Origin of the sequence: Haloferax gibbonsii (assembly GCF_001190965.1) — an archaeon.
GTDB lineage: Archaea > Halobacteriota > Halobacteria > Halobacteriales > Haloferacaceae > Haloferax > Haloferax gibbonsii.
Map to the genome: position 1 here is coordinate 56204 of NZ_CP011947.1, position 55452 is coordinate 111655.

Annotated in this window: 57 protein-coding genes (2 of these 57 only partly in view); 21 read left to right on the forward strand and 36 right to left on the reverse strand. The window is 67.1% G+C overall.

The window, feature by feature from the left end; translation table 11 throughout:
• The 6 genes from ABY42_RS00270 to ABY42_RS00295 form a co-directional block, all read right to left on the reverse strand.
• Positions 1–381: the 5' portion of a DUF7555 family protein gene (locus ABY42_RS00270; RefSeq protein WP_004973986.1), read on the reverse strand. Its footprint begins 57 nt before the window's first position; 381 of the gene's 438 nt are visible here — the first part of the coding sequence; its start codon is at positions 379–381; its stop codon lies beyond the left edge, outside the window.
• Between the two features lie 2 nt (positions 382–383).
• Positions 384–1718, reverse strand: a complete 1335-nt coding sequence (locus ABY42_RS00275) for an ABC transporter ATP-binding protein (RefSeq protein WP_004973985.1) — start codon at positions 1716–1718, stop codon at positions 384–386.
• A complete protein-coding gene (locus ABY42_RS00280; RefSeq protein ID WP_004973984.1) occupies positions 1715–2794 on the reverse strand; it encodes an ABC transporter ATP-binding protein in 1080 nt (359 codons plus the stop codon). Before ABY42_RS00280 ends, ABY42_RS00275 begins: the two co-directional genes overlap by 4 nt.
• Complete coding sequence (locus ABY42_RS00285) at positions 2791–4230, reverse strand: ABC transporter permease (protein WP_049905027.1); 1440 nt, start codon at positions 4228–4230, stop codon at positions 2791–2793. Before ABY42_RS00285 ends, ABY42_RS00280 begins: the two co-directional genes overlap by 4 nt.
• Before the next feature lie 6 nt (positions 4231–4236).
• Positions 4237–5286 (reverse strand): ABC transporter permease, encoded by a 1050-nt coding sequence (locus ABY42_RS00290; protein WP_050458425.1) that lies wholly within the window; start codon positions 5284–5286, stop codon positions 4237–4239.
• Positions 5287–5498: 212 nt separating this feature from the next.
• The gene (locus ABY42_RS00295; protein ID WP_004973982.1) at positions 5499–7337 is read right to left on the reverse strand and encodes an ABC transporter substrate-binding protein; all 1839 of its coding nucleotides are present in this window, start codon (positions 7335–7337) and stop codon (positions 5499–5501) included.
• A gap of 236 nt (positions 7338–7573) precedes the next feature.
• On the opposite strand from ABY42_RS00295, the gene ABY42_RS19645 reads away from it, so the two are divergent.
• From ABY42_RS19645 to ABY42_RS00305, 3 genes are all read left to right on the forward strand, one after another.
• Positions 7574–7741, forward strand: a complete 168-nt coding sequence (locus tag ABY42_RS19645; protein ID WP_004973981.1) for a DUF7556 family protein — start codon at positions 7574–7576, stop codon at positions 7739–7741.
• Positions 7742–7825: 84 nt separating this feature from the next.
• Entirely contained in the window at positions 7826–8245 is a 420-nt protein-coding gene (locus tag ABY42_RS00300) for a PPC domain-containing DNA-binding protein (RefSeq protein ID WP_004973980.1), read from the forward strand.
• Between the two features lie 2 nt (positions 8246–8247).
• On the forward strand, positions 8248–13344 hold the full coding sequence (locus ABY42_RS00305) for a DNA polymerase II large subunit (RefSeq protein WP_050458426.1): 5097 nt from the start codon (positions 8248–8250) through the stop codon (positions 13342–13344).
• 322 nt (positions 13345–13666) lie between these two features.
• Here ABY42_RS00305 and ABY42_RS00310 read toward each other — a convergent pair whose 3' ends face one another.
• Entirely contained in the window at positions 13667–14932 is a 1266-nt protein-coding gene (locus ABY42_RS00310; protein ID WP_050458427.1) for an outer membrane protein assembly factor BamB family protein, read from the reverse strand.
• A 169-nt stretch (positions 14933–15101) separates the two neighbouring features.
• Here ABY42_RS00310 and ABY42_RS00315 point away from each other — a divergent pair, with 169 nt between their 5' ends.
• Both ABY42_RS00315 and ABY42_RS00320 read left to right on the forward strand, forming a co-directional pair.
• Positions 15102–15389: a DUF7130 family rubredoxin-like protein gene (locus ABY42_RS00315; protein ID WP_004973977.1), complete on the forward strand. Its 288-nt coding sequence runs from the start codon at positions 15102–15104 to the stop codon at positions 15387–15389.
• A 72-nt stretch (positions 15390–15461) separates the two neighbouring features.
• Positions 15462–16358, forward strand: a complete 897-nt coding sequence (locus ABY42_RS00320) for a ketopantoate reductase family protein (protein ID WP_050458428.1) — start codon at positions 15462–15464, stop codon at positions 16356–16358.
• A 21-nt stretch (positions 16359–16379) separates the two neighbouring features.
• Here ABY42_RS00320 and ABY42_RS00325 read toward each other — a convergent pair whose 3' ends face one another.
• From ABY42_RS00325 to ABY42_RS00340, 4 genes are all read right to left on the reverse strand, one after another.
• On the reverse strand, positions 16380–17921 hold the full coding sequence (locus ABY42_RS00325) for a sulfatase (protein ID WP_050458429.1): 1542 nt from the start codon (positions 17919–17921) through the stop codon (positions 16380–16382).
• Positions 17922–17999: 78 nt separating this feature from the next.
• On the reverse strand, positions 18000–18377 hold the full coding sequence (locus ABY42_RS00330) for an iron-sulfur cluster biogenesis protein NfuA (RefSeq protein WP_050458430.1): 378 nt from the start codon (positions 18375–18377) through the stop codon (positions 18000–18002).
• Positions 18378–18421: 44 nt separating this feature from the next.
• Positions 18422–18739 carry a DUF5783 family protein gene (locus ABY42_RS00335; RefSeq protein WP_050458431.1) on the reverse strand — a complete coding sequence of 106 codons (318 nt, stop codon included), beginning with the start codon at positions 18737–18739 and terminating at the stop codon, positions 18422–18424.
• A 156-nt stretch (positions 18740–18895) separates the two neighbouring features.
• Positions 18896–19117, reverse strand: coding sequence for a DUF7557 family protein (locus ABY42_RS00340; RefSeq protein ID WP_004973972.1), 222 nt, complete (start codon positions 19115–19117; stop codon positions 18896–18898).
• 414 nt (positions 19118–19531) lie between these two features.
• Between ABY42_RS00340 and ABY42_RS00345 the strand changes: the two genes are divergently transcribed.
• Both ABY42_RS00345 and ppk2 read left to right on the forward strand, forming a co-directional pair.
• Positions 19532–20290 carry a potassium channel family protein gene (locus ABY42_RS00345; protein ID WP_197092910.1) on the forward strand — a complete coding sequence of 253 codons (759 nt, stop codon included), beginning with the start codon at positions 19532–19534 and terminating at the stop codon, positions 20288–20290.
• A gap of 58 nt (positions 20291–20348) precedes the next feature.
• Positions 20349–21179, forward strand: a complete 831-nt coding sequence (ppk2, locus tag ABY42_RS00350) for a polyphosphate kinase 2 (RefSeq protein WP_050458432.1) — start codon at positions 20349–20351, stop codon at positions 21177–21179.
• 31 nt (positions 21180–21210) lie between these two features.
• Here ppk2 and ABY42_RS00355 read toward each other — a convergent pair whose 3' ends face one another.
• The 5 genes from ABY42_RS00355 to hemC form a co-directional block, all read right to left on the reverse strand.
• Entirely contained in the window at positions 21211–22659 is a 1449-nt protein-coding gene (locus tag ABY42_RS00355) for a single-stranded-DNA-specific exonuclease RecJ (RefSeq protein ID WP_050458433.1), read from the reverse strand.
• A 162-nt stretch (positions 22660–22821) separates the two neighbouring features.
• Entirely contained in the window at positions 22822–24003 is a 1182-nt protein-coding gene (locus tag ABY42_RS00360) for an MFS transporter (protein ID WP_050458434.1), read from the reverse strand.
• A 24-nt stretch (positions 24004–24027) separates the two neighbouring features.
• The gene (locus ABY42_RS00365; RefSeq protein ID WP_004973967.1) at positions 24028–24771 is read right to left on the reverse strand and encodes a uroporphyrinogen-III synthase; all 744 of its coding nucleotides are present in this window, start codon (positions 24769–24771) and stop codon (positions 24028–24030) included.
• The gene (gene cobA, locus ABY42_RS00370; RefSeq protein WP_050458435.1) at positions 24768–25658 is read right to left on the reverse strand and encodes a uroporphyrinogen-III C-methyltransferase; all 891 of its coding nucleotides are present in this window, start codon (positions 25656–25658) and stop codon (positions 24768–24770) included. Before cobA ends, ABY42_RS00365 begins: the two co-directional genes overlap by 4 nt.
• Before the next feature lies 1 nt (position 25659).
• Complete coding sequence (hemC, locus tag ABY42_RS00375) at positions 25660–26733, reverse strand: hydroxymethylbilane synthase (protein ID WP_004973965.1); 1074 nt, start codon at positions 26731–26733, stop codon at positions 25660–25662.
• A gap of 124 nt (positions 26734–26857) precedes the next feature.
• Here hemC and ABY42_RS00380 point away from each other — a divergent pair, with 124 nt between their 5' ends.
• Together ABY42_RS00380 and ABY42_RS00385 are read left to right on the forward strand one after the other, a co-directional pair.
• Positions 26858–27247 (forward strand): hypothetical protein, encoded by a 390-nt coding sequence (locus tag ABY42_RS00380; RefSeq protein ID WP_050458436.1) that lies wholly within the window; start codon positions 26858–26860, stop codon positions 27245–27247.
• A 112-nt stretch (positions 27248–27359) separates the two neighbouring features.
• Complete coding sequence (locus ABY42_RS00385; protein WP_231608290.1) at positions 27360–27539, forward strand: hypothetical protein; 180 nt, start codon at positions 27360–27362, stop codon at positions 27537–27539.
• Between the two features lie 37 nt (positions 27540–27576).
• On the opposite strand, the gene hemL is transcribed toward ABY42_RS00385, so the two are convergent.
• From hemL to hemB, 7 genes are all read right to left on the reverse strand, one after another.
• Entirely contained in the window at positions 27577–28914 is a 1338-nt protein-coding gene (gene hemL, locus ABY42_RS00390; RefSeq protein WP_050458438.1) for a glutamate-1-semialdehyde 2,1-aminomutase, read from the reverse strand.
• Between the two features lie 126 nt (positions 28915–29040).
• Complete coding sequence (locus tag ABY42_RS00395; protein WP_004973961.1) at positions 29041–29748, reverse strand: CPBP family glutamic-type intramembrane protease; 708 nt, start codon at positions 29746–29748, stop codon at positions 29041–29043.
• 180 nt (positions 29749–29928) lie between these two features.
• Entirely contained in the window at positions 29929–30300 is a 372-nt protein-coding gene (locus ABY42_RS19940; protein ID WP_004973960.1) for a P-II family nitrogen regulator, read from the reverse strand.
• Positions 30301–30303: 3 nt separating this feature from the next.
• Positions 30304–31674, reverse strand: a complete 1371-nt coding sequence (locus ABY42_RS00405; protein ID WP_050458439.1) for an ammonium transporter — start codon at positions 31672–31674, stop codon at positions 30304–30306.
• Between the two features lie 379 nt (positions 31675–32053).
• Positions 32054–32413 carry a P-II family nitrogen regulator gene (locus ABY42_RS00410; RefSeq protein WP_004973958.1) on the reverse strand — a complete coding sequence of 120 codons (360 nt, stop codon included), beginning with the start codon at positions 32411–32413 and terminating at the stop codon, positions 32054–32056.
• On the reverse strand, positions 32410–33828 hold the full coding sequence (locus tag ABY42_RS00415) for an ammonium transporter (RefSeq protein WP_004973957.1): 1419 nt from the start codon (positions 33826–33828) through the stop codon (positions 32410–32412). The genes ABY42_RS00410 and ABY42_RS00415 overlap by 4 nt, the downstream gene beginning before the upstream one ends.
• A 343-nt stretch (positions 33829–34171) precedes the next feature.
• Positions 34172–35155, reverse strand: coding sequence for a porphobilinogen synthase (gene hemB, locus ABY42_RS00420; protein ID WP_008091086.1), 984 nt, complete (start codon positions 35153–35155; stop codon positions 34172–34174).
• A 105-nt stretch (positions 35156–35260) separates the two neighbouring features.
• On the opposite strand from hemB, the gene ABY42_RS00425 reads away from it, so the two are divergent.
• A complete protein-coding gene (locus tag ABY42_RS00425) occupies positions 35261–35773 on the forward strand; it encodes a DedA family protein (protein ID WP_004973955.1) in 513 nt (170 codons plus the stop codon).
• Between the two features lie 77 nt (positions 35774–35850).
• On the opposite strand, the gene ABY42_RS19650 is transcribed toward ABY42_RS00425, so the two are convergent.
• Positions 35851–36015 carry a DUF6757 family protein gene (locus tag ABY42_RS19650; RefSeq protein WP_004045157.1) on the reverse strand — a complete coding sequence of 55 codons (165 nt, stop codon included), beginning with the start codon at positions 36013–36015 and terminating at the stop codon, positions 35851–35853.
• Positions 36016–36090: 75 nt separating this feature from the next.
• Positions 36091–36885, reverse strand: a complete 795-nt coding sequence (locus tag ABY42_RS00430) for a PHP domain-containing protein (RefSeq protein ID WP_050458440.1) — start codon at positions 36883–36885, stop codon at positions 36091–36093.
• A 132-nt stretch (positions 36886–37017) separates the two neighbouring features.
• On the opposite strand from ABY42_RS00430, the gene ABY42_RS00435 reads away from it, so the two are divergent.
• Positions 37018–37302: a DUF5789 family protein gene (locus ABY42_RS00435; RefSeq protein ID WP_004973953.1), complete on the forward strand. Its 285-nt coding sequence runs from the start codon at positions 37018–37020 to the stop codon at positions 37300–37302.
• A 137-nt stretch (positions 37303–37439) separates the two neighbouring features.
• Here ABY42_RS00435 and ABY42_RS00440 read toward each other — a convergent pair whose 3' ends face one another.
• Complete coding sequence (locus tag ABY42_RS00440; RefSeq protein ID WP_050458441.1) at positions 37440–38447, reverse strand: DUF5784 family protein; 1008 nt, start codon at positions 38445–38447, stop codon at positions 37440–37442.
• Between the two features lie 156 nt (positions 38448–38603).
• On the opposite strand from ABY42_RS00440, the gene ABY42_RS19655 reads away from it, so the two are divergent.
• Positions 38604–38780, forward strand: a complete 177-nt coding sequence (locus ABY42_RS19655) for a DUF5786 family protein (RefSeq protein ID WP_004968847.1) — start codon at positions 38604–38606, stop codon at positions 38778–38780.
• A gap of 28 nt (positions 38781–38808) precedes the next feature.
• On the opposite strand, the gene ABY42_RS00445 is transcribed toward ABY42_RS19655, so the two are convergent.
• The 3 genes from ABY42_RS00445 to ABY42_RS00455 all read right to left on the reverse strand — a co-directional run bounded on the left by ABY42_RS00445 (position 38809) and on the right by ABY42_RS00455 (position 41486).
• Positions 38809–39504 (reverse strand): DUF7530 family protein, encoded by a 696-nt coding sequence (locus ABY42_RS00445; RefSeq protein ID WP_004973951.1) that lies wholly within the window; start codon positions 39502–39504, stop codon positions 38809–38811.
• A gap of 76 nt (positions 39505–39580) precedes the next feature.
• Positions 39581–40513 carry an NAD(P)H-binding protein gene (locus tag ABY42_RS00450; RefSeq protein ID WP_004973950.1) on the reverse strand — a complete coding sequence of 311 codons (933 nt, stop codon included), beginning with the start codon at positions 40511–40513 and terminating at the stop codon, positions 39581–39583.
• An 88-nt stretch (positions 40514–40601) separates the two neighbouring features.
• Positions 40602–41486: a YkgJ family cysteine cluster protein gene (locus ABY42_RS00455; protein WP_004973949.1), complete on the reverse strand. Its 885-nt coding sequence runs from the start codon at positions 41484–41486 to the stop codon at positions 40602–40604.
• A gap of 117 nt (positions 41487–41603) precedes the next feature.
• Between ABY42_RS00455 and ABY42_RS00460 the strand changes: the two genes are divergently transcribed.
• The 3 genes from ABY42_RS00460 (at position 41604) to ABY42_RS00470 (ending at position 44398) form a co-directional block, all read left to right on the forward strand.
• Positions 41604–41807 carry a DUF7561 family protein gene (locus tag ABY42_RS00460; protein WP_004045177.1) on the forward strand — a complete coding sequence of 68 codons (204 nt, stop codon included), beginning with the start codon at positions 41604–41606 and terminating at the stop codon, positions 41805–41807.
• 81 nt (positions 41808–41888) lie between these two features.
• Entirely contained in the window at positions 41889–43799 is a 1911-nt protein-coding gene (locus ABY42_RS00465) for a helicase C-terminal domain-containing protein (RefSeq protein ID WP_050458442.1), read from the forward strand.
• 404 nt (positions 43800–44203) lie between these two features.
• A complete protein-coding gene (locus ABY42_RS00470; RefSeq protein WP_008091125.1) occupies positions 44204–44398 on the forward strand; it encodes a DUF7317 family protein in 195 nt (64 codons plus the stop codon).
• A 129-nt stretch (positions 44399–44527) separates the two neighbouring features.
• Here the strand turns inward: ABY42_RS00470 and ABY42_RS00475 are convergent, their stop codons facing one another.
• Together ABY42_RS00475 and ABY42_RS00480 are read right to left on the reverse strand one after the other, a co-directional pair.
• Complete coding sequence (locus tag ABY42_RS00475) at positions 44528–45658, reverse strand: 60S ribosomal export protein NMD3 (protein ID WP_050458443.1); 1131 nt, start codon at positions 45656–45658, stop codon at positions 44528–44530.
• 99 nt (positions 45659–45757) lie between these two features.
• A complete protein-coding gene (locus tag ABY42_RS00480) occupies positions 45758–46396 on the reverse strand; it encodes a phosphoribosyltransferase (protein WP_004973945.1) in 639 nt (212 codons plus the stop codon).
• Positions 46397–46520: 124 nt separating this feature from the next.
• On the opposite strand from ABY42_RS00480, the gene htpX reads away from it, so the two are divergent.
• From htpX to ABY42_RS00505, 5 genes are all read left to right on the forward strand, one after another.
• The gene (gene htpX / locus ABY42_RS00485; RefSeq protein ID WP_004973944.1) at positions 46521–47402 is read left to right on the forward strand and encodes a zinc metalloprotease HtpX; all 882 of its coding nucleotides are present in this window, start codon (positions 46521–46523) and stop codon (positions 47400–47402) included.
• 6 nt (positions 47403–47408) lie between these two features.
• Entirely contained in the window at positions 47409–48014 is a 606-nt protein-coding gene (gene pspAB / locus ABY42_RS00490; protein ID WP_004973943.1) for a PspA-associated protein PspAB, read from the forward strand.
• A gap of 247 nt (positions 48015–48261) precedes the next feature.
• On the forward strand, positions 48262–49293 hold the full coding sequence (radA, locus tag ABY42_RS00495) for a DNA repair and recombination protein RadA (protein WP_004973942.1): 1032 nt from the start codon (positions 48262–48264) through the stop codon (positions 49291–49293).
• Between the two features lie 201 nt (positions 49294–49494).
• Positions 49495–50640 (forward strand): NAD(P)/FAD-dependent oxidoreductase, encoded by a 1146-nt coding sequence (locus tag ABY42_RS00500; protein WP_004973941.1) that lies wholly within the window; start codon positions 49495–49497, stop codon positions 50638–50640.
• Between the two features lie 10 nt (positions 50641–50650).
• On the forward strand, positions 50651–51064 hold the full coding sequence (locus ABY42_RS00505; protein ID WP_004973940.1) for a DUF1641 domain-containing protein: 414 nt from the start codon (positions 50651–50653) through the stop codon (positions 51062–51064).
• A 43-nt stretch (positions 51065–51107) separates the two neighbouring features.
• Here the strand turns inward: ABY42_RS00505 and sufU are convergent, their stop codons facing one another.
• From sufU to sufS, 3 genes are all read right to left on the reverse strand, one after another.
• Positions 51108–51536 carry a Fe-S cluster assembly sulfur transfer protein SufU gene (gene sufU / locus ABY42_RS00510; RefSeq protein WP_004973939.1) on the reverse strand — a complete coding sequence of 143 codons (429 nt, stop codon included), beginning with the start codon at positions 51534–51536 and terminating at the stop codon, positions 51108–51110.
• A 72-nt stretch (positions 51537–51608) separates the two neighbouring features.
• Positions 51609–52196, reverse strand: coding sequence for a mechanosensitive ion channel domain-containing protein (locus ABY42_RS00515; protein WP_050458444.1), 588 nt, complete (start codon positions 52194–52196; stop codon positions 51609–51611).
• A gap of 305 nt (positions 52197–52501) precedes the next feature.
• Positions 52502–53776: a bifunctional cysteine desulfurase/selenocysteine lyase SufS gene (sufS, locus tag ABY42_RS00520; RefSeq protein WP_231608311.1), complete on the reverse strand. Its 1275-nt coding sequence runs from the start codon at positions 53774–53776 to the stop codon at positions 52502–52504.
• Between the two features lie 185 nt (positions 53777–53961).
• On the opposite strand from sufS, the gene ABY42_RS00525 reads away from it, so the two are divergent.
• A complete protein-coding gene (locus ABY42_RS00525; RefSeq protein ID WP_050458446.1) occupies positions 53962–55011 on the forward strand; it encodes a PAS domain-containing sensor histidine kinase in 1050 nt (349 codons plus the stop codon).
• A gap of 44 nt (positions 55012–55055) precedes the next feature.
• Here the strand turns inward: ABY42_RS00525 and ABY42_RS00530 are convergent, their stop codons facing one another.
• Both ABY42_RS00530 and ABY42_RS00535 read right to left on the reverse strand, forming a co-directional pair.
• Positions 55056–55358, reverse strand: a complete 303-nt coding sequence (locus ABY42_RS00530; RefSeq protein ID WP_004968868.1) for a DUF424 domain-containing protein — start codon at positions 55356–55358, stop codon at positions 55056–55058.
• A gap of 1 nt (position 55359) precedes the next feature.
• On the reverse strand, positions 55360–55452 hold the final stretch of the coding sequence (locus ABY42_RS00535; protein WP_004973935.1) for a tetratricopeptide repeat protein. It continues 648 nt past the right edge of the window; only the last 93 of its 741 coding nucleotides appear in the window; the start codon falls outside the window, past its right edge; it ends in the stop codon at positions 55360–55362.

A 55452-nucleotide genomic window follows, 5' to 3' on the forward strand; every position in this document is an offset into this window, starting at 1 on the left:
CGACGCGAGGAGGAGTTTCACCCCGCTCGACGGCCGCTCGTCGCTGTTCGCGGGTCGCAGTCGCGGCGGCAGTACCGCGTCGAGCGCGTTCCCGACGAGTTTCTCGACGCCGACGGGCTCGTCGCTCCCCGAGAACAGGCCGCCGTCGGTGCCGCCGTTTTCGTCGCCGCCCTTCCAGGCCGCCTTCGGGCGGACCTTCAGCGACGCGTAGCCGAACATGGCGAACCCGAGAAAGAACATGAGCCACTTCGCGCCGGGCAGTCCGTTGCCGGCGAGCGTGCTCACGAGGGCGGTCACGACGAACACCACGCCGGTGAGGGAGACGGCGTAGACCACGGCGTCGATGGTCTTGACGCCGAAGCGGCGTGGGTCGAACTCCATGGCTATTGAACGAGCGTCTCGAAGACGGCCGCCGGCTCTTCGTACTCGGGTTCGTGACGGTGACAGAGGCTCAAGCGCCCCCGGTTGCCGACCGTGAGTTGGTCGGGTCGCTCGTGGTCACAGACGCTCCCGAACTCCTCGTGGAGGTAGGTCTGTGCGGCGTCCTCGTCGTCGTTTTCGGCGTAATCGGCGGCCTCGCGGATGTGGGTCATCACGCCCGAGGGCACGTCCAGTTCGCCGAACAGTTCGGGGATGATTTCGTCCATCCCGGCGCGGTGGCTCTCGCGGCCGAGCAGTTTCCGGACGCGGTCGCTCAACGAGGGGTCGGCGCGCGAGCGCTCCCGCAGCACCTCGCGGAAGACCTCGATGCGCTCCCAGAGCTCTGGGTCCATGTCTCTGTACGCCTCCGGGCGAATCTTCACCGGACAGCGCGTCGAGAACGGACAGCCCGCCGGCGGGTCCCGCGGGCTCGGCGGCGTCCCGCGGAGGGTGATTCGGTCGCGCTCGATAGTCGGGTCCGGTTCCGGAATCGACGACAACAGCGCGTGCGTGTACGGGTTCGCCGGTTGGTCGAACATCTCGTCCGCCGGTCCGATTTCCATCATGTTGCCGAGGTACATCACGGCGACGCGGTCGCAGATGTGGCGGACGACCGCGAGGTCGTGGGCGATAAACAGGTACGTCAGCCCGAACTCGTTTTGCAGGTCTTCGAGCAGGTTCAGAATCTTCGCCTGCACGGACACGTCGAGCGCCGACACCGGCTCGTCGAGGATGATGAACTCCGGTTCGAGCGCGAGCGCGCGGGCGATGCCGATGCGCTGGCGCTGGCCGCCGGAGAACTGGTGCGGGTAGCGGTAGTAGTGCTGTTCCTGCAGGCCGACGGTTTCGAGCAGTTCGCGGACGCGCTCGCGGCGCTCCGACGGCGTCTTCCAGTCGTGGACGTCGAGCGGCTCGCGGACGATTTCGCCCACGGTCATCCGCTCGTTGAGACTCGAATCGGGGTCCTGGAACACCATCTGTACGTCCTTGCGGAACTGCTTGAGGTCCGAGCCGGACAGCGTGGTGATATCCGTGCCGTTGAGTTTGACCTCGCCCGCGGTGGCCTCTTCGAGGCGCATCAGCGTGCGACCGAGCGTGGACTTCCCGCAGCCGGACTCACCGACGAGTCCGAGCGTCTCGCCGCGCTGGATGTCGAACGAGACGCCGTCGACCGCTTTCACGGGGTTGCTGCCGAGGAAGCCGCCGTCCTCGTAGTAGGTCTTGAGGTCGTTGACCTCGAGGATGGTGTCTCCGCGCGCCTCGGTGCTCCGCTCTTCTTCGGTGGATGTCGTACTCATCGCGTGTCACCTCCGCGCTGTCCGCCCTCGCGGTGGACGGCGACCGCCTCCTCGGACGGGAGGTCCTCGGGGTACAGCAGACACGACGCTCGGTGGTCGTCCGCGCTGTCGCCCACGTCGACGGGGACCGGATGTACCGTGTCGCACTCGGCGAACGCCTTCGGACACCGGGGGGCGAACCGACAGTACGTCGGGTCCTCGTTGGGTGTCGGCACGTCGCCCTCGATGGTCGCGAGGCGCTCGTCCTCGTCGAGCCCCTGTCCGGGGATGGAGTTGAGAAGCCCCTGCGTGTAGGGGTGTTTCGGCGACTCGAACAGTTCGACGACGGGTGCGCTCTCGACGATTTCGCCCGCGTACATCACGTTGACGCGGTCGGCGATTTCGGCGATGACGCCCATGTCGTGGGTGATGAACATGATGCCGAGGTCGCGTTCCTCCTGAAGCTCTTCGAGGAGTTCCAGAATCTGCGCCTGGATGGTCACGTCGAGCGCCGTCGTCGGCTCGTCGCAGATGAGCAGTTCGGGGTCGCACGCGAGCGCCATCGCGATGACGGCGCGCTGGCGCATCCCGCCGGAGAACTGGTGGGGGTACTCGCGGACGCGGCGGTGCGCGTCCGGAATCCCGACCGCTTCGAGCAGTTCGATGGCCTCTTTCGTCGCCTTCGACCCGCTCAGTCCGCGGTGGAGGCGAAGCGCCTCCTTGATCTGGTTGCCGACGGTGTAGACGGGGTTCAGACTCGTCAGCGGGTCCTGGAACACCATCGCGATGCTGCCGCCGCGGATAGAGCGCATCTGCTTCGGCGACTTGTCGAGGAGGTCCTCGCCGTCGTACATGATGCGGCCGTTCTCGATGCGGCCGGGCTTTTCGACCAACCGCATGATAGAGCGGGCCGTGACCGACTTGCCCGAACCGGACTCGCCGACGATACCTACGGTCTCGCCGCGGAAGATGTCGAACGAGATGCCGTCGACCGCGCGGATGACCTCCTTGTCGGTGTAGAACGACGTTCGGAGGTTCTCGATGGAGAGCAGGGGCTCGCCCTCGGTGCGGGCCGAACTCGCCTGTTCGGTGCTCATGCGCCACCTCCCGTGGCCGCGGCCTCGTCACCGGTGTCCGCCTGCGGGTCGATGGCGTCGCGGATGCCGTCGCCGAAGGCGTTCAGGCCGGTCACGACGAGCGTGATGAGGAGGCCGGGAACCAGCGAGATGTGCCACGAGGGACTCGCGACGTACTGCTGTCCGTTCGCGATGAGCCGGCCCCACTCGGGGGTCGGCGCGGTGATGCCGAGCCCGAGGTACGAGAGCCCGGCGACGCTGATGATGATACCACCGAGACTGAGCGAGGCGTAGATGAGCATGTAGCTGAACACGTAGGGGGCCATGTGCTTGCGCATGACCTGCGTCGGCGTCTGGCCGAACGATTTCGCGGCGTCGATCCAGTCCTGCTCGGAGACCTGGAGCGCTGGCCCACGTATCGACCGCCAGATGAACGGCCAGTAGACGATACTGAAGATGAGGATGATGAGCACCGCGCCGTCGTACAACTCCCTCACCCAGGTGTTCTGGAAGATGACGAGCATCAAGATGAGGACCATGATGACCGGCAACGCCTGTATCGAGTCGGAGACTAACACCGTTGCCAAGTCTGCCAGTCCCTTGTAGTACGCCGTTATCATGGCCAAGGCGAGTCCGATGAGGCCGGCGATGCCCATGGCGACGACGGCGATGGTCAGGGATATCCTGGCCCCGAACACCACCTGTGTGAACAAGTCCTTCCCGTTTGTCGCCGTGCCGAACGGGTGGAATCTGCCGAAGTCGTCGTACGTCAGCGGCGCGACGTTCTCGTCACCCGCTCCCTGCGACCCGGAGCCGAGATTGGCCTCGCCGACGAGGACGGTCTCGACGCTCTGGGTGTCTTCGCTCCAGTAGCTGACCTCGTAGTCGTACGGCTGGAGGATGTTCTGTTCCATCGTGGTCGGCCCGAGCGTGGGCGCGAATACCGCCATGACCACAAACGTGATGACGATAATGAGCCCGAACTTGCCCCAGGAGTGGCCCCGGAAGCGGTTGACCACGTCGTCCCGCGGCGTCCAGTCGACGCGGCGGTAGTGGCGGCGGAACCGCTTGTAGCCGTTCCACGCCCACGCCAGCACCGCGAAGGCGTACGCGTAGACGACCGCGACGCGGATGGCCCACGCGACCGCGGGCGAGAGCCCGAGGAACGTGTTCTCGTAGCCGGTCCCGTTCCAGTAGCCCTGGTTCGGAATCACGTCGCGGGAGATGAGCGTCGGAATCGCGTCGAACGCCGCCTGCAGCGACTGGACGGCGGACGCGCCGGGGTCACCGGGGATGAGGTTGACGACCACGCCGGCGATGGCACCGACGACTTGGAGGATAGCGCCCAGCTCGACGCCGATGAGGACGGCACCGACGGCGGCCCAAATCAGCGCGGGCTGGGGGTTCTCAGCGACTCGTTGTCGGAGCGGAATTTCGGTTTCGGTTGTCGTGCTCACTGTGATTCACCCGTCGTACCCGACGCGCGGGTCGATAATCGTGTACAGGAAGTCCTGTAGGATGTTCGTGCCGACCAGGATGAGGATGAAGATGAACATCAGCGTCCCGATGAGCGGCAGGTCCCCGTTGATGGCTGCGTTGAAGAACAGCCAGCCGAGACCGTTGATGGCGAAGACCGTCTCGACGAACACGGACCCGCCGAGAAGCAGGAACGCCTCGCCCGTGATGATGGGCACGAGCGGGATGAGCGCGTTCCGGAAGATGTGCTTCCAGACGAGCGAGCGCCCGGAGACGCCCTTCGCGCGGGCGGTCTCGACGTAGTTCGAGTTGATGGTCTCGAGGACGGCGGTGCGGCCGATGCGCATCTCGTTACCCATCGACGCCGACCCGAGGACCAGCGCGGCCGGGGCGATTTGCTTCGTCGCCCGGATGAACGACTCGGTCCACCCGCCGGGGTCTTCGAGGAACTGTTCGACCGGCGATTGGAAGAAGCCGAGCGCCGGCGGCGTCACGACGTTCGTCCTGACGATCCACGTCTGCCACGTGAACAGGCCATTGGTCCACGTCCCGAGCTGCGAGAGGGCCGTGACGAGCATGATGGCCAGCCAGAAGTTCGGCATCGCGCGCCAGACGATTCCGCCGAAGGAGGCGACGTAGTCGGAGGGCGTGTTCGGGTTCAGTCCGGCGTAGAAGCCGAGCGGAATCCCGACGAACAGCGCGATGACGACCGACCAGAAGCCGAGCCAAATCGTCCGGGGCGCGTAGATTTCGATGAGTTCGTACGCGGTCGTCCCGGGTGCGATGACCCACGACTGGCCGAGTTGGAAGGTGAACAGTCGATACATGAAGTCGAGGTACTGACTCCAGAGCGGCTGGTTCAACCCGAGGTTCGTCCGAATCTGTTCTGCCGCCTGTGGGTTGTATTGCGTCCCCAGAATCGCCGAAACGGGGTCGAGTGGCCCCAGGCGGATGAGGGCAAACGTAATCGTCGTCCCGAAGATGACGACAGGAATCGACATCAGTACCCTGCGGAGGAAGTACTGCCATCGACTCATGGCATCACCTCGCAGACCGTTCGAGCGGACATTATTGTACTGGTTTAATGAGTGGTATGGATATGTCTTGCGCTTCGAAGCCCTAATGTCGTAGTTTCAGCAACTCTACTGCAGGATTATAGTATATAGTGGTAACTAACTGTACGCTTGTCAAAAATAACCGGGAGTTTCAACTGAGACGGGACGCGAAGATGCGCCCGCGCTACCCAGTCTTACCGGTTGAGCGTGACGTTGTTGAGCTTCTGGCGGCTCGGACCCATCCCACCGAACGGTTCGATGTTGACGGTGTCGTACCAGAACGTCTCGTCCTTGCGGTTGTAGATGGGCAGCATCGCGACGTCTTCCCAGTTGGCCGTCTCGATGTCGACGTAGGCCTCGTCGCGGATCTGCTGGGCCTCGTCGGTCGGGGCCGGGTTGTTGACGACCTGCTGGTAGGCGTCGGTCGCCTGCTGGTAGGCGTCGCCGTTTTCGGCCGTCCAGTTGACGTACGAGATGGGGCCCTGCTTGGACGTGTCAGTCTGCGGCGGGTTCAGGAGCTGCAGGAAGTTGTCCGGGGCCGGCCAGTCGGCGATCCAGCCGAGGGTGTACGCTTCGAGCTGACCGTTGCGGCCGCGCTCGAGGAGCGTCGAGAAGTCGGCCTTCTGAATCTGCATGTTGATGTGGGCGGACGCGAGCTGGTCGCGGAGGATGCTCGCCATCTCCTCCCACGTGTTGGAGTTGTACTGGGTCCACTGGACCTCGAACTGGTTGTCCTCACCGTAGCCCGCCTCCTCCATGACTTCGCGGGCGGCCTGGATGTCCGTCTCGTCCGCGTTGTAGGGGTACTCCGAGTCGATGAGGTCGTTTGCGGCCTGCGCGCCACCGGGGAAGATAGTCGGCGGCGTGAAGAGCTGTGCGGGGGAACCGCGGCCCTTGAAGACCTCCGAGACCATCTGGCCCTGGTTCAGGACGTAGGCGAACGCCTGACGGACCGGCTTCGGGACCTTCTCCATGTTGAAGCCGACGTAGAAGATCGACAGCGTCGGGACGCCGACGTAGTTGAGCGTCTTCCCGTTGCGGACGGGACCGTACTTACCGATTTCACGACCGTACTCGTCGGTCGACTCCACCTGAACGAGTCCGGGGTCGTACTGCGCGGTGGGCAGTCCGAAGTAGTCCGCGTTCTCGTTCATCGCGTAGTTGTAGCGGGCCGTGTCGTCCTCGATGACCTGCCAGCGGACGTTGTCGACCTGCGCGACCTGTCCGTAGTAGTCGTCGTACTTGGAGACGGCCGCGGCGGTACCCTGCTCCCAGAAGGCGAACTCGAACGGACCCGCACCGATGGGGTTGTTCGAGGCGAACTCGGTGTACTCCATCTCGCCGTCGTAGCCCTCGATGTCGCCGAGGACGCCCTCGGGGAGGGCGGCGAACGAGGTGTAGGCGAACATCTCGAGGGTGTCGTGGAACGGCTCGGAGAGGTTGACGACGAGTTCGGTCTCCGTCTCGCCGACTTCGACGCCGAGCGAACCGGGCACGTAGTTGCCCTCGTCGTCCGTCTCGTGTTCCACGCCGATGGAATCGAGGATGAAGTAGGCGCGGCGGCTGTTCGAGGAGGCCGCGAGGCGCTCCCACGCGTAGATGAAGTCGGACGCGGTGACCGTCTCACCGTTGTGGTAGGTCGCGTCGGCGAGCTGGAACGTGTAGGTCGTGAAGTCGTCCGAGACCGTGTAGTCCGCGGCGAGCTCGTTTTCGACCGTCGGCAGGGCGTTCGGGTACGACATCAAGCAGTCGAAGACCTGCTGGATGAGGATGCCCGACGACGTGTCGGTCGCGGCGACGGGGTCCATCGTCGTGATGGTGCCCGAGAGGATGCGGTTGAACACCGAGCCGGACAGCTCCGTGCCCGTGTCCTCTTCGGTCGTCGTCGCGGTGGTGGTCTCGTCGCCACCGGATTCGGTCGTCGTCGTCTCGTCACCGTCACCGCCGGTACAACCGGCGAGAGCGGCGGCCGTAGCGGCCCCACCCGTTGCCTTCAGGAAGCGGCGACGCGAGAGTTTGTTAGTGTCTGGCATTCGAACCAATCTTTCCGGGCCGCGTGGATAAACTTACCGTATTCGATTTGTTTGATATAGTGTAGCGTGGAAGGGATGTAGTACCATACATAACCGGCGAAAACTGCCACGAGAATCCCTACAGAACTCGTTTTACATTTTAAACCCTTTTTCGAGACGACAGAATCGGGTAACGGGGGCTCCCCTCGGCCCGCCATTTCGGTCCACTTATATAGGGGTGTCACTATGTATCATACATGACGCCGGATGCGACGGCTTCCGTCGACGACTCGGGCGCCGAGGTCATGGCCTCGGTGGATCGCTCTCAGACGGGCCAGCGTCTTATTATCGCGGACATCTCCCGCGATGACGCGTGGCTCGCTGCTGACGTAGCCGACGCGCTCGCACTCGACGAGTGGCGATAATCGCTCCGGCCCCGTAAGCCCGCCGCCGGACGCCCGGCGGCCAGACCATTCACATTTTAGTCCGACTCGCTCGTGGTACGCTGCATGAACGCTCGAGCGGTGACGGTGAGCGAGGAGTACCTCGCCCGCCTCGAACACGGTGCGGACTGGCGCGAGGAGATCGAGGAGTTCTGCGCGCGCAAGGACATCGAGTCCGCGTGGTTCAACGCCATGGGTGCCGTTCAGGACGCCGAACTCTGGTTCTACGACCAGACGGACCAGGAGTACCAGTCCGTGACGTTCGACGAGCCGCTCGAAGTCGCCGCCTGCGTGGGTAACGTCGCGCTCCTCGACGGCGAGCCCTTCGCACACACGCACGCGATTCTCTCCCGACGCAGCGGGCAGTCGCTCGCCGGCCACCTCGACTCGGCGACCGTCTTCGCCGGCGAAGTGAACCTCCGCGCCTTCGAGGAACCGCTCGAACGCGACCACGACGCGGTGACCGACCTCGACCTCTGGTTGTAACCGTGCGCGAGGAGGACTCCCGGTACTTCCGTCGCATCGAATCCCGCCTCGACGAGGCGTTCGACCTCGCGGAGGCCGCGAAGGCGACGGGGTACGACCCGAAGACCGAAGTCGAGATTCCGGTCGCCAAGGACATGGCCGACCGCGTGGAGAACATCCTCGGTATCGACGGCGTCGCAGAGCGCGTCCGCGAACTCGAAGGCGAGATGTCCCGCGAGGAAGCCGCGCTCGAACTCGTGACCGACTTCGTCGACGGCAACGTCGGCGACTACGACTCCCGTGAAGGCAAAGTCGAGGGCGCGGTCCGCACCGCCGTCGCCCTCCTCACCGAGGGGGTCGTCGCCGCCCCCATCGAGGGCATCGACCGCGTCGAAATCCTCGAAAACGACGACGGCACGGAGTTCGTCAACGTCTACTACGCCGGCCCGATTCGCTCGGCGGGCGGCACCGCGCAGGCCCTCTCCGTGCTCGTCGCCGACTACGCCCGGTCGCTTCTCGACATCGACGAGTACAAGGCTCGAACCGACGAGGTCGAGCGCTACGTCGAGGAGATAAACCTCTACGACAAGGAGACCGGTCTCCAGTACTCGCCGAAGGACAAGGAGTCGCGCTTCATCGCTCAGAACATGCCCATCATGCTCGACGGCGAGGCCACCGGCGACGAGGAGGTCTCGGGCTATCGCGACCTCGAACGCGTCGACACCAACTCCGCCCGCGGCGGGATGTGTCTCGTCGCGGCCGAGGGCATCGCGCTCAAGGCCCCGAAGATTCAGCGCTACACCCGCCAACTCGACGAGGTCGACTGGCCGTGGCTTCAGGACCTCATCGACGGTACCATCGGAAAGGACGACGAAGACGCCGCAAAGGCAGACGACGCCGGAGAGGACAGCGACGAGACCGACGACGCGGACGCCGGCGCGGACGCTGACGCCGAGGACGCCGAGAGCGGCGCCCCCGACGGACCGACCCGCGTCGAACCCGCGACCAAGTTCCTCCGCGACCTCATCGCGGGCCGCCCGGTGTTCGGCCACCCCTCCGCGCCCGGCGGCTTCCGCCTCCGGTACGGTCGCGCCCGCAACCACGGCTTCGCGACCGCGGGCGTCCACCCCGCGACGATGCACATCGTGGACGACTTCATCGCCACCGGCACCCAAATCAAGACCGAGCGCCCCGGCAAGGCCGGCGGCGTCGTCCCCGTCGACTCCATCGAGGGGCCGACGGTCAGGCTCGCCAACGGCGACGTGCGCCGCATCGACGACCCCGAGGAGGCGGAGGAACTCCAGAACGGCGTCGAGAAGATTCTCGACCTCGGCGAGTACCTCGTCAACTTCGGCGAGTTCGTCGAGAACAACCACCCGCTCGCGCCCGCCTCGTACGTCTTCGAGTGGTGGATTCAGGACTTCGAGACGACCGAGGCCAACGTGCAGGCGCTCCGCGACGACCCTGCGGTCGACCTCGAAGAACCGTCGGTCGAACAGGCCCTCTCGTGGGCGACCGAGTTCGACGCCCCGCTGCACCCGACGTACACCTACCTCTGGCACGATATCTCCGTCGAGCGGTTCGACGCGCTCGCCGACGCCGTCGCGGCCGGCGATGTCGTCGCCGCCGAAGCCGACGGCGGCACGGCCGGCGCGCTCGAACACGAGAACGAACCCGAGCGCGGGCTTGAGGGCACGCTCGTCCTCGACAACACGCCCGAGATTCGGGAGGCGCTCGAACACCTGCTCGTCGCCCACCGCCAGACCGACGAGACGCTTCGGGTCCCCGTGTGGCGACCGCTCGCCCGGAGCCTCGGCCTCACCGACGACCGCGAGCGGACGTGGGAACTCGATGACCTCTCCGAGCGCGCCCGCGAGTGGGACGGCGGCGACAACGCCGTCGAGGCCGTCAACGAGGTCGCGCCGTTCACCCTCCGAGAGCGCGCGCCCACCCGCATCGGCAACCGGATGGGGCGCCCGGAGAAGTCCGAGCGCCGCGACCTCTCGCCGGCCGTCCACACGCTGTTTCCCATCGGCGAGGCCGGTGGGAGCCAACGCGACGTGGGCGACGCCGCCAGACACCGCGGTGAGTCCGGCGGGCGCGGGCAGATTTCGGTCCGACTCGGCCGGCGCAAGTGCCCCGACTGCGGCGCGTTCGGCTTCAAGTCGAAGTGTCCCGACTGCGGCGGCCACACCGAACCCCACTACGAGTGCGACGACTGCGGGTCCGTCATCGAACCCGACGAGTCGGGACGCGTCTACTGCGAGCGCTGCGAGTGGGACGTCGAGAGCGCCGAGTGGCAGGACATCGACCTCAACACCGAGTACCGAAACGCCCTCGAACGCGTCGGCGAGCGCGAGTCGTCGTTCCAGATTCTCAAGGGCGTGAAGGGGCTCACCTCGGCGAACAAGACGCCCGAACCCATCGAGAAGGGTGTCCTGCGCGCGAAACACGACGTGTCGTCGTTCAAAGACGGGACCGTCCGCTACGACATGACCGACCTGCCCGTCACCGCGGTCCGTCCCGAGGAACTCGACGTGACGGCCGACCACTTCCGCGAACTCGGCTACGAGACCGACATCGACGGCGAACCCCTCCGGTTCGACGACCAACTGGTCGAACTCAAAGTTCAGGACATCGTCCTCTCGAACGGCGCGGCGCAGCACATGATGCAGACCGCCGACTTCGTCGACGACCTCCTCGAACAGTTCTACGGCCTCGACCGGTTCTACGAAATCGAAGAGCGCGACGACCTCATCGGCGAACTCGTCTTCGGGATGGCTCCCCACACCTCCGCCGCGGTCGTCGGCAGAGTTGTCGGATTCACGACAGCAGCGGTCGGATATGCTCATCCGTACTTTCACGCCGCGAAACGCCGGAATTGCTTCCACCCGGAGACGAATGTCTGGTACCGAGACGAGACCGACCGGTGGCGATACGACGAGATTCGAACGCTTGTCGAGGAACGGCTCGATGACCCGGATACCGACGACTTCGGGGCCCTCGTTCAGGAACTGGACGGGGACGTGTACGTCCCGTCGTTGGCCAGAGACGGACGAGAGACGATGAAACCGGTCGAAGCCGTCTCTAAGCACGTCGCACAGGACCACCTCGTACGAATCGAGACCCGCGGTGGGAGAGAACTAACGGTCACTCCAGACCACACGGTGATTCGAGCCGGCGACGGCGGATTCACGCGGATTCCCGCGCACGAACTCGACGAAGGCGACGCGCTTCCGTCGCCCAAGTGCGTCGACATCGACGCGGACCCGGCTCAGTTCGACTTGCTCGCGGAGTTCCTGAACGGCGGGACGATACCGGCCGAAGACCTGATGATTCGGGGACTCGGTGCGGACCGAATCCGGTCGCTCTTCGACGAGCATACCGAAGCGAGCGGCTATCTGAAACCGGTCGCCGAGCGACTCGGACGGAGCGATTCGACGGTTTACAACTGGGTCTCTCGCGATAGCGTTCCGGCCTCGGTATTCGTGGAGGTTCTCGGAGACGTCGAAACGGTCGTCGACGTGCTTCCGCGTGAGCTATCCCTTGGTGTTCGCCGCGATACCGCGACCGTTTCGAGAGTGCTCGATATCGACGAAGCGTTCGGAACTGTACTGGGATACTACGCCGCGGAAGGATTCACGAGAGCGTCGCCTGGGAACTTCTACCAGACAACGGTCTGTATTCCGGACGAAATCGCCCGAGAACGCATCCTCGATACCGTTAGCGAAGCACTCGGCGTCGACGCGTTCGAGGAGAACGAGTGGAAGGTCACGATTTCGAGTAGACTCGTTCAGTCGCTGTTTGCGGACGTCATCGGATGCGGGTCGCGTGCCGAGGACAAACGCGTCCCGGACTCGATACTCACCGGCCCCAAGCCGGTTCTTCGGTCCTTCCTGTCGGCGTACTTCTCCGGAGACGGAAGCGCGTCTTCGGACCGTGTGGAGATCCGCGCGCACACCGCGAGCGAGGAACTCAAACGCGACCTCGTTGCCGCCCTCAAACGATTCGGCATCGCCGCGAAGACCTACTCTGAGCGCCGAACACCACAGACCGGTGCGGTGGCGGAGTTCTACGATGGAGACGAGGTCCCGACGTTCGACTCGTGGGTCCTCAAAGTCACGTCGGAGAACGCGGTTCGATTCGCCGAGGAAGTTGGCTTCCACCTCCCCCGAAAGAGCGAGGCGCTGGCGAGCGCTCTCGACGACACGGACATCCGAAGCCAGCGTCTCTTCTCGGACGGCGGGGATACGTGGCTTGACGAAGTCGTCTCGGTCGAATATCTCGAAAGCGATATCGACCACACCTACTCGTTGACCGTCGAAGATACCAACTCGCTGGTCGCCAACGACCTCCACGTCGCGCAGTGCGACGGTGACGAGGACTGCGTCATGCTTCTCATGGACGGTCTTCTCAACTTCTCGAAAGAATATCTCCCTGACAAGCGCGGCGGGCAGATGGACGCGCCGCTCGTCATGTCCTCGCGCATCGACCCCTCGGAAATCGACGACGAGGCGCACAACATGGACATCGTGCGGCAGTACCCCCGCGAGTTCTACGAGGCAACCCTGCGGATGGAAGACCCCGACGACTGGGAGGACGACGTCACCATCGCCGAGGAGTTCCTCGGAACCGACCGCGAGTACACCGGGTTCGACCACACCCACGACACGACGAACATCGCCGCCGGCCCCGACCTCTCGGCGTACAAGACGCTCGGGTCGATGATGGACAAGATGGACGCCCAACTGTTCCTCGCGCGGAAGCTCCGGGCGGTCGACGAGACGGACGTGGCAGAGCGCGTCATCGAGTACCACTTCCTGCCGGACCTCATCGGGAACCTCCGCGCCTTCTCGCGACAGGAGACGCGGTGTCTCGACTGCGGCGAGAAGTACCGGCGGATGCCGCTTTCGGGCGACTGCCGGGAGTGCGGCGGCCGGGTGAACCTCACGGTCCACCAGGGCTCCGTGAACAAGTACATGGACACCGCGATTCAGGTGGCCGAGGAGTTCGACTGCCGCGACTACACGAAACAGCGACTCGAAGTGCTCGAAAAGAGCCTCGAATCAGTCTTCGAGAACGACAAGAACAAGCAGTCGGGTATCGCGGACTTCATGTAGTCTAGAGTCGTTTTTCCTCCAGGTTTTGCGAGTCGAACGGAGTGAGACTCGGAAAAAGTGGAGAACGAGCAGTCGGGTATCGCGGACTTTCCTCCAGGTTTTGCGAGTCGAACGGAGTGAGACTCGGAAAAAGTGGAGAACGAGCAGTCGGGTATCGCGGACTTCATGTAGTCTAGAGTCGTTTTTCCTCCAGGTTTTGCGAGTCGAACGGAGTGAGACTCGGAAAAAGTGGAGAACGAGCAGTCGGGTATCGCGGACTTCATGTAGTCTAGAGTCGTTTTTCCTCCAGGTTTTGCGAGTCGAGCGGCGCAGTCACCCGGCCTTAGTCCCGCGCCGGTCCCAATCCGTGGAAGCCGTCGGCGGCGACGACGTACACCGCCCCGTCGAGCGGAACCGCCGTGCCGACGCCCTGCGATATCACGTCAGCCACCTGCACTTCTGGTGTGTGATGTATCCATAGCCGACGTTCTTCTACAGAATCGTACGCAAATAGCTGTCCGTGTTCATCGGAGACCAGTATTGTTTCTCGTGCGCGCGCGTGAGGACCGCCGTGGAAGCGCGCCGCCACTTCCTTCCCGTCGTCGAGCGACAGCGTCGCGGTCTCTCCGTCGACGGCGACGTGGAGCACGTCGTCGGCGACGACCGGCGTGCCACTCCCCGGTGACCGCCACAGCTCGGTGCCGTCGGTCGGGGCGAGCGCGAGGAGTTCGTCGTCGCGGGTGGTCAGGTACGCCGCCTCTGTCGTCGCGACCGGCGTCGTCCACTCGCTCGCCCGGGATTCGACGCGGAAGCGCCGCTCGCCGGTCGCGAGGTCGACGGCGTGGACGGCGTCGTCGGTGACGACGAACACCGCGCCATCGGCGACGGCCGGCGCGCCCTTCGCGTCGCTTCCGAGGTCGTAGTGCCAGCGCTCGGTCCCGTCGCCGAGTTCGAACGCCCGTAGGTGGGTTGGAACGCCGTCGAACCCGCCGCCAGAGACGACGGCGACGCCGTCTCCCACCGCGGGCGGGCCGTGGATGCCGTCCATCTCCGGCCCGCGCCACAGTACCTCGTCGCGGTCGGCGGCGAGGCAGAAGGCCTCGATGAACGTCGTGACGACGACCCGGTCGCCTGCGACGACGGGCGGCGAGTTTATCCCGTAGCGGACTAGGGTGGTCGCGCTCCGCTCGGCCATCGTCGAGGGGTCGCGTCGAACGAGCGCGCTCTTGTCGCGCCCGCGGCCGTGAAGGTTGTAGAGACGCTCGCCGTCGAGGACGGGCGAGCCGCCGGCGTTCAGCCGCCAGTACTCCTCGGCGACGGGGGGAACCGAGACGTCGGGATTGTAGCCGGTGTTACCCGCGTCGAACTGGTACTGCGGCCACGTCCCCGATGGCGAGAGCGCGGGGTCACCCGGCGGCGTGGCCGTCACGCGTTCGTCCGGCCCGGAGGTCGGACCGTAGGTCGTGGTTGGCTCAGCCGTGGTGGTCGTCGTCTCCGTGGCCGTCGTCGTACTCGGCGACCCGCCGTCGCGGCCGAGACAGCCGGCGGCGCCGAGAGATGCACCCCCGAGCAGTTGGAGGAACCGACGACGGCTCCGAAATCGGGACATGTTACGAGCGTGACACCGATTCGATAAGTGTCTTGTCGCGTTCTCGAATTCTATATCGCGATATTCAGTTTATTATTTATACTTGGTTCGCAGCCCTCCGAGCCTCCCGCGGTTCTTGAGGTCGAATCGGCCGTTCCTTTTTATTCGCTCGCGCGACGAATAGTCGGGTATGGCTGACGAGACACAGCCGACGGTGGGAATGACGGTGTATGCGGAGGACGGAACCGAACTCGGGAGCATCCGCGGCTTCGACGACGACGGCTTCTTCGTGACGACCCGCGACGGACTCGCCGGGATGTCCGTCGAACACGAGCGCGCCGGCCACGAGTTCGGCGAGGCCGAGTTGATGTGGCGGTGCAGCGACTGCGGCGAGATGGGTGATATCGACGGACTGCCCGACGCCTGTCCGAACTGCGGCGCCGAGCGCGAGAAACTCTACTACTGGACCGAGGACTGAGAGGTCGCCCTCGATTCGACCGCCGCGCCCGCGAAACTCGCCATTTTTGTCGTCCGCTGAGTACGGGTAGCCATGCGAATTCTCGTCTTCGGCGCGGGCAGTCTGGGCACGCTCGTCGGCGGCCTCCTCGCGCCGGTCCACGACGTGACGCTCGTCGCCCGCGACCCGCACGCAGCGCGGGTGTCGACGGCCGGTCTCGACATCGTCGGTGCCGAGTCGACGCACGTCTCACCGGCCGCGACGACGACCGAGACGGGCCACAGCGCGGACCTCGTGCTCGTCACCGTCAAATCGTTCGACACCGCGGCGGCGGCCGACGCGCTCGCCGACTGCGACGTGGGTGCGGTGCTATCGCTCCAAAACGGGCTCACCGAGGAGATGCTCGCCTCTCGTCTCGACGCGCCCGTCCTCGCGGGAACGGCGACCTACGGTGCTCGGCTCGTCGAACCGGGTCGCGTCGAGTGTACCGGGGTCGGCCGGGTCGTCCTGGGCGCGCTCGACGGCGGTCCCGACCCGCTCGCCGAGCGCGTCGGCAAGGCGTTCCGGGACGCGGGGCTCAACACGCTCGTCGCCGCAGACATGCCGAGGCGGCGCTGGGAGAAACTCGCGGTCAACGCCGGCATCAACGCGGTCACCGCGCTCTCGCGGGTCGAAAACGGCGCGCTCGCGGGGGACGACGCCCACGACCTCGCACACCGGGCCGCCCGCGAGACGGCCCGAGTAGCCCGATTGGAGCGCGTGTCGCTCCCGAATCGCGTCGCCCGCGAGGCGGTCGACCGGGTGGTCGAAAAGACCGCCGCGAACCGCTCGTCGATGCTGCAGGACGTCGAGACCGGAAAGCGGACCGAGGTCGACGCCATCAACGGTGCGGTCGTCGATATCGCCGCCGAGCACGGCTTCGAGGTGCCGACGAACCGAACGCTCGCGGCGTTGCTCCGGGCGTGGGAGCGCGGAGAGGGGATACGCTAAGAGTAGACTCGGGGTCGGTCGCTATTCGAGGTAGCCGAGGTCGCGCAGGCGGTCCTGCGTCTCGTCGTCCATCTGGTCCACTGAATCGTCCGACACGTCGGTGTCGAGCGCGTCGGTCCACGCGCCGCCGATGGCGTCTTCGAACGCCGCGAGGGCGGCCTCCGTCTCGGCGACCGCCTCGTCGTCCGAATCGACGACGTTCTCGGTCTCTTCGGGGTCGACGTCGATTCGGTAGGCCTCGTCGGGGACGCGGTCGATTCGGACGTACTTGGCGTCGGCCCGCCGCGCCGCCCGCATCCGCGAGTAGAACCGCGAGTCCTCGGGGAGTTCGATGCCGGCGCTCGCGGCCTTCTCCTCTAACTGCTTGAGTTCGACCACGGGACGGGAGTACTCGACGAACGCGTACTCGCCGTCTCGGCGCTGGCCGGGGTCGTCGTTCGCCGCCCGCGCGAACTCCCGGTAGTCGGCCGACAGGAGCGAGCGCGTGCGGTCGAGACCGACCGCGTCGTCGCCGGGGCTCGCGGGTTCGCCGCCCTCGACGCCGAGCGAGTCGAGGACCGTGTGATAGAGGTCGACCAGTTCGACCTGGTCGTCGCGTCGCCCCGCGCCGAGGTCGGGGTGTTTGACCATGAGCGGGACGTTGATGAGCGGGTCGTACAGGCAGAACTCGTGGCCGTAGAGGCCGTGTTCGCCGTGGAGTTCGCCGTGGTCGGCGCAGACGACGACCATGGTGTCGTCCCAGCGGCCGGTCTCTTTCAGGTGGTCGAACAGCCGGGTGAGTTGGTCGTCGATGTGGGCGATTTCGGCGTCGTAGAGCCCGCGGATGTCCTCCCACTCGTCGTCGTCGATCTCGTAGGCTCCGGCGTTGTACTCCTTGGAGTTCTGGCAGACGTCGGTCGAATCGACGCCGGGCGCGAAGCGCTCTTTGTACTCCTCGGGCGGGTGGTACGGCAGGTGCGCGTCCATGAGGTTGACGAACGCGAAGAACTCCTCGGAGTCGTCGATGAAGTCGATGGTCTGGTCGATGACGGCGGGCGTCTTCGAGTCCGCGCCCTCGCCGCCGGCGAGGTACTCGTGGGCGGTGTTGCCGAGGCTGACGAGCTTATCGGCGAGCGTCCGGAGCGCGTCGCTGTCGTTCATCGTCTTCCACGCCTTCGCCAGCGGGCCCGACAGGAACTCGCCGGGCATGACCTCGAAGAAGTTGTCCTGGTCGGCGAAGCCGTCGGTCAGATGCGTGTACGGCGTTATCCACGCGTTCGAGGAGTAACAGGCGGTGTCGTAGCCGGCCGCCGAGAGCGTCTCGGCGAGGGTCGTCGCGCCTTCGAGGTAGGGGTTCTCCTGGTCGGCCCCGTGTTGGCTCGGGTACATCCCGGTGAAAAGCGAGGCGTGGACCGGGAGCGTCCACGGCGCGGGCGCGACGGCCTGCTCGAAGACGGTCGCCTCGTCGGCGAATCGGTCGAGCCCCGGCGTCGTCGGGCGGTCGTAGCCGTACGGCGTGAGGTGGTCCTTCCGGACCGTGTCCATGACGACGAAGAGGACGTTCTCGGGCGACTCGGCAGTCATACCCGAGGGTGGGGAGTAGTCGCCGATAAAACTCCTGTTCTCGGCCGACGACGGGACGAAAACGTCCGAAACGCCGACTTAGAACGGGGCCTGCGGGCCCTGGTCGTCTTCGATGTCGGTCGTGTCGTCGCTGGTGTCGCCGGGGAACGACGGGCTACCGCCGCGGCTGTCGCCGCCCATACCGCCGTCGTCGCCCATGCCGGTGTCGGCGTGGACTTCGTTGATCTCGGGAACCTCCTTGACCATGCGGGTCTTGATGGCCTGGATGGTCATCGGGGAGATACCGCACCCGGAGCAAGCGCCACCGAGGAGAACGGTGACCTCGCCGGTCTCGCGGTCGAGGTCGCGGATGGCCGCGCTGCCGCCGTGCATCTGGATCTGCGGGAAGTTCCGACGGAGGAAGTTCACGACACGCTCTTTGAGGTCGTCCTCGCCGTCCTGCGTCTCCGTGCTCATGCACGCGGCTTCGAGGTGAACGTGCTTAGGCCTTTGGTTCGGGGTTACGCCTCGACGCCGAAGACTCGCCGAAGCTCGCCTTCGATCTCGTCGACGTAGCGGTCGAGGACGGCGTCGAGCTCGCCGTCGTCGATTTCGACCGCCGTCAATCGCTCGGCGGGGTTCTCGGGGAGCCGCACGGAGAAGTCGCCGTCCTCGTAGAACGGCTCGGACTCGTTGAGAATCTGCTGGTCGACCCCGTGGATGAGCGACGAGTCGAACTCGTCGTTCATCGTCTCGAAGGCGTTCTTGTACGCGCGCTGGAGTTCGGGGAAGTAGTTGGCGTACTTGTCCTCGAACTTCTCGGGGTCGAAGTCGGTCATACCCGGAGCTTTCGCGCTCCCGGCAAAAAATCGGACGGTTGTTGGCTGGTGTTTCAGATTCTGTATAGCAGAGTGTAATTTATTACGGATAGTCTCCCGAACAGCGATTCCGCTCTCAGTGCGTCTCAAATGCGAAAAATCGAGCGACGCGAGGCGTCACTCGATGAGCGGGCTGTCCACGCGCGCGGCGGAGAGTTCGCTCGCCGCGAAGATGGACACGAGCTCGGTTATCAGTTCGTCGTACGACTCGTCGTCCTCGCGCAGCGCGTCGAGTCGCTCGACGGTTCGACGGTCCAGTTCGACCGTCTCTGTCTGTACCTCCGGTTCGTAGCCGACCGGGTAGTCGTATTCGGCCTCGTTCGAGTTGGCAGTCGCCATCGTTCACCCCACTCCGGCATGCGTGCCGGTGCCATGTCATACACAACCATCCGATATGAGGATTTCGCGGATTTTCGCGGATTTCGCGCCCAAAACCGAACGCGAATCTGGTTTGGCGTCGGTTCGTCACTCCTCCGATTCCGAAATATAAATCATATTCTGCTATATTGAATAGTGTTCGAGAGCGAATCAGGGAGTCATAGCCAGTGTATTGAGTTGTTTAAGGACAAACGATTTTACACTCGAACGGTTGTCGAACACTGACTACATGACCGAATATACACTCAAACGCGAGTCAAGAATCTCTAATCGTGGTCAATCTAGCAATTCCCAATCGTTGTGCCGCCCGATTCGCCGCGGTTGCGGGCCGCACGAGCCAGATCGGTCGCGCTCCCACGAGGTGTCCGCGCCCCCGTGACGTACGACCGCCGCATTCTCATCGACGCGCTGGCGCACAGGCCGTTGCTCCGGCGGATGGTCCGGCCGCTCGTCGCAGTCGCGGCGTTCGTCGTCGCCGGCGTCGGCGGGTTCAGCGCCCTCGCCGGCGCGTCCCTCGTCGACGCGGCGTTCTGGCTTTTCGACCCGACCAGCATCGAACTCCACTACCAGACGCACGAGGGGCCGGCGACGCTCGTCAAGGCGTACGCCATCGTGATTCTCACCGGCCTCATCGGTACCGGGCTGTGGGCCGGCGAGACGTTCGTCTCCGCGGCCTTCGGCGGGCAGATACGCGAGGAACTCGACCAGATGAAACTCCAACGAGAGATAGCGGAACTCGAATCGCACGTGGTCGTCTGCGGCTACGGAACCTTCGGGAAGACGGTGGCGGCGCGGCTCCGCGAGATGGGCCGCGACGTGGTCGTCGTCGAGAGCAAGGAGGCGCAGTACCAGCGCGCGCTCGACGCGGACCTGCTCGCGGTCGAAGGCGACGCCCGTCGCGAGGACAGGCTCATCGACGCGGGCGTCGAACGCGCCGCGACGGTCGTCGGCGCGATAGACGACTCCAAGGAGAACATCCAAATCGCTATCGCGGCGAGCCGGTTGTCTCCCGACGCCAAACTCGTCGTCCGCGCGGGCGACCAGATGGACGAGGCGCTCGCGCGCCGCGCCGGTGCCGACGAAGTCGTCGTCCCGGAAATCGTGAGCGGCGAGCAGGTCTGTTCGGACCTCTGAGCCGCCGCGCCGACTCGCCCCCCGCCTGCTATTTGTTCACAGCGCACGCAGCTATCGTATGTCGACCGACGAGCCCCGCTACGACGACGAGGGCGTCCTGAAGAAGAAAGACTACAAACGCGAGTTGAATCGGCTGCAGGAGGAACTGGTGAAACTCCAGTACTGGATAAAGGAACACGACCTCAGGGTTTGTGTCGTCTTCGAGGGGCGAGACGCTGCGGGGAAAGGCGGCGTCATCAAGCGCATCACCCGTCGGCTCAATCCGCGTGTCGCGCGGGTCGTCGCGCTCGGCAAACCCACGGAGCGCGAACGGGGGCAGTGGTACTTCCAGCGGTACGTCGAACAGCTCCCGACCGAGGGCGAGATGGTGCTTTTCGACCGGAGTTGGTACAACCGCGCGGGGGTCGAGCGGGTGATGGGCTTCTGTACCGACGAGGAGTACGAGGAGTTCCTGCGGACCTGCCCCGAGTTCGAGCGGATGCTCGTCCGCTCGGGCATCGTCCTCGTCAAGTACTGGTTCTCCATCAGCGACGAGGAGCAGGAACGGCGCTTCCAGCGGCGAAACGAGGACCCGAAGCGCCGCTGGAAGCTCAGTCCGATGGACCTCGAGGCGCGCTCGCGGTGGGCCGACTACTCGGAGGCCAAAGACCGGATGTTCGAACACACCGATACCGACGACGCTCCGTGGCACGTCGTCAACGCGGACGTGAAGCGCCACGCGCGGCTCAACTGCATCTCGCATCTGCTGGAGCAAATCGACTACGAGGACCTGACGCCCGACCCCATCGAACTCCCGTCCCGACAGGACGACACCGGACACGAGCGCCCGCCAATCGACAGTCAAAACTGGGTTCCGGCGAGGTTCGGGTCGAACCCGGTCGACGACTGAGCGCCGCCCTCGTCGCCGGCGGAGTGGCGGTTCAGTCGTCGCCGCCGTCGCCGTCGTCGGCGTCTCCCAACTGCTCGCCGACGATGCGGTCGGCCTCGGCGATGAACGCCTCGACTTCGCCCTTCGGAATCGTCGCGCCCGCGGCGACGTCGTGGCCGCCGCCGTCGCCGCCGACCGACCGCGACGCCTCGCGCATGACCGCCGAGAGGTCCAAGCCGTCTCGGACCATCACGTACGACCCGCGCGAGGAGACCTTCACCTCGCCCTCCTCCGTGTCGGCGAACGCGAGGACGGGAATCCCGCTTCGGGTCGCGTTGGTGCCGACGGCCATTCCGGCGACGATGCCGACGATGGTCTCGCGTATCTCGTCGCCCGCGTCGAACCACTGGAGGTTGTCCTCGACGCGGACGCCGTGTTCTTTCACCCACTGGAGGCCGTTCGAGAGGTTCTTGCGGTGGTTCCGAAGGAGCCTGCGCGCCCGGTCGAGCGCCGCGTCGCGTTCGCCGAGACAGACCGCGAGGCCCACGTCGGCGCGGTCGTAGCGCGCGGTCGCGTTCAGGAGCGTCGAGAACTCGCTCACGTCGCGGAGTTCGGTTCCCTCCTGCTCCCGAGAGAGCACGTAGGTCGTCCCCACGAGGTCGTCGATGCGGGAGGCGGGCACGCCGCTGGCGATGGCGCGGCGAATCAGGGCGCTGGCGAGCGTCTGGCGCTCGTCGCCGGTGAGGTCGACCCACCGCTTCCACTCCCCGTCGTCGTCGCGGCAGGGAACGTCGAGTTCGGTCAGGAACTCGATGGCTCCGGCCTCGTTGTTCGAGATGCCGGGGATGCGAACGTCGGTCGCGTACTGGAGCAGTTTCGGGAGCGCGCGGGTCTGGCGGCCGTAGATGCGGAGGTCGGTGCCCTCCTCGACGACGCCGGCCTCGACGCCCTCGTCGACGATGCCCGCGTTGGCCCCGCGGAGTTCGCCGTTCGTGTCCTGCATGTCGCCGACCGCGCCGACGACGGCGAGGGCGGCGAGGTCGCGGTTGTCTCGACCCTCGGGTTCGAGCGCCCGCGCGAGGACGTAGCTCGCGCCCGCGCCGGAGAGTTCGCTCGCGCCGTTGAGGCCGAACCGAAGCGGGTTGAGGTGGTGTTCGGTCTCGACGCCCTCGGCGGGCTGGTGGTGGTCGGCGATGACGGGGTGGAAGTCGCCCGCCGCCTCGTACTCCGCGACGATATCGAGTTGGCCGCTGCCGAAGTCCGTGAACAGCACGGTGTCGTAGTCGGTCGCCGCGATGTCGGCGACGGCGGCCTCGTCGAGTTGGCGGCAGAACACCGTCTCGAAGGGGATTTCGGCGCGTTCGAGCGCGGTCGAGGCGATGCCGGCGCTCGTCAACCCGTCGGCGTCGATGTGCGAGGCGAGGAGCACCCGGTCGGCGTCGCGGAGGCGGTCCGCGCAGGCCGCCGCGTGCTCGGCGAGTTCGGGGACGGGTCCGTCCATTGGTGTGGTACTCACGCCCTCTCCGGCATAAACGCTGGCAGTTCGGGCGCGGAACCCCTTCGTTTCCACTCCAGTTCGACGGCGAACATGTGTCGTGGTTGCCGCGGTTCGGTATAAGAAGGCTCGCCCGCGGAGCGCGGGACCGGTCGACCGCGACGCCGGTCAGATTCGCCGTCTGACGACGAACAGGAGGACGGTCGCGAGCACCGTCGAACCGGCGACGAGCGCCCAGCCGGCCCCGTAGCCCGTCGACTCCACGACGAAGCCGAAAAGCGGCGGGGCGACGAGGCCGCCGACGTTGAGTGCGGTCTGGCCGCCGGCGGTCGCCGCGCCGATGTCGCCGTCGTCGACGACGCCGCTCAGACAGGAGTAGAAGACGCCGGTCGAGCCGTGGATGGTGAGGCCGAGCGCGACGAAGACGGCGATGGTGAGCGCGAACGAGCCGCCGGTTCCGACGAGGAGCGAAAAGAGCGCGACCGCGCCGGCCAGTTGGACGAGCGCGACGGTGGCCGCGCCGCGGGCCCCACCGAGCCGGTCCGCGAGGCTCCCCGCGCCGATGCGGCCGACGCTTCCGGTCACCTGCGTCGCCGCGAGGACGCCGCCGGCGAGGGCGGGGCCGGTCCCGACCACGTCCTGCACGTACAGGACGGTGTAGCCGAGCATCGAGAAGATGGACGCGCCGATGAACAGTCCGGCGGCGACGAGCGCGACGTAGGCGCGGTTGTCGCCGAGGCCGGCGAGCCGGGGTCGTTCGAGCCGGCCGGTTCCCGGGTTCCCGCGGTAGCGCGTCGCGAAGACGAGCGCGTAGCCGGCGGCGAAGACGCCGATTGCCCAGAACCCCACCTGCCACGCCGCGACGACGGCGACGCCGGTGACGACGAGCGACGACGCCCCGCTACCGAGGGTGACGCCGACCTGTTTCAGCCCCATGGCGAGGTTCTTGCTCCCGGCGGGCGCGGCCGCGACGATGCCGCGGTTCGACGCCGGCATCGCGGTCGAGTAGGCCGCCCCGAGGAGCGCCACCGTCACCAACAACAGGAGGTACGACGGCGGCGCGAACGTGACGCCGACGAGCGCGACCGCGAGCGCCAACAGCCCGACGACCATGACGGGCTTTTCGCCGTAGCCGTCGACGGCCGCGCCGCTGGGGAAGAGAAACACCGTGTAGCCGAGCAGGCCGGCGGTCAGAAAGAGACCGACCAGCGACTCGGAGACCGAAAACGCGTCGCGGACGAATCCGGTCGCCGCGAAGATGGCGTAGTAACAGAGGCTCGCGGCGGTCTGCCAGCCGGCGACCGAGCCGACGGCGCGCCACGAGCCGTCTCTCGTCTCGGCTTCCGTCACGCCGCTCCCTCGCTTCCCGTCACGTCACTCGTGGTACGTCGGCGCGGCCGTCTCGACCGCGGCCACCGCGAGCGCCTCGAACGTCGCCTCGTCGGGGACGACGGTCACGTCGATGCCGTGGGACGCCGCGGTGTCGCGGGTCGGCGGCCCGATTGCGCCGACCACGGCGTCGTTCAGGCCGGCGATGGCCTCCTCTCGGATACCCCGCTCCGCGGCGGCGTCGAGGAAGTGTTCGACCGTGAGCGACGAGGTGAAGAGGGCGGCTTCGAGGTCGCCGGCGGCGGCCAGTTCGGCCGATTTTCCGGCTCCCTCGGGGCGGACGAGTCGGTAGAGCACCGTCTCGTGGACGTCCGCGCCCGCGTCGCGCAGGCCGTCGGTGAGGACGGGACTGCCGTGGTCGCTCCGGGCGACTTCGACCGTCGCGCCGTCCACGTCGGGCGCGAGGTGTTCGACCAGTCCGGCCGAGGTGTACTCGTCGGGGACGCGGTCGACCGTCCAACCCGCGTCGCGGGCGGCGTCGGCGGTCGCGGGGCCGATGCAGCACAGCACCGCGTCGCCGGGCTCCCAGCCGTCGGCGGCGAGGAGTTCGACGCCGGTCTTGCTCGTCAGGACGACGAACTCGCCGGCCTCGGGCGTCGCGCCCGTCGGCTCGATTGCGAGCATCGGGTCGGGGACCGGGGTCGCGCCGAGCGAGTCGAGGAGTTCGACGGCGCGCTCGATGCGGTCGTCGTCGGGGCGGAAGACGGCCGCGCGGACCTGCTGGCTCATTCGTCTCCTCCCGAACCTCCCGCGGTCGCGTCAGTCTCGGCGATGGCGTCCGCGCCGCCGCCCTGCAGGAACTGCTTCACGCGGTCGCGGGTCGCGGCGACCTCGCCGATGACGGTAATCGCGGGCGGTTCGATGTCGGCCTCGTCGCGCACGTCGACGATGGTGTCGAGCGTGCCGGTGGCGACGCGCATGTCGGGCCACGTGGCCCGCTCGATGAGGGCGACGGGCGTGTCGCCGTCCATCCCCGCCTCGCGCAGTTCGGCGGTGTACAGCGGGAGTTTGCCGACGCCCATGAGCACGACGAGCGTCCCGCCGGTCGCGGCGAGCGCGTCCCAGTCGACCGCGGACTCGTCTTTCGTCGGGTCCTCGTGGCCGGTGACGAACGACACCGACGAGACGTGGTCGCGGTGCGTGACGGGGATGCCCGCCGCGCCCGCCCCGGCGACCGCCGAGGTGATGCCCGGCACGACTTCGAAGGGAACCCCGTTGTCGGCGAGGTGTTCCATCTCCTCGCCGCCGCGGCCGAAGACGAACGGGTCGCCGCCCTTCAGGCGCACCACGTCCTTTCCCTCGCGGGCGAGTTCGACGAGTCGGTTGTTCGTGTACTCCTGCGGCGTCCACTCGCCGCCGGCGCGCTTGCCAACGTCCTCGCGTTTCTCGGCCGGAATCATCCCGAGAATCTCCGGGCCGGGGAGTTTGTCGTGGAGCACCACGTCCGCTTCGTCGATGAGGCGGGCGGCCTTCATCGTCAGCAGTTCCGGGTCGCCCGGGCCGCTGCCGACGAGGTGGACCGTGCCGACGCCGTCGCCGTCGGTCGCGTCGCCGTTCGACTGCGCTCCGGCCGACCGTTCCTCCGCCGTCCCGGGTTCCGCGTCGTCGGCCGTCATCTCACTCCTCGGCCTCCTCGCGGGCGGCGTCGACTAACTGGCCGGCACCGCGGTCGCGCAGGGCCGCCGCGAACTCGCGGGCGGCGTTGGCGTGGTTGCCGACGGGGAGGTCCCGGGAGGTCTTGATGGACTCCGAGCCGTCGGTCGCGAGCACCTGCACGTCGACGTGGACGTGCTCGCCCTGCAGGAGGGCGTGGACCCCGACCGGGGCGATACAGCCGCCGCCGAGTTCGGCGAGGATGGTCCGCTCGACGGTCGTCTCGACGCGGGTCCGCGGGTGGTCGAGCTTGTCGTGGATGAGGTCGATGACCTCCGAGTCCGCGGCGGTCACGGCGATGGCTCCCTGTCCGGGCGCGGGGACGAACGTCGTCCGCGGCAGGCGCTCGTAGTTCACCTTCTCCGAGAGCCCGCTGCGCTTGAGTCCCGCTTCCGCGAGGACGATGGCGTCGTACTCGGTTTCGACCTTCCGACCGAGCGCCTGCCGTTCGAGCTCGGTGAGCCCCTCGAACCACTCGTCTGCGGTCTCGTCGAACGCCTCCTCGTGGTCGGTCTTGCCCTTCTTGGCCTGTCGCTCTTCGTCGTTTTCGACGCGGGCCTCGTGTTCGCGCTGGAGGTGCGTCGCCAGCAGTTTCTCGATGCGGGTGTCGACGTTGCCCCGGAGCGGTTCGACTTCGAGGTCGTCGCGGTAGTTCAGCAGTTGGGCCTGCCGGCGGAGCGACGACGTGCCGACGACGGCTCCCTCCGGGAGGTCGTCGATGTCGTGGCCCTCGGCCGTGACGAGCACGTCGCCGGCGGGCGCGCGCTCGGGAACGCCCGCGACGACGAGGTCGGCGGGCTTCTCGGTCGGCATGTCCTTCATCGAGTGGACCGCGGCGTCGACCTCGCCGTCGAGGACGCGCTCGTCGAGCGCCCGGACGAACGCGCCGGTCTTGCCCAGTCGGTGGATGAGTTCGTCCTGAATCCGGTCGCCCGTGGTCTCGACTTCGACGAGTTCGACGTCGAGTCGGCGGCCCGCGAGCGCCCCCTGCACGCCCGCGGCCTGCGCGCGAGCGAGCGCCGACCCTCGCGTCGCCAAGCGAAGTGTTGTAGTCATACGCGTCAGTCCGGTCCCCGCGTTGAAAAGCCCACCAGTTCGCTCCCGCGCGCCGGGTCGAATCCGAACGGAAGACCGATACAGTCCCCGCGCGACGACCCGGACGATGCCCGCCCTCGATTCGGCCGTCCGGCAGGTCGGTGACTTCGTCGTCGTCGCGCTCCTCCTGTTCGGCCTGACCTCGGTCGTCGCGCCCCTCGACCTGCTCCTCTCGGCGCTCGGCGTCGAAGCTCCGCGGTTCGCCGGCCTCGCCGCGGCCGCGCTCGTCGCACTCGCGCTCCTCCTCGCGCGCCCGCTCCGCCTCCGCCTCGTCGCCCGCGTCTGGGGTATCGGCCTCGTCGTGACCGCGCTCTGGATTCCGCTGTTGGTCCTCCTCGAACTCCAGGGGAACCCGGTCGGAATCCTCGTCTCGTGGGCGGCCTGTCTCGGCGTCGGCGTCGCCCTGACCTACCCGCCGCTGTGGCGGGCGGCCGAGGCGCGACTGCGGGCCGAGTGAGTCGCGCTCGCGCCGGGTCGCAGTCGCGGCGAGCGATCCTCGTTCGCGCGGCCGACTCGCGTTCGTATCGATGTGCCGAACAGTTATCCGCCTTCGCGGCGACGCCTCCGACGTGAACAGGCCCCTCCGTCTCGCGCTCACCTTCGGCGTCGCGTTCGTCGTCGCGCTCCCGCTCGGATTCATCTTCGCGCCGGACCCGACGGGGGTCGTCCCGCTTTTCCTCACCGTCGGACTGGCCGCCGTCTTCGGACTCCCGGCGTACCTCGGGCTCTCTCGGGCGATAGCGTCGTAAAAATGGCTCCTTCGGCGGGTCGCAGGGCGGGACGCGCCTACAGCGCTCGCTTGTACGCTTCCAGCGTCTCCTCGATGTCCTCGTCGGTGTGGGCGTAGGAGACGAACTGCGATTCGAACTGGTTCGCCGTGAGGAACACGCCCTGGTCTTTCATCTCCTGCCAGAAGACGCGCTCCCAGCGGTCGGTCTCCGCCTTCGACACGTCCGCGCCGGTCTTCGGGCAGGCGTCGTAGTTGGGACACGACTCGACCTGCGCGCAGCCGTCGGCGCAGGCGTCGGCGCGCTCGGCCGTCCCGTGGCGCGTGAACACCGTCTTGAACATCGAGTCCGTGCCGACGACGGTGTACTCGGGGGCCTGGTCTTCGAGGATGTCCGTGATGCCCGACCGAAGCTTCTCGCCGAGGCGGTCGACGTGTCCGTACACGTCGTTTTCGGCGGCGTACTTCAGGTACTCGTGGCCCGCGGCCATCGTGACCGGGTGGCCCGAGAAGGTGCCCGACTGGAACACGTCGCCGCCGGGGGTGAACTGCTCGACGAGCTCGGCCTTGCCGCCGACCGCGCCGACGGGGAAGCCGCCGCCGATAATCTTCCCGAACGTCGTGAGGTCGGGCGTGACGCCGAACTTGCCCTGGGCGCACTGGAGCCCGCCGACGCGGAAGCCGGTGATGACCTCGTCGAAGATGAGGAGCGCGCCGTGTTCTTCGGTCACGTCGCGGAGGGCTTCGAGGTAGCCGTCGACGGGGTGGACGATGCCCGTGTTCGCCAGAATCGGTTCTGTCAGCACCGCCGCGATGTCCTCGCCGTGTTCCTCGAACACCTCGCGGACCGTCTCCTCGTCGTTGAACGGGACGGGGATGGTGTGCTCGGCGAACGAGGAGGGGATGCCGGGGGTCGAGGGCTTCGCGTTCCCGGGGCCGCCCTCGACGAGCGTGGACTCCTGTGCGCCGTGGTAGCCGCCCTGCATGACGACGATTTTGTCGCGGCCGGTGACGCCGCGGGCGAGGCGGACCGCCGAGACGGTCGCCTCCGTGCCGGAGTTGACGAACCGCAGCATCTCGACGGAGGGGACGTGTCGCGCGACGAACTCGGCGTGTTCGACCTCGATTTCGGTCGGCGCGCCGTACATCGGCCCGGCCGCGGCGTGCTTCTGGACCGCCGACTGGACGGGTTCGGGGGCGTCGTGGCCGTAGAGGAGCGGCCCGTAGCCAAGCACGTAGTCGACGTAGCGGTTCCCGTCGGCGTCGATGACGTGCGCGCCGTCGCCGCGCTCGACGAAGAACGGGTACGGTTGCGTCGCCCGGACCGAGGAGTTCACGCCGCCCGCGAGCACGGACAGCGCGCGGTCGTACAGCGCCCTTGACTCGTCGTGGTTCATGCGCGCCGGTTCGACCGCTCGCGGGAAAGACCTTACTGGGTCGGCCGCACCTGCCACCGACGAACCAGTAGACGACACGGCCGGCATGAACTGTCCGGCGTCGGGACTGCGGCGACCTACCGAGACCTACCGCGCCGTCCCGTCGGCGGCGGCGTCAGCGCCGTCGGCGTCGCCGGCGTCCTCGACCGACCCGGCCAAGAGGAGTCCGACCGCGTCGTTGAGCGCGTGGATGCAGGCGAGCGCGACCACGTCGCGCACGAGGAGGTACATAATCGTCGTCAGGAGCGCGGGGACGGCGATTCTGGCGACCGCGCCGCGCTCCCAGCCGACGGCGTGGCTCGCGGTGAACGCGGCGAACGAGACGCCGCCCGCGAGAAGCGGGCTCCCGGTGAGTTCGAGGAGTCGCTCGACGGCGTAGCCGTGGAACAGCACCTGCTCCGTGACGCCGGCGGTCCCGGCCACGAAGAGTCGGTGTCTGACCGACAGCGAGGCCAGTCCGGTCATCCCCTCGTCGAGGCCGCCCACGCCGAGTCGGTCGAAGACGGGCGTCGTCACCGCGTTCGCGGCGAACAGGAGGAAGACGCCGCCGCCGACCACCGCGACGAACGCGAGGGGGTCCAGCGAGCGGCCGGTCATCGAGGACAGCGGTCGCCCCTCGACGACGAGGACGTAGCCGCACAGGAGGGCGAAGACGGCCCACTTGTTCGCGTCGCTGACGAGGAGGTCGGCGCGGAGGTCGTCGGGTTCGGAGAGGTACCGGTCGGAGAGCAGTCCGGCGACTGCCATTCCGAACAGCGCGACGGCGAGTCCGCCGAGGTCCGCGACAGTCACCACGTGGAGCCACCGCTCATCGTCACGACGCTCGGTGCGGAGCGGAAAAACGGTTTCGCGTGGGTTCGGCTCTCGCCCCGCGAGGGGCCACCGGTACGTTCGACCGAACCGAGATAACCCCGTCGCCGGTCGGAGCGACGGGCGAGGGGACGGTACGAGAACCGCCGACAGAGAACGAGCGGCTCAGACCGCGTCGCGTCCGGTCTTGCCGGTGCGGACTTGGACGGCGCTCTCGACGGGGAAGGTGAACACCTTTCCGTCGCCTTTCTCGCCCGTGTGGGCGGCGTCGGCGATGGCGTCGACCACGTCGTCGGCCGGGATGTCGGCGACGACGCACTCGACTTTGACCTTCTGGTGGAGGTCGACGGTGTACTCCTCGCCGCGCCACTGGCTCTTTTTCGCGGGCTGAGAGCCGCGGCCGGAGACGTTGGTGACGGTCAGCGACGGCGCGCCGATTTCGGCGAGCGCGGTCTTCACGTCGGAGAGCTTGTCGGGGCGGATGACGGCCATGACGAGCTTGATGTCGCCGTCGTTCGGAAGGTCGGAATCACTCATGACTCAGTCCTCCCGGCCCGTCGTCATGAATCCATCCCCGCTCGGGACGCCGGAGCCGTCGGTGCGGATGCCGGTGTCGGCGTCGGGCGACCCGAACTCGGGGTAGGTGTCGACGCCGTGTTCGGCCGTGTCGAGTCCCTCGCGCTCGTGGTCCGAGGAGACGCGGACCTGTCCGACGGCGCGGAAGCCGCCGAAGACGAGCGCGGTCGCAGCGAACGTCCAGACGGCGATGACGCCGACGCCGACGACCTGCGGGACGGCGAGCGAGACGAAGGACGCGCCGTCGTGCCACAGCGGGACGGCGAATACGGGGTAGAGGAGCGCACCGAGGATGCCCGCGGAACCGTGAACGGGGAAGACCGCGCACACGTCGTCGATGCGGAGGCGCTTTTCGACGAACTCGAAGACGACCGGGAGCTGCGCGCCGGCGAGGAGGCCGACGACAAGCGCGCCCGGCCAGACGATGTCGTCCGCGATGGCGGTGACGCCGACGAGTCCGGCGAGGAGGCCGTTTGCGACGTAGAGCGTGTCGACCTTACCGGTCTTGTACATGGCGACGCCGCCAGCGCCGATTGCGCCGGCGGCCATGCCGAGGGTCGTCACGAGGGCGACGCGGCCAACGAAGGCGAACGAGCCGAGCGTGACCGCGCCGTCGGCGTACGCGAGGGGCGCGGCGGCGGTGCCGACGTTGAAGCCGTACCAGCCGAACGCGAGGATGAGCGTGCCGAGGACGGCGAACGTGATGGAGTGTCCGGGGATGACGTTCGCCGTGCCGTCGGGCTTGAAGCGGTTCATGCGCGGGCCGATAATCCACGCCGCGGTGAGGCCGGCGATGCCGCCCATGCCGTGGACGATCATGCCGCCCGCGAAGTCGTGGAAGCCGAGGGCGTCGAGGAAGCCGCCGCCCCAGGTGAAGCCGACGACGACGGGGTAGATGACGCCCGCGATGAGGATGGTGTACGTGAGGTACGCGCGGAGCCGGGCGCGGCCCGCCACGGCACCGGAGACGATGGTGGCGGCGGTCATGGCGAAGACGGCTCCGAACAGCCAGTCGACCCACGCCGTCGTCGCCGAGGCGTCGGGCGCGTAGAGGCTCATGAACGCGCCGGTGATGTCCAGCGCGGAGCCGCTGGTGAGGGCGGCGACGATGGACGACACGGCCGCGCCGAGCAGGAAGAACACGATGACGCCGATACTCCACGTCAGCAGGTTCTTGGTCAGTTGGTTGGCGACGTTCTTCGCGCGGACCTGCCCGGCTTCGAGCATGGCGAAGCCGGCGTGCATGAAGAAGATGAGGAACGTGACCGTGAGGACCCACACGAGGTTCACGCCCTCGACGACCGAAGCGAGGTCGGCCTGCAGGGGTGTCAACATACGATGCCTCCGGCGAACAGTTTGAGCTGTGAAGTTGGACAGTCGTTCATATTGGTGCTCGATTCGCGACCGAATGTCTCGCGAACCATGAGAGATGCTATCTACAGACGTTCATATAACGGTTCGCGTTGACAAATGCCCACAAAAAGGCGTTCTGAGAGACGTATGTCCGATATAGGATGATGTATGTGTTGTATAAGGACGTAAGGCTAGCACTCAGTAAACAAATGTTGCCACGTAACCCTACGAACGTAGTGTAGGATTAGTAATAGGAATAGTTCGGGTCGTTCGTCGAACCCCAGTCGGGTGCGCACTCACGCGGGCCGCGGCGGGAGTGGCAAACAGAGACGTCGAGCCGGTTTCGGTCGCAGGTGCGCGCTCAGACTGCCGGGTTGCCCTCCTTACCGGTGCGGACTTGGACGGCGCTCTCGACGGGGAGGACGAACACCTTTCCGTCGCCTTTCTCGCCCGTGTGGGCGGACTCAGCGATGGCCTCGACCACGTCGTCGACGGGAATATCGGCGACGACGCACTCGACTTTGACCTTCTGGTGGAGGTCGACGGTGTACTCCTCGCCGCGCCACTGGCCCTTCTTCGCGGGCTGAGAGCCGCGGCCGGAGACGTTGGTGACGGTCAGCGACGGCGCGCCCGCCTCGGCGAGCGCGGTCTTCACGTCGGAGAGCTTGTCGGGGCGGATGATGGCCATCACCATCTTGATTCCCTGTTCTTCGTCGCTCATTGGCTGTCACCTCCGTTGGCTTCGACAGCTTCGTCTTCCTCGACGCCGCCGTCGGTGCGCACGTTGCTGCCGCCGTCGGTCGCCGTGGGCGAGCCGAGCGCGCCGTCGGGACCGGCGTCGCCGACGAATTCGGGGTAGACCGAGACGCCGTGTTCGCCGACGTCGAGGCCTTCGACTTCCTCTTCTTCCGAGACGCGGAGGCCGAAGGCGGCGTCCGCGATGGCGAAGACGACCGCCGAGGCGAGGATGGTCCACGCGGCGATGACGACCACGCCGATGACCTGCATCACGAGCTGCGTGCCGGAGAAGCCGCTCACCGCGAAGACGGGAATGAGTGCCGTGCCGACCGCGCCCGCGACGCCGTGGACGGCGAAGACGCCACACACGTCGTCGATTTTGAGCGAGTCGACGGTCCAGCGGTACGCCGGCAGGACGATTGCGCCGCCGAGCGCGCCGAGGATGAGGCCGCCCCACCACGTGACGTGGGGGACGGCGCCGGTGACTGCGACGAGACCGGCGAGCAGGCCGTTGGCCATCCAGAGGGGGTCGGGCTTGCCCTGGTAGCTCGTCGAGACGATCATCGCGGCGACCGCGCCGGCGCCCATACCGAGGGTCGTCACGAGGGCGACGCGACCGAGCGCGGCACCCATGAACTCCAGACCGCCGCTTTCGGTGGTCGCGAGGACCGTCGCCTGCGTGCCGACGTTGAAGCCGTACCAGCCGAACGCGAGGATGAGCGTGCCGAGGACGGCGAGCAGCATCGAGTGGCCCGGGATGGGCTGGCTGTCGCCGTTGGCGTCGAAGCGGCCCTTACGCGGGCCGACCATCTTCGCGCCGACGAGGCCGGCGATGCCGCCGCACATGTGGACGACGGTCGCACCGGCGAAGTCGAGGTAGCCGACGCCGAGGGCGGCACCGATGTAACCGCTCCCCGAGAGGAGGCCACCGGACCACGTCATGCCCTGCACGACGGGGTAGATGAACCCGGTGATGGTGGCCGCGAAGACGATGTACGCGCGGAAGTCCATGCGTTCTGCGACCGCGCCGGAGACGATGGTGGCGGCGGTCATGGCGAAGACGGCCCCGAAGAGCCAGTCAATCCACGCGCCGGAGTCGCCGATGTACGAGAACGCGGCGGCGACGTCGAAGCCGCCGGGCGACGTGAGGCCGCCGACGATTGTCGCGACCCCCGCGCCGACGAGGAAGTAGACGAGCACGCCGAGCGCCCAGTCGGTCATGTTCTTCATCAGTACGTTGCCCACGTTCTTCGCGCGTACCTGCCCTGCCTCTAAGAGCGCGAAGCCCGGCTGCATGAAGAAGATGAGGAACGAGACGACGAGGATCCAGACGTAGTTGACCCCCTGTGCGATAACGCTCGGGTCGACCTGCAGTGGAATCACGACTGCCCACCCCATGCGGCCACGAGTGACCGTTCAGCTACTTTTGCTCCGTATCCGTGTGGATTCTGGTGCTTCATCACGGTTCGGCTTCATGGTGAGTTAGTACATAAAGTGTGGGGTTGATTTTGTCAAATTTGGTGGGGTGTAATACCACAACTGCACAAAATAGGCTAGAATATTACGCATATAAGGTTGTATATCGTCCAAGGATTTTGAGATTCTCGGAACTTCTGTGGACGAACGTTCAGGAAAATGTTGCCTGACAAGTGTGTTTTGGCCGTGCGCACCGCGGTATCGTGTCACGTAGTTCGGAGTTCGAATTGGCGGGTTCGGGGCGCTCGACTCGGCCGTCGACGCCTCAGTCGAGCTGCCGCGCCACGCGCTCTGCGAAGTACGTGATGATGAGGTCCGCGCCCGCCCGCTTCATCGACAGGAGCGACTCGTGAGCGACCCCGTCGAGGTCCAACCAGCCCTTCTCGGCGGCGGCGTGGAGCATCGCGTACTCGCCGGAGACGTTGTAGGCGGCGACCGGGTGGTCGTAGCCCTCGCGGATGGCGCGGACGATGTCGAGATACGGCAGGCCCGGTTTGACCATCAGCACGTCAGCGCCCTGTTCCACGTCGAGCGCGACCTCGCGCAGCGCCTCGCGGGCGTTCGCGGGGTCCATCTGGTAGTGCCGGCGGTCGCCGAAGGCCGGCGCGCCGTCGGCCGCGTCGCGGAAGGGTCCGTAGAAGGCGCTCTCGTACTTGGCGGCGTAGGACATGATGGGCACCTCGTCGCGGCCGGCGTCGTCGAGGGCGGCGCGAATCGCGCCGACCATCCCGTCCATCGAGGCCGAGGGGGCGACCATGTCAGCGCCCGCTTCGGCGTGGGAGACGGCCGTCTCCGCGAGCAGGTCGAGTGTCGGCCCGTTTTCGACCGTCAGCGTCGGGTCGTCCTCGGCGTGGTCCTCCAGCACTCCGCAGTGGCCGTGGTCGGTGTACTCGCAGAGACACACGTCGGTGATGACGTAGGCGTCGGTCTCGGCGGTGATGGCTCGGACTGCCTCCTGTACGACTCCGTCTCTCGCGTACGCGCGCGACCCCTCGGCGTCTTTCGACTCGGGGATGCCGAAGACGATGACGGCCTCGACGCCCGCCTCGCGGACCTCGGCGACGCGGTCGGCGGCCTCGTCGACCGGTACGCGCTCGTGACCCGGCATGGACTCGATGGGGACGCGCTCGTCGGTCGTCGCGTCCACGAAGACTGGCGCGACGAGGTCCGTCGCGTCGAGGGTCGTCTCCGAGACGAGCGGGCGAATCCCGTCGGTTCGAAGCCTGCGGGGACGGTCGGTGAACTCCATACGCCGAGTTCGGCTGGCGGCGGCAAAATGCCGTCGCTCCCGTCGCTTCGCGCCGGGTTATCCAACCCATAATGAACACGGTATCGCTCGAACCGCGCACACGACATGAGCGCCTTCACCGCCCAACTCCCGGACGTCCTTCGGGAGCTCCTCGCTTCCGACCTCGCTCTCGTCGCCCTCTTTTTCGTGTTCGTGCTGGAGGGTGCGATGCTCCTCTACGTCGCGCCGAGCGAACTCCTCGTGCCCGGGGCGCTGGTGCTGGTCGGGGAACGACTGCTACTTCCGATTCTCGCTGTCGCCGTTCTCGGCGCGACGGTCGGTCAGGTCGCGCTGTTCTCGGTCGCCAAGCGGGGCGGCCGCGAGTACCTCCTCTCGCGGTCGTGGTTCCGCGTCGGCGAGGACTCGCTCGACCGGTTCGACGGCTGGTTCGACCGCTGGGGGTCGGTCGTCGTCCCGCTGAGCAACGCGATGCTGTTCACGCGCGGGATGCTCACCGTTCCGGCCGGTCTCTCGGGTATGTCGACGAAGCGGTTCGTCGTCCTCTCGGCAACCGGAACCGTCGCGTTCGAGAGCGCGCTCGCGGCGCTGTACGTGTTCGGCGGACAGGTCCTCGCGTGACGGTCTCTCCGGCGCGGGCAACGCCCGGCGTCGCGGGGTAGGAAGGCGTTAGTGGAGGGACACCTGCTGACCGGCCGCTACTTTGTTCGATTAATGTCGAGTTTTTCCTTTAGGGCGGCGAGTTCCTCGGATTCGGCGAGTTCCTCGACTCGCTTGCGGAAGTGTCGCTCGCAGAGACCGACCTTAATGTGGTCCTTCTCCGCGGCGTATGCGGCCTCACGGTCGCAGTAGTGACACTGCATATCCCCCCTTCAGTTCCGATAGGATTTAACTCTACGCCCCACGGCACGTTCGGCGTTATTCACGGACTAACACGGTTAGAGGCCGTCTACCGCGGCGGCGAATCGGGCGAAGTCCGCCTCCGGCGGCCCGGCGCGGCCGAGGGTTTCGTCGTGGGCGTCGCTCCCGCCCGTGGCGAGCAGGTCGTAGCGTTCGATGGCCTCGTCAACGAGGGCGCGGTCGACCGCGAAGCCGTAGGGGTAGTAGCGTTCGACGGCGTCGAGGTCGGCACAGAGTTCGAGCGCGCCCGCCGGGTCGCGGTAGCGGAACGGGTGCGCGAGGCCGACCACGTCGCAGGCGTCCCGGAGGGCCGCCACGCCGTCGTCGAACGTCGGGAGTTCGCGCGGGACGTAACAGGGACCGTCCGCGCCGATGAGTTCGTCGAACGCACCTTGGTAGTCGTAGGGAGCGTCGCTGGCGTCGATAGCGCGGGCGACGTGCGGCCGACCGACTCCGTCGTGGATGTCGATGTCGAGGCGGACTCCGGTCTCGGCTTCGACCGCCGCGACGATTTCGCGGGCGCGCTCCACGCGGTTCCGCTGGAGGCGCTCGACCGTCTCGACGAGGGCGGGTCGCTCCCTGAGCCCGTAGCCGAGGAGGTCGACCCGACGGTCACCCGCGTCGACGCGCAGCTCGATGCCCCGAACGATAGTCACGCCGTCGCGTTCGGTAACCGGGGCGTCGAGGTCCGGGTGGTAGCGGTCGTGGTCCGTCACGGCCACCACCTCGACCCCGCCCGCGCGGGCCGCGTCGGGAAGCGCGTCGATAGTGAGCCGGCCGTCCGAGGCGGTCGTGTGGAGATGGAGGTCCGCGACCGGCGGGCTGTCGTCCATGCCACGTGGTCGGGGCGAGGGAGAGACAAACGTTGCGCCCAGTGTATCATTAAGGACGATTAAGGACTGCAAGGGCACTAATCAAATACATGGAAAATCATTAAGAATGATGACGACACAGCTGTGGGTGTAATGCGCCTGAACGGACTCGGCGACGCCATCGATCGCCACGAATACCCGATTAGCTCGACCGACTTCGCCCAACGCCACGGCGACGAAGTAATCGAGCTCCAGAACGGTCAGGAGACCGTCGCACAGATCCTGGCCCGTCTCGGCGACGAGACGTACACGTGCCCGCAGGACGTGCGGGACGCCCTCTTCACCGGCGTCGGCCACGAGGCAATCGGTCGTCGATACTACAGCGACCGCGACCCGTCCCCGCTCGGTGAGAACGGGCCCGAGATGGTCTCGTTCTGAGGCCGGCTCTCGTCCCGTCTCGATTTTTTCCTTTCTGACTGCGACCCGCGAGCCGTCGGCTCGGGGTCGGATTCGGATTCGGCGTACTCGACCGCGCGCCCGCGATGGGCTCGGTCCACGACCGGTCAGAACGAACGTCAGTCAGCGAGCCACGGCAGGTCCACCGGGACCGACCCCTTCGAGTAGCCTTCGACCTGTCCCGACGGGCGGAGCCGGAAGACCACCGCGGGTCGGTGCCGCACGTCGGGCTTCTCGCCCATGATGGCGGACCAGTCGTCGTCGGGGAACGACGAGCAGTCGACGAACAGCGTCACGCCGCCGCCGTGTTCGGCGAGTTGGCCCTCGCCGTTGGTCTTGGTCTGTGCCGTGTCGCGAATCGCGGCGATTGGGTTGCTCACGGAGCGCCGGTTCGGCGGGAGCGGCCGCGTCACCTCGATGAGCGCGCCGCCCGCGGGGGTGTTCTCCGCGCGGAAGTCGATGGAGTGGCCGGTCGTCACGGCGATTTCGGGCGTGATGTCGTACCCCGCCTCGTCGAGGAGGTACGCCACGTCGAACTCGCCCATCGCCGCGGCCATCCGTATCGGGTCGAAGTACTCCGAGGTGCCGAGCTTTCCGGCCATGACCTCGCGGTACTCGTCGAGGACGCCCGTGGCGAAGAACGACTCGTAGAACTCCAGGGCCTCCTCGCGGGTCGCGTCCGGGAAGCCCGCCGCGTGGTCGTAGAAGAACTCGCGGGTCGTCTCGCGGCCGTCCTTCGAGAGGAACACCGGGAGGAAGAACCACGAGAGGTGCGGATAGGGCTTCAGCCACGGCGACTGGTCGAACAGCTCGGCGATGAGTTCGCGCTGGGCCCACCGAGAGACCTCGAAGGGAGCCTCGTCGAAGCCCTCCTTGTCGGTCCGCCACAGCGAACTCGGCGTCTCGGTGTTGCCTATCCAGTAGGCGTGGTCGTCGGTCCACGCGAAGAGGGCGGTGTCGCCGTTGTCCATGTCGAACCGACGGGCCTCGTACCCCTCGGGCGGTGCGTACCACGGTGCACCCATCTCTGCGCCGAGGTTGGCGTCGAGCGGCTGGAAGATGTCGCGGGTGATGCGCGAGTCGTCCCAGCGTCCGGGGGCGTAACGAAAGCGAAGCGGGCGTGCCACACACGGTGTAGTTCGGCGATTGTTTTTACCCTTTCCTGCCGCGGGGCCCGTTTTCACCGGTGCCCTCCCCCTTCTGTCCCCGGTTCCGCCGAGTATCACGATTGTGAATCTCTCCGATAGCTATATGTGGCACACACCCACATGGTAAGTCGAACCATGTCAATGGGGGCATACGACGAAGCCGAACACGAACGCCGCGAGCGGATGACGAGCCAGGTCGAACCCGGGACCGACGACGACCGGAAGACCTACCGCGGGAGCGTCGAGTACGACTCCGGCGACTCGACCGATGCGCTGCTCGAACAGTTCAAGCGGATGAAGTCCGACGACTGACCCGTCACCTCTCCTGTTCCTGCGTACCTCACGTCCTCGTCAGCGCCGCGGCCGTCACCGACACGACGGTCACGGCGACGACGTGCCCGCCGACCGCGAAGAGGAGCACCGGCTGGTCGGCGATGAACGGGAGCAACAGCATCTGCGCGACCGCGAAGCCGACGTTCAGGAGGTTCACCCGCCTGACCGTCCCGGCGGTCGGGCCGTCGAACCGGTAGCGGACCGCACCCCAGAGACCCACGACGGCCGCCCACCACGACGTGCCGATTCGGTAACAGAGGTCCCAGAGGACGAGCAGCGTCAGGTAGACGACCACGACCGGCGGTTCGGGGCCGAACAGCGTCGTCATGAGCGGCGTCCCCGGCTGTTGCGGGTCGAAGACGAACAGGTGCGTCACGAGCGCGACGAACGCGAGCACGCCGAGGACGACCTCGATGCTCGACCCGAAAAGCAGGCGTCGATAGGGCGCGGGCACCCTCGCGGCGCGGGTCCACTCGCCCATGCGGAGCATCACGACGCTCCCCGCGGCCGCGACGACGATGGCCGCGGTGCCCGCGACCGCCGCGGCCCACAGGTCGTACACCCACGCGAAGACGAGCACGGCGACCTCGAAGACGGCGATTTGGAGGGCGATAGCGCCCGCCTCGCCGATTCTCACGCCCGGGAGCGCGCCGACGATGCTCTCGTACACCCACGTCTCGCCGTACTCCGGGGCGTCGTTCATATCCCGGCCCTACGGCCCCGCGGTATATCAATCGCCGCCGCGCTCAGGGCGCGCGGGTGGGCGGTTCGAGTCCCGCTCACGTCGGGCTTGTCGACGTCGGTTCGACGGCTCGCTCCCGAATCTCGCGCTCCTCGCGGAGCGCCCGCTCGACCGCGGCGTCGAACGGCGTCTCGTCCACCTCGACGATGTCGCGGATGCGGTCGTCGCCGACGACGACGGGGTTTTTCAGCCCCTCGATGAGCGGTCGGGCGACGCCCGTGTCCACGTCGGTCACGAGGCCGATCCAGTACGACGAGAGCCGCGGCGTCAACACGGGCACGGCGACGATTCGGGGCGCGTGGCCCAACTGCGCGCCGACGCGCTGGAGCATCTCCCGGTAGGTGAGCACGTCCGGGCCGCCGATTTCGTAGGTCTCGCCCGCCGTCTCGGGGTGGTCGAGGACGCCCGCGAGGTAGGCGACAACGTCGGTGATGGCGATGGGTTGACACCGCGTTTCGACCCACTGCGGCGTCACCATGACCGGGAGGCGCTTGGCGAGTTGGCGCACCATCTCGAAGCTCGCGCTCCCCGCGCCGACGATGATGGCCGCCCGGAGGGTCGTCAGTTCGGGCGACCCCGACGCGAGGATGTGTTCGACCTCGCGGCGCGACCGAAGGTGCGGCGAGAGCTGGTCGCGGTCCTCGCCGAGACCGCCGAGGTAGACGATTCGTCCGACTCCGGCGGACTCGGCGGCGTCGACGAAGTTGCGGGCGGCGAGGCGGTCGCGCGCCTCGAAGTCGCCGCCGGAGTGCATCGAGTGGATGAGGTAGTACGCCGCGTCGACGCCCGCCATCGCGGGGGCGACCGTCGCCGGTTCGAAGATGTCGCCTTCGACCACGTCCACGCCCGGCGGACCGTCGTAGCGCGCCGCGTCGCGGACGAAGACGACCACGTCGTGGCCGGCGTCGAGGAGGAGGGGAACGAGGTGCCGGCCGACGAACCCGGTCGCACCGGTCACGAGCACTTTCATGCTGTTCGATAACGCCGCGCACGATGTTAACGTATCGCCCGTCGACCCGACCGCGGTCCGTCCGCCCCCGTCGCTCGCCACCCGCGGTTCAGTCGTCGCGGCGAACCGCGTCCCAGCCGGGGGTTTCCGGCGCGCCGCGAGCGACTTCGACCTCGTCGGGGTCGGGTGCCTCGTCGGCCGCGCTCCCGAGACGACCGGCGACCGCGTCCCACGCCGCGACGGCTTCGCCCGCCCACGACTCGCTTTCGAGCGTCTTCGCACGCGCTCGCGAGGCGCGGTCGTCGTCGACCTCGGTCGACCCGGGGTGCGACCCGACCGCGACGCCGACGAACTCCGCGCGGTCCTCCGGGGTCAGGTCGCGGGTTTTGAGGTGCTCGATGGTCCCCGCCAACCGCTCGGGCTCCGGGTGGACGAACACCTTCGCGCCGAGGGCGTGTGGGCCGAGGAGCAGGCCGTGGAGGTCGTCCGGGGGCGCGTCGTCGAGCAGACGCTCGCCGCCGTGGTGTCGCTCGACGCGCTCGCACTCGGTCTCCTGTCCGAGGACGAGGTTGTGGCCCGGATACTCGGCGCACTCGTCGGGATAGAACTCGGTGTCGTGGATGCGGCACTGGAGGCTCTCGGGGTCGAGAAACGCGCAGGCGCGGAGCCACGTCCGCTCCAGTCCGAACGGCGCGACGGGCTTCGGCGGCTTGCGCATGCCGACGAAGAACGCGGGCTTCCCGGCGATTGCGGCGACTTCGACGCCGTCGATTTCGACGCCCTCGCCCGGCGACGCCTCCCACAGCCGCGGGGTGAGGACGTCGCCCAGTCCGGCCTCGACGAAGTCCCGAATCTCGTCGCGGGTCAGCGGGACGAGGTTGTAGGTGTCGTCGAGCGGCGCGCGCGGCCCGCGGCGCTCGTGGTCGAGCGGGACCGGCGCGACCGGTCGCCAGTCGATACAGCAGCCCGCACAGCCTTCGCAGTCGACGCGCATGCCACGAAAGTTATACGCCAGCCGACAAGAAGCTCCCGGCGGGTCGGTCGTGTCGGCCGATTACGCGCCCGGCGTCGCGGCGCGTCGCTTTTGCCGCCTCGGGCCCTCGGTTCTCCCATGACCTCCGAACCGTGCGACGCCTGCGGGAAGGGCGTCCGCATCGCCGGCGGCATCGGCGACCTCTGGAACTTCCCCACCTCCTCGTCCGGTGGAATGACGCTGGAACTCGTCGACGGCTCCGAGCACTTCCTCTGTTTCGACTGCATGGAGCGACTGCCGGGCGACCGCGAACCGACCGCTGAGGACGTGGCGGCGCTTTAGACCCGCGTTTCGTCGAGCCGCCACCGCCGCGACCGCACCCCGGAGCGGTGGATTTAGGCCCGTCCGAGGACTCCATCGACCGTGGACCCGTCGCGCATCATCGACTCGTTTCCGGCCCCCAGTTTCCGCGGCGCGCAGGAACAGGCCCTGCGCGATATCCGCGACGCCTTCGCCGACGGCAACGACGTGGTCTTGGTCCGCGCGCCGACCGGGAGCGGCAAGTCGCTGCTCGCTCGCGCCATCGCGGGGTCGGCGGCGACCGTGGACGAGACGTCGCCCGCGCAGGCGACCGACGCCTACTACACGACCCCGCAGGTGTCGCAACTTGACGACGTGGCCGAGGACGACCTGCTTTCGGACCTCAAGATAATCCGCGGCAAGTCCAACTACAACTGCATCATCCGCGGCGAGGAAGACACCCCGGTCGACCGCGCTCCCTGCGCCCGCAAGCGCGGCTTCGACTGCTCGGTCCGGCACCGCTGTCCGTACTTCTCCGACCGCGCCATCGCCTCGAACCGCCAAATCGCGGCGATGACGCTCGCGTACTTCATGCAGACCGCCGGCTCCGACGTGTTCAGAAAGCGCGACGTGGTCGTCGTCGACGAGGCCCACGGGCTGGCCGAGTGGGCCGAGATGTACGCGACCATCGACCTGAAGCCCCGGACCGTGCCGGTGTGGGACGACATCGGCGTGCCGGACGTCGCGGCCGCGGGCGACCCCGTCGAGCGCGCCTCGCGCTTCGCGGAGACGCTCGTCGGCGTCTGCAAGCGCGAGAAGGACGAACTGCTCACGCAGTCCGAACTGACGCCCGAGGAGGCCGCCCGCCGCGACCGTCTGCAGGAACTCATCGGCGAGCTGAAGTGGTTCGTCGAGGACTACCGCGACCCTCAGAGCCCGACGACGTGGGTCGTCGACCAGCACGACGGCGAGGGGTCTCCCATCGCCATCAAGCCGCTCGACCCCGCGAAGTACCTCCAACACACCGTCTGGGACCGCGGGAACAAGTTCGCGCTCCTGTCGGCGACCATCCTCAACAAGGCGGCGTTCTGCCGGTCGGTCGGCCTCGACCCCTCGAAGGTCGCGCTCGTGGACGTCGAACACACCTTCCCCGTCGAGAACCGGCCGCTGTACGACGTGACGCAGGGGAAGATGACCTACGAGCACCGCGACGAGACGCTGCCGAAAATCGCTCGCCTCGCCGTCCGCCTGATGGCGAAACACCCCGACGAGAAGGGCCTGATTCACTGCCACTCCTACGCGATTCAGGCGGAGCTTCGCCGCCGCCTCGCCGAGATGGGCCTCGGCAACCGCGTCCGCGGCCACGACCGCGACGACCGAAACGTGGAACTGGAGACGTGGAAGGCGACCGACCGACCGGAGGTGTTCCTCTCCGTGAAGATGGAGGAGGCGTTGGACCTGAAAGGCGACCTCTGTCGCTGGCAGGTGCTCTGCAAAGCGCCCTACCTCAACACGAACGACTCCAGGGTCGCCCGTCGCCTCGAAGACGGCCAGTGGGCGTGGTACCGCCGCGCAGCCCTCCGGACCGTGATTCAGGCGTGCGGGCGGGTCGTGCGCGCGCCCGACGACTACGGCGACACCTACGTCGCCGACAGCAGTCTGCTCCAACTGTTCGACAAGACGCGAACCGACATGCCCGACTGGTTCGCGGCGCAGGTCGACCGGATGACGAAACCCGACCTCCCGGAGTTCGACCCCGTCGCGGCGGGCGGCCGCGGGGGCAACGCGGGTAACGCGACGGGCGGGACCGCGAACCTCGGCGGCTCGACGAGTCGGTCGTCCGGAGCGTCGGGTGGTAGCTCTGGCTCGCGGGGCGGTTCGACTCGCGGTTCGGGTTCTTCGGGAAGTCGCGCGGGCGGCTCCGGTGGCGCGTCGGCCGGCGGTTCCGGCGGTCGCAAGAGCGGCGGCTCGTCCGGCGGTTCGGACGACGGCGGCCGGAGCAATCACCCGCTTTCGGACGTGTGGGGCGAGTGATTACAGGAGGAGGCTGGCCCCAGAGAACAGCGCCGACCCAATCATGAGCGCGACGAGCGTCAGCGCGATAACCTGCTGTCGGTCCATGGCTGTGGGTTGGACGGCCGGTAATTAACGCTTCTGCACCGGTTCGCACGAGTGATAACATCGTCCCCGAGACCGCGCCGTCCCGGCGGTGTCATGTCATCTCGTCCCGTTCGAGCGGCAAAAATCGCCATAGTGTCCAAGAGAGTCGCCGCCTCCGACACATTTCCTCAATGATTGTTAATGTGTTTGGCCGTTTGGCGAACGAGATGCGGAAATAGGGTAGGGTTTGTAAAGCTATAGTTCTCCTAACTTTGTCTTTGACACGCTTTCTCACGAAATAGTTAACACCAATGCCACTGAATGATGGAGTATCGGCCATGCACACCAACGCACTCGCCACGGCGATGACACTGTATCGTAGTGGGACACTCACACTCTCGCAGGCGGCCGCCCGCTCCGGCTACTCCGAGGACGACCTGCTCCTCGCCCTCCAGCGCCACGGTGTGCCCGTGCACGAAGACGACGCTCCGGCCGCGTCCCTCTCGACGGACCGGCCGGCCAGCGCCGACTGATTCTGCTCCGTCGTTCGATTATCTCCCGTTCCTGAGCGACCGCTTTTCCTGTTCAGTTGTCGGTCGACCCACGATTCGTAAAAGCACAAACGTCGTCGCCGCGTTCCGTCTCTCTTCGCTGCGGTCTGCTTACTCTTCGTCCTCGTCTTCGACGACCTCGTCCGGGAGGATGTGCAGTCCCGACTGGCTCTTGAGGACCGGCACCATCGCGGCGTCGGCGTCGAAGTAGTCCGGCCGGGGGATGGTCTTCGCCTCGTACGTCTCGGGGTCGAGCACCTGCACGGCGTGTTCGTCCTCGACGGTGACGACGGTGGTCTCCGCCGCGTCCTCGACGGAGCCGAGGTCCTCGGCCTCGGGCCGCTCGCCCTCCTCGAACTCCGACTCGTAGGGGTCGCCCGAGGTGAGACGCGTCCCCTTGAGCCGGCCGCGGTTGCTCCGCACGAGAACCGGCCCGTCGCCGTCTTCGGGGTCGATGACGTCGCCGGCGGTGAACCGCGGCAGGCGGGCGACGAACGTGACGCGGTAGACCTCGTTGCCGTCGCCGTCTTCCGTGACGAGCGTCGGGTGCTCCTCGATGGTGCCGCCGAAGCGCTCGCGAATCTGCTTCGCGACGCCGCTTCCCATCTTGTTGGTCGAAATCTTGATGTTCGGGCCGTTGGGCGTCCGCTTGATACTCGAGATGAACGCGTCTCGGTCGCCCTTCTCCTCGCGTTCGGCGATGTAGGACTCGGCGATTTCGATGGCCGTCTCGGCCTCGTCCGTCGTCGGCGTCCGGTCGTCGGCGCGGACCTGCACGAGGCTGGCGAAGTAGCCGCCTGCGATGCGGCCGCAGCGCTGGCAGGTCTCGCGGGCGATGCTCACCGGGACGACGACGGACTCCTCCAGCGGCGTGCCACGGACGACGCCCGAAAAGTGGCAGTGCATCCGGATGTTGTTCTCGTCGATCTGCTCGGGTTCGACGCCCCAGCGGACCTCCTCGGCGTTGAGGTGGACGCCGAGGGAGTTCGACACCTCCTCGATGGCGATGTCGGTGTAGTCGCGCGCGCCGACGTCGACCCACCGGTTGCCCCGGTGAATCGCGCCGCACTGCGCGCAGACGCGGACCTGCACCTTGTCGGGTGCATCCACGAGGTCAAAGTCCTCGAAGTAACACGAGTCGCAGAGCACGTCGTCGCGCTCGCGCGGCATCCCGGGGAGCGGTTCCGGTCGCTCCGGAACCGGGTCGCCGCACCGAGGGCAGAAGTCGCGGGATTCGCTCATTGACGGCTCTAGTCCGTTCGACCGCTTAAGTTCGGCGTCACGGCCCCGCCGGTGAGTCCCGACTGTCGTCGATGCGTGCCTCAGTAGCCGTGCGTCGGCTCAGTACTCGCCCGCCTCGTCGCGCAGGTACGACGCGGCCTCCTCGTCGGAGACCTGCGCGAAATCACGGTAGAACACGCCGACGGCTCCGAACGCCTCCGGCGACTCGACCGCGACGACGGCGTCGCACTCGGCTTCGAGGTCCGAGAGGGTGTGCGGCGGCCCGACCGGGACCGCGAGGACGACGCGCTCCGCGCCGCCCGCGACGACCTGCCGCAGGCACGCCCGGGCGGTCGCGCCGGTTGCGACGCCGTCGTCGACGACGACGACGCGCTTTCCGTCCACGTCGGGAAGCGGGTCGCCGCCGCGGTACAGCGACACCTTCTCTCTGGCCGCTCCGGCCTCGCGCTCGCGCTCGCGGTCGAGGTAGTCGTCGCCCACGTCGAGGTACGAGAGCAGGTCGTCGTTCCACCACGCGCTCCCGTCGCCCGCGACCGCCCCCACGGCGAGTTCGGGGTTGTCGGGCGCGCCGACCTTGGACGCGACCACCACGTCGAGCGGCGCTCTGAGGCGGTCTGCGACCTCCCTGCCGACCGGGAGCCCGCCCCGCGGGATGGCCAACACGAGGTCGGCCGCCTCTTCTCGCTCGTCGAGCAGGTCCGCCAGTCGGCGGCCCGCGTCTTCCCTATCGGCGAACATGTCACCCGGAACTACGCGCTCCCGCGGCAAAACGATATGTCCCGATTCTTCACGCCTCGGGCGCTCCCGTGCGACACCTTCGCACTCCAACAGCGTTTATTAGCCGGATTACTAATCACGTGGTATGAACTGGAAACCGGACTGGGGACTTCGCGGGCGGATGGCGCTCACGATGTTCCTCCTGTTCGCCCTCTACATCGTCTTCGCGGGGGTGTTGTTCGCCTACTTCCAGAGCCTCGCCGTCATGGCCGGGTTCATGGGCGTCTTCCTCTTCGCGCAGTTCTTCTTCAGCGACAAAATCGCGCTGTACAGCATGGGCGCGAGCGTCGTCGACGAGGACGACGGCCCGCAGGCGCGGAAGCTCCACGCGATGGTCGGTCGCCTCTCTCAGCAGGCGGACCTCCCGAAGCCGAAGGTCGCCATCGCAGACACGCGCGTCCCGAACGCCTTCGCGACGGGGCGCTCCCAGAAGAGCTCGGCCGTCTGCGTGACGACCGGCCTGATGGACACCCTCGACGACGACGAGTTAGAGGGCGTCATCGCCCACGAGCTCGCGCACGTGAAGAACCGCGACGTGATGGTCATGACCATCGCGTCGTTCCTCTCCAGCATCGCCTTCCTCATCGTCCGCTGGGGCTGGTTCTTCGGTGGCGACGACAACCGACAGAACGCCCCGGTCATCGTCGCCATCCTCGCGTCGCTCGCCGTCTGGATAATCTCGTACCTCCTGATTCGGGCGCTCTCGCGGTACCGCGAGTACGCCGCCGACCGCGGGGCCGCCGTCATCACCGGCCGCCCCTCGGCGCTGGCGTCCGCGCTGCTCAAGATTTCGGGCCGGATGGACAACGTCCCGAAGCGCGACATGCGCGACACCTCGGAGATGAACGCGTTCTTCATCATCCCCATCAAGTCGGACTTCATCGGTCGCCTGTTCAGCACCCACCCCTCCACCGAGAACCGCGTCGAGCGCCTCCGCGACCTGGAGCGCGAGATGGAGACCGCCTGAGTTCCGATGGGACTGTTCGATTCATTCCGCGCCATGCTCGGCATCAGCGCCGAGTCCGACGCGACCACCAAGGCGGACCCCGAGGACCTCTTCGGGATGAGCACCGCCTACCTGACGATGGAGGCCGACCTCCGGTTCGACTCGGCCGACGAGGCGGCGCTGTGTTTCTCCTCCGTCGACAGCACCGACTTCGCGGACACCGTCGACGCCGTGGAGGACATCCTCACCGCCGGGAGCGAGGAGACCGGCACCGAGTTCCGCCGGCACACCGACGGCCACGGCTACAACTGGGTCGTCCTCGCCGACGACGACCCCGAGGACCTCGTGACGAGCGTCCACTTCGCCGCCGACGAGTTCATCGAGCGCGGCTACGGCTCGCGCCTGCTCGCCGCCCTGTTCGGCTTCGAGCGCGACGGCGACCGCGCCTACTGGATTTACTCGTTCCGCCGCGGGGCGTACTACCCCTTCGCCCCGCAGGGCTCCTCGACGCGGAACCAGAGTCTGGAGTTCAAGCTCGAATCGGTCCTCGACGGCGAACTGTCGATAGAGGACGACGAGAGCTACTGGTACCCGCTGTGGCCGTCGACGCCGAACGGCCACCCGTGGGACTGACCGCGCGCTTTCGACGTTCCTGACTCGCTCGCGGCCGCCACCTCTCCCCCGATTTCACTTTCGCGCTAGCTAACGCTCCCGGCCGCTTCGGACTCCGTCCCAGTTCTCCCACCTGTCCGTCCTAACTCCGCGACATCGCCCTTGAACCTCCGTGGTGACCCGACAGCCGACCCCGGCGCGTCTTCCGATTTCACTTTCACCTTGCTGTTAACGAGGGTTTATGAGGGTATAGGCGGAACGACTGGGTATGGCAGAAGACGACCTCGAAAGTCTCCCCGGCGTCGGCCCGGCGACGGCCGACAAACTCGTCGAGAGCGGTTACGACAGCTATCAGTCCATCGCGGTCGCCAGCCCCGGCGAACTGTCGAACAAGGCCGACATCGGCTCCAGCACGGCCTCCGACATCATCAACGCGGCCCGCGACGCGGCCGACGTGGGCGGCTTCGAGACCGGTTCCATGGTCCTCGAACGACGCCAGCAGATCGGCAAGCTGAGCTGGCAGATAGACGAGGTGGACGAACTCCTCGGCGGCGGTCTCGAAACACAGTCCATCACCGAAGTCTACGGTGAGTTCGGTGCCGGTAAGTCCCAGATCACGCACCAACTGGCCGTCAACGTCCAGCTTCCGCCCGAACAGGGCGGCCTCGGCGGCGGGTGTATCTTCATCGACTCCGAAGACACGTTCCGCCCGGAGCGTATCGACGACATGGTTCGCGGCCTCGAAGACGACGTGCTCGAAGCCACGCTCGCCGACCGCGAAATCGAAGGCTCCGTCGACGACGAAGAGACGATGCAGGCACTCGTCGACGACGTCCTCGACAAGATTCACGTCGCGAAGGCGTTCAACTCCAACCACCAGATTCTCCTCGCCGAGAAGGCCAAGGAACTCGCCGGCGAGCACGAGGACACCGAGTGGCCGGTCCGCCTCCTCTGTGTCGACTCGCTCACCGCCCACTTCCGCGCCGAGTACGTCGGCCGCGGCGAACTCGCGGAGCGCCAGCAGAAGCTCAACAAGCACCTCCACGACCTGATGCGCATCGGCGACCTGTTCAACACGGGCATCCTCGTCACCAACCAGGTCGCGTCGAACCCCGACTCCTACTTCGGCGACCCGACCCAGCCCATCGGTGGCAACATCCTCGGCCACACCTCGACGTTCCGTATCTACCTCCGCAAGTCCAAGGGCGACAAGCGTATCGTCCGCCTCGTGGACGCGCCGAACCTCGCCGACGGCGAGGCCATCATGCGCGTGCAGGACGCGGGTCTCAAGCCCGAGTAAGCCGACGTTAGCCCGCGAAGTCAGCCGGGCGACGTTACGCGACTCCCCGAACCCCGTTCCCCACACGCTCTCCGTTTTCACCACATTCTCCCTTCCTCCTCACCGCCCCGAGCGGCCGCGCCGTCCCTCGGTTCCCACAATGTTGGAAACAGCTCGCAATACTATCCCGTCGGCGGCCCACCGTTTAGGTAGGTGAACTCCATGACGAACCGAATCGTAGTCGTTGGCGGTGGCACGGGTGGGACGGTGGTTTCGAACCGTCTCGCCGAGGAACTCGCGTCGGAGATAGACGACGGCGACGTGGAGGTGTCGCTGGTCTCCGACGACACGAAACACGTCTACAAGCCGGTGTTCTTGTACGTCCCGTTCGGAGTCGCGGAACCGGAGGACGGTGTCCGCGACCTGCGGGACCTCGTCGACGAGCGGGTGAACATCGTCACCAACCGCGTCCGCCGGGTCGACACCGACGAAAAGCGCCTCTACTGTCAAGACGGCGACGAGGTGCTCGACTACGACACGCTCGTCCTCGCGACCGGCGCGAAGCTCGACCCCGACGCGGTGCCCGGCTTCCGGGAGGGCGCGCACCACTTCTACAGCGCCGAGGGTGCCGAACGGCTCCGCGACGCCCTCGCCGAGTTCGACGGCGGCCGCCTCGTGTTGAGCGTCGTCGGGACGCCCCACATGTGTCCGGCCGCGCCGCTCGAATTCACGTTCATCGTGGACGACTGGCTCCGAAGCCGGGGACTGCGCGAGGACACAGACCTCGTCTACACGTACCCGATGGCGCGGAGCCACGGGAAGCCCGAGGTCGCCGAGTGGGCCGACCCCATTCTGGCCGAGCGGGGCGTCCGCGTCGAGACCGACTTCGTCGTCGACGCCGTCGACCCGGACGAACGGGTCGTCTCGGCGAAGAACGGCGCGGAGGTGGACTACGACCTGCTCGTCGGTATCCCGCCGCACCGCGGCGATGAGCTAATCATCGACTCCGGCCTCGGCGACGCCGGCTGGGTCGACGTCGACCAGCGGACTCTCCGCGCGACCGCCGCCGAGGACGTGTACGCCATCGGCGACACGGCGGCGCTCCCCATCCCGAAAGCCGGGAGTGCGGCGCACTTCCAGGCGTTCACGGTCGCGGAGCGAATCGCCGCGGAAGTCCGGGGGCGCACCCCGACGAAGCGGTACGACGGCAAGACCGTCTGCTTCGTCGAGACCGGCCTCGACGAGGCGTCGTTCGTCTCGTTCGACTACGAGACGCCCGCGACGATGCGCCAGCCGTCGAAGCCCATCCACTGGGCGAAACACGCGTACAACGAATCGTACTGGCTGACCGCCAGGGGGATGCTCTGAGGTGAGACCAATGCAGGACCACGAATCAACCACAGCGACCGAACAGACGGTGCCCGACGAACTCGTGCGGGCCATCGAGAACAACCCCGAGGAGGTCGCCCTCCTCGTCGAGCGACTCGGCCTCGTCAACGACCTCATCGACGTGCTCGAACTCGGCGTCGGCGCGCTCGACGACGAGATGGTGCGCTCGCTCGCGCGGACCGGGACCTCACTCGCCGAGGTCGCCGACGACGCCTCCGACCCCGACACAGTCGCGGGGATGAAGCGCCTGCTTCGCGCCGTCGGCGACGCGGAGGAGGCGGAGGCGACGCCCGTGGGAGCGGTCGGCCTCCTGCGGGCCACCCGCGACCCCGAGGTCAAAGCGGGGCTCGGCTACCTCGTCGCGCTGGCGGCGGCGCTCGGCGCGGGGACGGAAGAAGAATAGCCTGACTCGCGCTCGGTTCGGGGAGTCGCCGAGGGGAGGCGGCTCAGTCGTCGTCGCCTTCGGTCTTCGTCTGCTCGATTTCTATCTCGCCGTCGTGAATCTTCGCGCCGTCCTGTGCGACCTGTCGCGCGAGGACGGCGCACTTGATGCGCATCGGCGAGATGTCGACGCCGAGCATCTCGGTGATGTCGTCGGTGTCCATCTCCGCCAGCTCCGAGAGCGTCGTGCCCGGCAGTCGCTGGGTGAGCATACTCGCGGACGCCTGACTGATGGCGCAGCCATCGCCGGAGAACGCGACGCGCTCTATGGTCTCGCCGTCGTCGGCGAGCTGCACGTCCATCGTAATCGTATCGCCGCAGGAGGGGTTCTCCCCGGTGTGGGTGAACGTCGGCGACTCCAGCCGGCCGTGGTTCCGGGGGTTCTTGTAGTGGTCCATTATCTGCTGACGATACATGTCTGAGCCAATGCCCATTGGTGTTCGTCGGGGCTACGCCCGAGCGCCGTAAAAGGATTCCGGGGCCGGCGACTCGGCCGAATTCGTCGCTTACGTCGGACCCGACGCCGACGCGTCCGCGGCCGCCTCCGCGTCGTACTTCGTCCACTTCTTTTCGACGTCGCGGTTCGCCACGACGACGGTGTCGCCCTCGTCGTTCTCGAAGCGCGTCTTGCGGAGCTCGATGGAGCTGACCGTCCCCGTCACCGGGTCCGACTTCACCCGGTCGCCGGGGTTGAAATCGGGGTCTCGAAGCAGGTAGACGCCCGCCACCGTGTCGGCTATCATGTTCGACAGCGCGTAGGAGACGCCCAGCGCGATGAAGCCGGTCGCGGTGCCGAGGCTCGCCGCGATTTCCGTCATCCCGACGATGTTCAACAGCGCGAGCGCCGCGCCGAACCAGAGGAACACGCCCGCGACGGCGACCCCGAGTTCGACCACGAGGTCCTGCTCTTCGGGGTACAGCCCGTCGAGCACGCCCCGGACGACGAACAGTATCGCCTTGATGCCGACGTAGGCGAGCGCGAGGAACACGACCGCGGTGAGCACCTTCGGCGCGGCGTCCTGCACCGCGGTCCCGAACTCCGCGACGGTTTCGCGGAGCGTCTCGACGAGGAAGCCGGTCAGCGATTGGAGCATACGCTCCGACGACGTGTCAGCGGGACAAATGTATTGGGGCGACTCGACCGCTGCGACGCGGAAACGGGGCCGTCAGAAAACAGTTCGCGGAACGGGTCTGTGTTAGGCGAACAGTTCGCGAGCGGCGTCGATGGCGTCGACCAGTTTGTCGACTTCCTCGCGCGTGTCGTGAGACCACCTTTTGCGCTGCGCTCGTTTCACTCGCTCGGCAAAAGCTGGACCAAAAACGCTCCTCACTCGGTTCGGCACCCCGTGCCTCCCCTCGCTCGTCGGTCCGCTCACTACGTTCGCGGAACGGGTCTGCGTTAGGCGAACAGTTCGCGAGCGGTGTCGATGGCGTCGACCAGTTTGTCGACTTCCTCGCGCGTGTTGTAGATGTAGAACGACGCCCGCGTCGAGGCCGCCACCCCGAGCTTGTCGTGCAGCGGCTGGGTACAGTGGTCGCCGGCGCGGATGGCGACGCCCTGCTCGTTGAGGATGCTCGAGAGGTCGTGGGCGTGGACGCTGTCGAGGTTGAACGCGACGAGGCCGCCGCGGTCGTCGCCCGGCGGGCCGTACATCTCGATGTCGTCGAACTCTCCGAGGCGGTCGTAGGCGTACTCCGCGAGCAGTTCCTCGTGGGCCTGGACGTTCTCCATGCCGATGTCGTCGAGGTAGTCGACGGCCGCGGCGAAGCCGACGCCCTGCGCGATGGGCGGCGTGCCGGCCTCGAACTTCCACGGGAGGTCCTCCCACGTGGAGTCCTCGTAGGTGACGCTCCGAATCATCTCGCCGCCGTAGAGATACGGCTGCATCTCGTCGAGGATGTCGCGCTTGCCGTAGAGCGCGCCGATGCCGGTCGGCCCGCACATCTTGTGACCCGAGAAGGCGAAGAAGTCGGCGTCGATGTCCTCCACGTCGACCGGGCGGGTCGGGACCGACTGCGCGCCGTCGACGAAGGCGTACGCCCCGACTTCGTGGGCCATGTCGGCGAGTTCGGAGACCGGGTTGACGGTCCCGAGGGTGTTCGAGACGTGGACGACCGAGACCATCTTCGTGGAGTCGTCGATGAGTTCCTTCGCGTGCTCCATGTCGAGGCGGCCGTCGTCGTCGACGCGGATGTAGCGAACTTCGGCACCGGTCTTCTTGGCAATTTGTTGCCACGTGACCAGCGAGGCGTGGTGTTCCATCTCGGTCATGACGACCGAGTCGCCCGGTCCGAGTTCGTCGAGGCCCCACGCGTAGGCGACGAGGTTCATCGACTCGGTGGTGTTCTTCGTGAAGACGACCTCCTCGCGGCCGCCGGACGCGCCGATGAACTCCGCGACGCGGTCGTGGGCGTTCTCGTAGGCGACGGAGGCCTCCTGGCTCAGGTGGTGGATGCCGCGGTGGACGTTCGAGTTGTAGCCGTGGTAGTAGTCGACGATGGCGTCGACGACCTGCTCCGGCGTGTGGCTCGTCGCGGCGTTGTCGAGGTAGACGAGCGGCGTGTCGTCGTCGTCGTGCTCACCCGGCGTCGAGATGTCGCCGCCGACCTTCCGCTGGAGGATGGGGAAATCCGCTCGGATGGCGTCGACGTCGACGGGGTACGACTCCTGCACTCTCATTGAGTGTGAGTTGCCCCCGTAGGCACAACACGTCTTCGGTCCGCACGCGGCTCTGCAACCGATTTCGGTTTCGCCAGCCGGCAACTGTGGCCGGTGGCGGTGACGCAATCGCGATGCGGTGGCGACGTGTCGCTCACTCACCCAAACGAATCAAGTAGCTCACGCCCGTCCGTTCACCAATGTCAAACGTCACCTCGTCCTCGCTCGCGTTTTCGAGCCTCGACGCGCTCCCGACGCAGCTCGCGATTCTGGACGAGGACGGCGTCATCCTCTACACCAACCGCGCGTGGCGGGAGTTCGGAACCGAACACGACTATCAGGGCGACAGCAGTTCGGTCGGCACGAACTACCTCGGGGTCTGCGACCTCAGCACCACCGACGACGCGACGACGGCCAGTCAGGGAATCCGCGCCGTCATCGACGGCGAGAGAGACGAGTTCTCCTTCGAATATCCCTGCGAAACGCCCGACGAGCGCCTCTGGTTCACGATGCGAGCGACCCGATTCGTCGACGACGGCGACACCTACGTCCAGATTGCGCACCTCGACATCACCGACCGAAAGCGCGCGGAACTGGAGGCCGAAGAGAAGGCCGAACGCCTCCAGAACCTCGCCCGGATGCTCTCGCACGACCTCAGAAACCCGCTTTCGGTCGCGGCGGGCTACGTCGAATCGCTCCTCGACGAAGCGGTCGCCGCCGACCGACTCGAACCGGTCGCGGGCGCGCTCGACCGGATGGACGACATCATCACCGACGCGCTGGTGTTGGCCCGCCACGACGCGGTCGAGGAACTGTCGACCGTCGACCTCGAAACGCGCGCGGCGGCCGCGTGGGAGCACGTCGAGACCGGCTCGGCCGAACTCGTCGTCGCCGACTCGTTCGAGTTCCGGGCGGACCCGAACCTGCTGGGACACGTGTTCGAGAACCTGTTTCGGAACGGGGTCGAGCACGGCGGGACCGACCATCTGACCGTGACGGTCGGCGTCCTCGATGGCGATAGCGACGGCGACGCTACGGGCTTCTACGTCGAGGACGACGGCGTCGGCATCCCCGCGGAGACGCGCGACGAGGTGTTCGAGGCGGGTTACTCGACGGGCGAAGACGGGACGGGGCTCGGCCTGTCCATCGTCGCGCAGGCGGCTCACGCGCACGGCTGGGACATCGGCGTCACCGAGGCCGACCGCGGCGGCGCTCGTTTCGAGATTACGGGTGTCGAGCGGCCGGCGTAGCGTCGTAGCGGCCGGAGGCCGGAAAACCAGTTTTCGACGGCGGCTCAGCGGAGCCAGAGCAGTTGCGCGTGGAGCGTGCCGCCGACTTCGAGGACGGTCTCCTCGTCCACGAGGCCGGCGTCGATGGCGACCGAGACGGACTCCTCGCCGACGATGTTGGCGACGGTCGCGCGGGTGAGGCTGTCCACGACGGCGTCTTCGTCGGCGGTCTCGGCCTCGTCGCCGCCGTAGAAGTCCTCCGTCACGTCGAGCGAGACGCCGTCGTCGGTGTAGGTCTCGCCGATGCAGTCGGGGTCGCAGACCGAGACGAGGAGCCCCTCGGGGGTCTCCCGCTCGCGGAGGAGCATCCTAGTACTCCTCGACGAGCTCCGCTTCGGCCTGCTCGCGGAGGTCGTCGGCCTGCTGCTGAGCCTGTTCTGCTTCCTCGTCGCGGCCGAGCTC

Coding starts and splice junctions, on each gene's coding strand:
- ABY42_RS00275 (WP_004973985.1), bottom strand. CDS start 1,718: ATGAGTACGACATCCACCGAAGAAGAGCGGAGCACCGAGGCGCGCGGA.
- ABY42_RS00280 (WP_004973984.1), bottom strand. CDS start 2,794: ATGAGCACCGAACAGGCGAGTTCGGCCCGCACCGAGGGCGAGCCCCTG.
- ABY42_RS00290 (WP_050458425.1), bottom strand. CDS start 5,286: ATGAGTCGATGGCAGTACTTCCTCCGCAGGGTACTGATGTCGATTCCT.
- ABY42_RS00295 (WP_004973982.1), bottom strand. CDS start 7,337: ATGCCAGACACTAACAAACTCTCGCGTCGCCGCTTCCTGAAGGCAACG.
- ABY42_RS19645 (WP_004973981.1), top strand. CDS start 7,574: ATGACGCCGGATGCGACGGCTTCCGTCGACGACTCGGGCGCCGAGGTC.
- ABY42_RS00300 (WP_004973980.1), top strand. CDS start 7,826: ATGAACGCTCGAGCGGTGACGGTGAGCGAGGAGTACCTCGCCCGCCTC.
- ABY42_RS00310 (WP_050458427.1), bottom strand. CDS start 14,932: ATGTCCCGATTTCGGAGCCGTCGTCGGTTCCTCCAACTGCTCGGGGGT.
- ABY42_RS00315 (WP_004973977.1), top strand. CDS start 15,102: ATGGCTGACGAGACACAGCCGACGGTGGGAATGACGGTGTATGCGGAG.
- ABY42_RS00320 (WP_050458428.1), top strand. CDS start 15,462: ATGCGAATTCTCGTCTTCGGCGCGGGCAGTCTGGGCACGCTCGTCGGC.
- ABY42_RS00325 (WP_050458429.1), bottom strand. CDS start 17,921: ATGACTGCCGAGTCGCCCGAGAACGTCCTCTTCGTCGTCATGGACACG.
- ABY42_RS00330 (WP_050458430.1), bottom strand. CDS start 18,377: ATGAGCACGGAGACGCAGGACGGCGAGGACGACCTCAAAGAGCGTGTC.
- ABY42_RS00335 (WP_050458431.1), bottom strand. CDS start 18,739: ATGACCGACTTCGACCCCGAGAAGTTCGAGGACAAGTACGCCAACTAC.
- ABY42_RS00340 (WP_004973972.1), bottom strand. CDS start 19,117: ATGGCGACTGCCAACTCGAACGAGGCCGAATACGACTACCCGGTCGGC.
- ppk2 (WP_050458432.1), top strand. CDS start 20,349: ATGTCGACCGACGAGCCCCGCTACGACGACGAGGGCGTCCTGAAGAAG.
- ABY42_RS00355 (WP_050458433.1), bottom strand. CDS start 22,659: ATGGACGGACCCGTCCCCGAACTCGCCGAGCACGCGGCGGCCTGCGCG.
- ABY42_RS00365 (WP_004973967.1), bottom strand. CDS start 24,771: ATGAGCCAGCAGGTCCGCGCGGCCGTCTTCCGCCCCGACGACGACCGC.
- cobA (WP_050458435.1), bottom strand. CDS start 25,658: ATGACGGCCGACGACGCGGAACCCGGGACGGCGGAGGAACGGTCGGCC.
- ABY42_RS00380 (WP_050458436.1), top strand. CDS start 26,858: ATGCCCGCCCTCGATTCGGCCGTCCGGCAGGTCGGTGACTTCGTCGTC.
- hemL (WP_050458438.1), bottom strand. CDS start 28,914: ATGAACCACGACGAGTCAAGGGCGCTGTACGACCGCGCGCTGTCCGTG.
- ABY42_RS19940 (WP_004973960.1), bottom strand. CDS start 30,300: ATGAGTGATTCCGACCTTCCGAACGACGGCGACATCAAGCTCGTCATG.
- ABY42_RS00405 (WP_050458439.1), bottom strand. CDS start 31,674: ATGTTGACACCCCTGCAGGCCGACCTCGCTTCGGTCGTCGAGGGCGTG.
- ABY42_RS00410 (WP_004973958.1), bottom strand. CDS start 32,413: ATGAGCGACGAAGAACAGGGAATCAAGATGGTGATGGCCATCATCCGC.
- ABY42_RS00415 (WP_004973957.1), bottom strand. CDS start 33,828: ATGGGGTGGGCAGTCGTGATTCCACTGCAGGTCGACCCGAGCGTTATC.
- hemB (WP_008091086.1), bottom strand. CDS start 35,155: ATGGAGTTCACCGACCGTCCCCGCAGGCTTCGAACCGACGGGATTCGC.
- ABY42_RS00425 (WP_004973955.1), top strand. CDS start 35,261: ATGAGCGCCTTCACCGCCCAACTCCCGGACGTCCTTCGGGAGCTCCTC.
- ABY42_RS19650 (WP_004045157.1), bottom strand. CDS start 36,015: ATGCAGTGTCACTACTGCGACCGTGAGGCCGCATACGCCGCGGAGAAG.
- ABY42_RS00430 (WP_050458440.1), bottom strand. CDS start 36,885: ATGGACGACAGCCCGCCGGTCGCGGACCTCCATCTCCACACGACCGCC.
- ABY42_RS00435 (WP_004973953.1), top strand. CDS start 37,018: ATGCGCCTGAACGGACTCGGCGACGCCATCGATCGCCACGAATACCCG.
- ABY42_RS19655 (WP_004968847.1), top strand. CDS start 38,604: ATGTCAATGGGGGCATACGACGAAGCCGAACACGAACGCCGCGAGCGG.
- ABY42_RS00445 (WP_004973951.1), bottom strand. CDS start 39,504: ATGAACGACGCCCCGGAGTACGGCGAGACGTGGGTGTACGAGAGCATC.
- ABY42_RS00450 (WP_004973950.1), bottom strand. CDS start 40,513: ATGAAAGTGCTCGTGACCGGTGCGACCGGGTTCGTCGGCCGGCACCTC.
- ABY42_RS00455 (WP_004973949.1), bottom strand. CDS start 41,486: ATGCGCGTCGACTGCGAAGGCTGTGCGGGCTGCTGTATCGACTGGCGA.
- ABY42_RS00460 (WP_004045177.1), top strand. CDS start 41,604: ATGACCTCCGAACCGTGCGACGCCTGCGGGAAGGGCGTCCGCATCGCC.
- ABY42_RS00470 (WP_008091125.1), top strand. CDS start 44,204: ATGCACACCAACGCACTCGCCACGGCGATGACACTGTATCGTAGTGGG.
- ABY42_RS00475 (WP_050458443.1), bottom strand. CDS start 45,658: ATGAGCGAATCCCGCGACTTCTGCCCTCGGTGCGGCGACCCGGTTCCG.
- ABY42_RS00480 (WP_004973945.1), bottom strand. CDS start 46,396: ATGTTCGCCGATAGGGAAGACGCGGGCCGCCGACTGGCGGACCTGCTC.
- htpX (WP_004973944.1), top strand. CDS start 46,521: ATGAACTGGAAACCGGACTGGGGACTTCGCGGGCGGATGGCGCTCACG.
- pspAB (WP_004973943.1), top strand. CDS start 47,409: ATGGGACTGTTCGATTCATTCCGCGCCATGCTCGGCATCAGCGCCGAG.
- radA (WP_004973942.1), top strand. CDS start 48,262: ATGGCAGAAGACGACCTCGAAAGTCTCCCCGGCGTCGGCCCGGCGACG.
- ABY42_RS00500 (WP_004973941.1), top strand. CDS start 49,495: ATGACGAACCGAATCGTAGTCGTTGGCGGTGGCACGGGTGGGACGGTG.
- ABY42_RS00505 (WP_004973940.1), top strand. CDS start 50,651: ATGCAGGACCACGAATCAACCACAGCGACCGAACAGACGGTGCCCGAC.
- sufU (WP_004973939.1), bottom strand. CDS start 51,536: ATGGGCATTGGCTCAGACATGTATCGTCAGCAGATAATGGACCACTAC.
- ABY42_RS00515 (WP_050458444.1), bottom strand. CDS start 52,196: ATGCTCCAATCGCTGACCGGCTTCCTCGTCGAGACGCTCCGCGAAACC.
- ABY42_RS00525 (WP_050458446.1), top strand. CDS start 53,962: ATGTCAAACGTCACCTCGTCCTCGCTCGCGTTTTCGAGCCTCGACGCG.
- ABY42_RS00530 (WP_004968868.1), bottom strand. CDS start 55,358: ATGCTCCTCCGCGAGCGGGAGACCCCCGAGGGGCTCCTCGTCTCGGTC.